55 protein-coding genes, 1 pseudogene and 1 riboswitch (1 of these 57 running past the window's edge) are annotated in these 55622 nt (G+C 71.8%); of the genes and pseudogenes, 31 read left to right on the top strand and 25 right to left on the bottom strand.

Annotation, left to right across the window (positions count from 1 at the left end):
• Positions 1-462, bottom strand: the 5' portion of a protein-coding gene (gene npdG, locus DQ384_RS23995) for an NADPH-dependent F420 reductase (RefSeq protein WP_114031291.1). It extends 210 nt beyond the left edge of the window; the window shows 462 of its 672 coding nt (coding positions 1-462); it begins with the start codon at positions 460-462; its stop codon lies beyond the left edge, outside the window.
• 99 nt (positions 463-561) lie between these two features.
• Between npdG and DQ384_RS23990 the strand changes: the two genes are divergently transcribed.
• Together DQ384_RS23990 and DQ384_RS23985 are read left to right on the top strand one after the other, a co-directional pair.
• The gene (locus tag DQ384_RS23990; RefSeq protein WP_181871374.1) at positions 562-1146 is read left to right on the top strand and encodes a hypothetical protein; all 585 of its coding nucleotides are present in this window, start codon (positions 562-564) and stop codon (positions 1144-1146) included.
• Positions 1147-1648: 502 nt separating this feature from the next.
• Positions 1649-1939: a CBU_0592 family membrane protein gene (locus DQ384_RS23985; RefSeq protein ID WP_245966728.1), complete on the top strand. Its 291-nt coding sequence runs from the start codon at positions 1649-1651 to the stop codon at positions 1937-1939.
• A 38-nt stretch (positions 1940-1977) separates the two neighbouring features.
• Here DQ384_RS23985 and DQ384_RS23980 read toward each other — a convergent pair whose 3' ends face one another.
• Positions 1978-2160 (bottom strand): hypothetical protein, encoded by a 183-nt coding sequence (locus DQ384_RS23980; RefSeq protein WP_114031118.1) that lies wholly within the window; start codon positions 2158-2160, stop codon positions 1978-1980.
• 101 nt (positions 2161-2261) lie between these two features.
• On the opposite strand from DQ384_RS23980, the gene map reads away from it, so the two are divergent.
• Positions 2262-3110: a type I methionyl aminopeptidase gene (gene map, locus DQ384_RS23975; protein ID WP_114031117.1), complete on the top strand. Its 849-nt coding sequence runs from the start codon at positions 2262-2264 to the stop codon at positions 3108-3110.
• A 39-nt stretch (positions 3111-3149) separates the two neighbouring features.
• On the opposite strand, the gene DQ384_RS23970 is transcribed toward map, so the two are convergent.
• The gene (locus tag DQ384_RS23970) at positions 3150-5027 is read right to left on the bottom strand and encodes an alpha/beta fold hydrolase (protein ID WP_147268880.1); all 1878 of its coding nucleotides are present in this window, start codon (positions 5025-5027) and stop codon (positions 3150-3152) included.
• Positions 5028-5296: 269 nt separating this feature from the next.
• Between DQ384_RS23970 and DQ384_RS23965 the strand changes: the two genes are divergently transcribed.
• Positions 5297-5935, top strand: coding sequence for a DedA family protein (locus DQ384_RS23965; protein WP_114031115.1), 639 nt, complete (start codon positions 5297-5299; stop codon positions 5933-5935).
• A gap of 196 nt (positions 5936-6131) precedes the next feature.
• On the opposite strand, the gene DQ384_RS23960 is transcribed toward DQ384_RS23965, so the two are convergent.
• Together DQ384_RS23960 and DQ384_RS42315 are read right to left on the bottom strand one after the other, a co-directional pair.
• The gene (locus DQ384_RS23960; protein ID WP_114031114.1) at positions 6132-6665 is read right to left on the bottom strand and encodes a hypothetical protein; all 534 of its coding nucleotides are present in this window, start codon (positions 6663-6665) and stop codon (positions 6132-6134) included.
• A gap of 279 nt (positions 6666-6944) precedes the next feature.
• Complete coding sequence (locus DQ384_RS42315) at positions 6945-7946, bottom strand: helix-turn-helix transcriptional regulator (protein ID WP_220183107.1); 1002 nt, start codon at positions 7944-7946, stop codon at positions 6945-6947.
• A gap of 471 nt (positions 7947-8417) precedes the next feature.
• Between DQ384_RS42315 and DQ384_RS23950 the strand changes: the two genes are divergently transcribed.
• Both DQ384_RS23950 and DQ384_RS23945 read left to right on the top strand, forming a co-directional pair.
• Positions 8418-8924 carry a GNAT family N-acetyltransferase gene (locus DQ384_RS23950; protein ID WP_114031113.1) on the top strand — a complete coding sequence of 169 codons (507 nt, stop codon included), beginning with the start codon at positions 8418-8420 and terminating at the stop codon, positions 8922-8924.
• A 291-nt stretch (positions 8925-9215) separates the two neighbouring features.
• Positions 9216-12065: a type 1 periplasmic-binding domain-containing protein gene (locus tag DQ384_RS23945; RefSeq protein ID WP_147268879.1), complete on the top strand. Its 2850-nt coding sequence runs from the start codon at positions 9216-9218 to the stop codon at positions 12063-12065.
• 48 nt (positions 12066-12113) lie between these two features.
• Here the strand turns inward: DQ384_RS23945 and DQ384_RS23940 are convergent, their stop codons facing one another.
• The 5 genes from DQ384_RS23940 to DQ384_RS43065 form a co-directional block, all read right to left on the bottom strand.
• On the bottom strand, positions 12114-12491 hold the full coding sequence (locus DQ384_RS23940; RefSeq protein ID WP_114031111.1) for a sensor histidine kinase: 378 nt from the start codon (positions 12489-12491) through the stop codon (positions 12114-12116).
• Between the two features lie 298 nt (positions 12492-12789).
• Positions 12790-14841: a bifunctional copper resistance protein CopD/cytochrome c oxidase assembly protein gene (locus DQ384_RS23935; RefSeq protein ID WP_245966727.1), complete on the bottom strand. Its 2052-nt coding sequence runs from the start codon at positions 14839-14841 to the stop codon at positions 12790-12792.
• Positions 14838-15428, bottom strand: a complete 591-nt coding sequence (locus DQ384_RS23930) for a copper resistance CopC family protein (protein WP_114031110.1) — start codon at positions 15426-15428, stop codon at positions 14838-14840. The genes DQ384_RS23935 and DQ384_RS23930 overlap by 4 nt, the downstream gene beginning before the upstream one ends.
• A 159-nt stretch (positions 15429-15587) precedes the next feature.
• Positions 15588-16943, bottom strand: coding sequence for a helix-turn-helix domain-containing protein (locus tag DQ384_RS23925; RefSeq protein ID WP_181871373.1), 1356 nt, complete (start codon positions 16941-16943; stop codon positions 15588-15590).
• A gap of 138 nt (positions 16944-17081) precedes the next feature.
• Positions 17082-18734 carry a PucR family transcriptional regulator gene (locus tag DQ384_RS43065; protein WP_245966726.1) on the bottom strand — a complete coding sequence of 551 codons (1653 nt, stop codon included), beginning with the start codon at positions 18732-18734 and terminating at the stop codon, positions 17082-17084.
• A gap of 116 nt (positions 18735-18850) precedes the next feature.
• Here DQ384_RS43065 and DQ384_RS23910 point away from each other — a divergent pair, with 116 nt between their 5' ends.
• Positions 18851-21091, top strand: a complete 2241-nt coding sequence (locus DQ384_RS23910; RefSeq protein ID WP_181871372.1) for a xanthine dehydrogenase family protein molybdopterin-binding subunit — start codon at positions 18851-18853, stop codon at positions 21089-21091.
• A 99-nt stretch (positions 21092-21190) separates the two neighbouring features.
• On the opposite strand, the gene DQ384_RS42310 is transcribed toward DQ384_RS23910, so the two are convergent.
• A complete protein-coding gene (locus DQ384_RS42310) occupies positions 21191-22585 on the bottom strand; it encodes an excalibur calcium-binding domain-containing protein (protein ID WP_220183106.1) in 1395 nt (464 codons plus the stop codon).
• 139 nt (positions 22586-22724) lie between these two features.
• Positions 22725-22925 (bottom strand): hypothetical protein, encoded by a 201-nt coding sequence (locus DQ384_RS40520; protein WP_147268878.1) that lies wholly within the window; start codon positions 22923-22925, stop codon positions 22725-22727.
• Positions 22926-22950: 25 nt separating this feature from the next.
• On the opposite strand from DQ384_RS40520, the gene ald reads away from it, so the two are divergent.
• Positions 22951-24066 (top strand): alanine dehydrogenase, encoded by a 1116-nt coding sequence (gene ald, locus DQ384_RS23895; protein WP_114031107.1) that lies wholly within the window; start codon positions 22951-22953, stop codon positions 24064-24066.
• A 79-nt stretch (positions 24067-24145) separates the two neighbouring features.
• Here ald and DQ384_RS23890 read toward each other — a convergent pair whose 3' ends face one another.
• Positions 24146-24850 carry a thioredoxin-like domain-containing protein gene (locus DQ384_RS23890; RefSeq protein ID WP_114031106.1) on the bottom strand — a complete coding sequence of 235 codons (705 nt, stop codon included), beginning with the start codon at positions 24848-24850 and terminating at the stop codon, positions 24146-24148.
• A 121-nt stretch (positions 24851-24971) separates the two neighbouring features.
• Between DQ384_RS23890 and DQ384_RS23885 the strand changes: the two genes are divergently transcribed.
• Positions 24972-25619, top strand: coding sequence for a DUF305 domain-containing protein (locus tag DQ384_RS23885; protein WP_114031105.1), 648 nt, complete (start codon positions 24972-24974; stop codon positions 25617-25619).
• Here the strand turns inward: DQ384_RS23885 and DQ384_RS23880 are convergent.
• The 3 genes from DQ384_RS23880 to DQ384_RS23870 are packed head-to-tail and all read right to left on the bottom strand — an operon-like array spanning position 25612 to position 29446.
• Entirely contained in the window at positions 25612-26688 is a 1077-nt protein-coding gene (locus DQ384_RS23880; protein ID WP_114031104.1) for a threonine aldolase family protein, read from the bottom strand. The genes DQ384_RS23885 and DQ384_RS23880 overlap by 8 nt on opposite strands.
• Entirely contained in the window at positions 26685-27377 is a 693-nt protein-coding gene (locus DQ384_RS23875) for an SDR family NAD(P)-dependent oxidoreductase (protein ID WP_114031103.1), read from the bottom strand. The genes DQ384_RS23880 and DQ384_RS23875 overlap by 4 nt, the downstream gene beginning before the upstream one ends.
• Complete coding sequence (locus tag DQ384_RS23870; protein ID WP_114031102.1) at positions 27374-29446, bottom strand: DUF6421 family protein; 2073 nt, start codon at positions 29444-29446, stop codon at positions 27374-27376. Before DQ384_RS23870 ends, DQ384_RS23875 begins: the two co-directional genes overlap by 4 nt.
• 488 nt (positions 29447-29934) lie before the next feature.
• Here DQ384_RS23870 and DQ384_RS23865 point away from each other — a divergent pair, with 488 nt between their 5' ends.
• Positions 29935-30645: a hypothetical protein gene (locus DQ384_RS23865; protein WP_114031101.1), complete on the top strand. Its 711-nt coding sequence runs from the start codon at positions 29935-29937 to the stop codon at positions 30643-30645.
• Here DQ384_RS23865 and DQ384_RS23860 read toward each other — a convergent pair.
• The gene (locus tag DQ384_RS23860) at positions 30585-31247 is read right to left on the bottom strand and encodes a response regulator (protein ID WP_114031100.1); all 663 of its coding nucleotides are present in this window, start codon (positions 31245-31247) and stop codon (positions 30585-30587) included. The two genes, DQ384_RS23865 and DQ384_RS23860, sit on opposite strands and share 61 nt — an antisense overlap.
• A gap of 270 nt (positions 31248-31517) precedes the next feature.
• Between DQ384_RS23860 and DQ384_RS23855 the strand changes: the two genes are divergently transcribed.
• On the top strand, positions 31518-33053 hold the full coding sequence (locus tag DQ384_RS23855; protein ID WP_114031099.1) for a zinc ribbon domain-containing protein: 1536 nt from the start codon (positions 31518-31520) through the stop codon (positions 33051-33053).
• A 25-nt stretch (positions 33054-33078) separates the two neighbouring features.
• Positions 33079-34935 (top strand): serine/threonine-protein kinase, encoded by a 1857-nt coding sequence (locus DQ384_RS42305; RefSeq protein ID WP_114031098.1) that lies wholly within the window; start codon positions 33079-33081, stop codon positions 34933-34935.
• On the opposite strand, the gene DQ384_RS23845 is transcribed toward DQ384_RS42305, so the two are convergent.
• The 4 genes from DQ384_RS23845 to DQ384_RS23830 form a co-directional block, all read right to left on the bottom strand.
• Positions 34925-35611, bottom strand: coding sequence for an adenosylcobinamide amidohydrolase (locus tag DQ384_RS23845; protein WP_114031097.1), 687 nt, complete (start codon positions 35609-35611; stop codon positions 34925-34927). The two genes, DQ384_RS42305 and DQ384_RS23845, sit on opposite strands and share 11 nt — an antisense overlap.
• A gap of 10 nt (positions 35612-35621) precedes the next feature.
• Positions 35622-36419 (bottom strand): ABC transporter ATP-binding protein, encoded by a 798-nt coding sequence (locus tag DQ384_RS23840; protein WP_220183105.1) that lies wholly within the window; start codon positions 36417-36419, stop codon positions 35622-35624.
• Positions 36416-37411, bottom strand: a complete 996-nt coding sequence (locus DQ384_RS23835) for a FecCD family ABC transporter permease (protein WP_245966725.1) — start codon at positions 37409-37411, stop codon at positions 36416-36418. Before DQ384_RS23835 ends, DQ384_RS23840 begins: the two co-directional genes overlap by 4 nt.
• Before the next feature lie 95 nt (positions 37412-37506).
• Positions 37507-38463 carry an ABC transporter substrate-binding protein gene (locus DQ384_RS23830; protein ID WP_114031096.1) on the bottom strand — a complete coding sequence of 319 codons (957 nt, stop codon included), beginning with the start codon at positions 38461-38463 and terminating at the stop codon, positions 37507-37509.
• Positions 38464-38561: 98 nt separating this feature from the next.
• Positions 38562-38618, bottom strand: a riboswitch (cobalamin riboswitch).
• A gap of 407 nt (positions 38619-39025) precedes the next feature.
• On the opposite strand from DQ384_RS23830, the gene DQ384_RS23825 reads away from it, so the two are divergent.
• The 3 genes from DQ384_RS23825 to DQ384_RS23815 are packed head-to-tail and all read left to right on the top strand — an operon-like array spanning position 39026 to position 40033.
• Complete coding sequence (locus tag DQ384_RS23825) at positions 39026-39352, top strand: PadR family transcriptional regulator (RefSeq protein ID WP_114031095.1); 327 nt, start codon at positions 39026-39028, stop codon at positions 39350-39352.
• The gene (locus tag DQ384_RS23820; RefSeq protein ID WP_114031094.1) at positions 39349-39705 is read left to right on the top strand and encodes a DUF1048 domain-containing protein; all 357 of its coding nucleotides are present in this window, start codon (positions 39349-39351) and stop codon (positions 39703-39705) included. The genes DQ384_RS23825 and DQ384_RS23820 overlap by 4 nt, the downstream gene beginning before the upstream one ends.
• A gap of 1 nt (position 39706) precedes the next feature.
• A complete protein-coding gene (locus tag DQ384_RS23815) occupies positions 39707-40033 on the top strand; it encodes a DUF1048 domain-containing protein (protein WP_114031093.1) in 327 nt (108 codons plus the stop codon).
• Between the two features lie 69 nt (positions 40034-40102).
• Here DQ384_RS23815 and DQ384_RS23810 read toward each other — a convergent pair whose 3' ends face one another.
• Positions 40103-40957: a Gfo/Idh/MocA family protein gene (locus tag DQ384_RS23810; RefSeq protein WP_114031284.1), complete on the bottom strand. Its 855-nt coding sequence runs from the start codon at positions 40955-40957 to the stop codon at positions 40103-40105.
• A 355-nt stretch (positions 40958-41312) separates the two neighbouring features.
• Between DQ384_RS23810 and DQ384_RS23805 the strand changes: the two genes are divergently transcribed.
• The 10 genes from DQ384_RS23805 to DQ384_RS41460 all read left to right on the top strand — a co-directional run bounded on the left by DQ384_RS23805 (position 41313) and on the right by DQ384_RS41460 (position 50510).
• Positions 41313-42647 (top strand): cytochrome P450, encoded by a 1335-nt coding sequence (locus DQ384_RS23805; protein ID WP_181871371.1) that lies wholly within the window; start codon positions 41313-41315, stop codon positions 42645-42647.
• Entirely contained in the window at positions 42644-43516 is an 873-nt protein-coding gene (locus DQ384_RS23800; protein ID WP_114031283.1) for a terpene synthase family protein, read from the top strand. The genes DQ384_RS23805 and DQ384_RS23800 overlap by 4 nt, the downstream gene beginning before the upstream one ends.
• Complete coding sequence (locus DQ384_RS23795) at positions 43513-45108, top strand: prenyltransferase/squalene oxidase repeat-containing protein (protein ID WP_114031091.1); 1596 nt, start codon at positions 43513-43515, stop codon at positions 45106-45108. Before DQ384_RS23800 ends, DQ384_RS23795 begins: the two co-directional genes overlap by 4 nt.
• Positions 45109-45351: 243 nt before the next feature.
• Positions 45352-47829: a nitrate- and nitrite sensing domain-containing protein gene (locus tag DQ384_RS23790; protein WP_114031090.1), complete on the top strand. Its 2478-nt coding sequence runs from the start codon at positions 45352-45354 to the stop codon at positions 47827-47829.
• Positions 47830-47929: 100 nt separating this feature from the next.
• Positions 47930-48358 carry a roadblock/LC7 domain-containing protein gene (locus tag DQ384_RS23785; protein WP_220183104.1) on the top strand — a complete coding sequence of 143 codons (429 nt, stop codon included), beginning with the start codon at positions 47930-47932 and terminating at the stop codon, positions 48356-48358.
• Positions 48355-48744 (top strand): DUF742 domain-containing protein, encoded by a 390-nt coding sequence (locus DQ384_RS23780; RefSeq protein WP_114031088.1) that lies wholly within the window; start codon positions 48355-48357, stop codon positions 48742-48744. The genes DQ384_RS23785 and DQ384_RS23780 overlap by 4 nt, the downstream gene beginning before the upstream one ends.
• The gene (locus DQ384_RS23775; protein ID WP_114031087.1) at positions 48725-49336 is read left to right on the top strand and encodes a GTP-binding protein; all 612 of its coding nucleotides are present in this window, start codon (positions 48725-48727) and stop codon (positions 49334-49336) included. Before DQ384_RS23780 ends, DQ384_RS23775 begins: the two co-directional genes overlap by 20 nt.
• A 69-nt stretch (positions 49337-49405) precedes the next feature.
• Positions 49406-49672 (top strand): hypothetical protein, encoded by a 267-nt coding sequence (locus DQ384_RS23770; RefSeq protein ID WP_114031086.1) that lies wholly within the window; start codon positions 49406-49408, stop codon positions 49670-49672.
• The gene (locus DQ384_RS23765) at positions 49660-50076 is read left to right on the top strand and encodes a type II toxin-antitoxin system VapC family toxin (RefSeq protein WP_114031085.1); all 417 of its coding nucleotides are present in this window, start codon (positions 49660-49662) and stop codon (positions 50074-50076) included. The genes DQ384_RS23770 and DQ384_RS23765 overlap by 13 nt, the downstream gene beginning before the upstream one ends.
• A 266-nt stretch (positions 50077-50342) precedes the next feature.
• Positions 50343-50510 (top strand): hypothetical protein, encoded by a 168-nt coding sequence (locus DQ384_RS41460; RefSeq protein WP_181871370.1) that lies wholly within the window; start codon positions 50343-50345, stop codon positions 50508-50510.
• 96 nt (positions 50511-50606) lie between these two features.
• On the opposite strand, the gene DQ384_RS23755 is transcribed toward DQ384_RS41460, so the two are convergent.
• A complete protein-coding gene (locus DQ384_RS23755; protein WP_114031084.1) occupies positions 50607-50744 on the bottom strand; it encodes a DUF397 domain-containing protein in 138 nt (45 codons plus the stop codon).
• Between the two features lie 160 nt (positions 50745-50904).
• Between DQ384_RS23755 and DQ384_RS23750 the strand changes: the two genes are divergently transcribed.
• The 6 genes from DQ384_RS23750 (at position 50905) to tmk (ending at position 55113) form a co-directional block, all read left to right on the top strand.
• Positions 50905-51174 (top strand): hypothetical protein, encoded by a 270-nt coding sequence (locus tag DQ384_RS23750; RefSeq protein WP_220183103.1) that lies wholly within the window; start codon positions 50905-50907, stop codon positions 51172-51174.
• On the top strand, positions 51171-51695 hold the full coding sequence (locus DQ384_RS23745; protein ID WP_181871369.1) for a DUF6879 family protein: 525 nt from the start codon (positions 51171-51173) through the stop codon (positions 51693-51695). Before DQ384_RS23750 ends, DQ384_RS23745 begins: the two co-directional genes overlap by 4 nt.
• A 23-nt stretch (positions 51696-51718) precedes the next feature.
• Positions 51719-52591: a helix-turn-helix domain-containing protein gene (locus DQ384_RS23740; protein ID WP_114031083.1), complete on the top strand. Its 873-nt coding sequence runs from the start codon at positions 51719-51721 to the stop codon at positions 52589-52591.
• Positions 52592-52716: 125 nt separating this feature from the next.
• Positions 52717-53877: a radical SAM family protein gene (locus DQ384_RS23735; protein WP_220183101.1), complete on the top strand. Its 1161-nt coding sequence runs from the start codon at positions 52717-52719 to the stop codon at positions 53875-53877.
• On the top strand, positions 53874-54470 hold the full coding sequence (locus tag DQ384_RS23730; protein WP_181871368.1) for a 3'-5' exonuclease: 597 nt from the start codon (positions 53874-53876) through the stop codon (positions 54468-54470). Before DQ384_RS23735 ends, DQ384_RS23730 begins: the two co-directional genes overlap by 4 nt.
• Positions 54445-55113, top strand: a complete 669-nt coding sequence (tmk, locus tag DQ384_RS23725; RefSeq protein ID WP_114031081.1) for a dTMP kinase — start codon at positions 54445-54447, stop codon at positions 55111-55113. The genes DQ384_RS23730 and tmk overlap by 26 nt, the downstream gene beginning before the upstream one ends.
• 24 nt (positions 55114-55137) lie before the next feature.
• Here tmk and DQ384_RS23720 read toward each other — a convergent pair whose 3' ends face one another.
• Complete coding sequence (locus DQ384_RS23720) at positions 55138-55362, bottom strand: DUF397 domain-containing protein (RefSeq protein ID WP_114031080.1); 225 nt, start codon at positions 55360-55362, stop codon at positions 55138-55140.
• A gap of 142 nt (positions 55363-55504) precedes the next feature.
• Positions 55505-55622, bottom strand: a pseudogene (locus DQ384_RS23715) (IS5/IS1182 family transposase); the annotation flags it as partial.

The following is a 55622-nucleotide window of genomic DNA, read 5'->3' as shown; positions in this document are numbered from 1 at the left end:
GACCTCGGGGTCGAGCAGCAGCACGGCGGAGACGTGGTGGAACGCCGCCACGACCCGGCTGTCGGGCAGGACGACCGCCGCCTGCTGGGCCGCGCTGCCCTCCTCGACGTCCAGCGCGAACGCGCCCTGCTTGTCGAAGCCCAGGGGGTTCACGCAGTCGACGACGATCTTGCCCGCCAGCTCCGAGCGCAGCGACTCCAGCAGGGCGCGGTGCCCGTCCCACGGCACCGCGACGATCACGACGTCGGCCTCGGCGGCCACCGCGGCGTTCTCGTCGCCGCGCACGGGCAGCCCCTCGCCGAGGCTCGCGGCCGCCTCCCGCGCCCGCGAGGCGCTGCGCGACCCGATCAGGACCTGGTGGCCCGCCACCGCGAACCGGTGCGCGAGGCCCTTGCCCTGGTCCCCCGTGCCGCCGAGGATGCCGATCGACAGCCCGCCGACGTCCCGAAGCTCATCGCTCATGATGCTGATCGTCCCCTCGATCGCGGTCGCAGTTCTCCCGATCATGTCAGGTGTTTCTTATCGGGACGGCGCCGGGGGCCGTGATGCACCATGGAGGCCATGGACGCTGCGTCGGTGACCTTCCTGCGCGAGGTGCTCGCCACGACCGGCTGGGTGGAGCGCACCTGCGAGTTCGCGCTCCCGCTACGCGCCACCCGCACGCCGGGCGGGCTGCTCGTCGTCGGCACCCCTGAGGACGAGCCGTGGCACCTGGCGGCGCACCTCGACGACGAGGCGCGGGTCAGCGGGCTCGCCCAGCTCGCCCCCACGCTCGTGCGCTGGTCGCCGCCCCCGGGGGCCCCTCCCCACCTCGCCGTGGGCATCGACCGCATCCAGGCGGCGCGGCGCGGCGAGACGCTGTTCGTGGTCGCCGAGCGCAAGGCGCCCGTTCCCCTGCTCGAACGCGTGGACGACGCCCGGCGCACGGGCGCGACGATCCTCGCCCTCGACGGCGGGGACCCCGATCTGGAAGGGCTGGCCCACGACGCGCTCGCCGTGCCGGAACGCGACGGGCTGTTCACGTTCGACGCGGCCCAGCACCTGGTCAGCATGGCGGCGGGCGAGGCGCCCCGGCAGCGCGGCCGCCTCCTGGACCGGCTGGCCCGCCTGGCCGAGCGCGTCACCGGTCCCCGCGTCCCCGACTGATCGGATCCGTCCCCCGGACCGGCCGACGGCGAGCGTCTCGAAGCGGCCTGACCGTCGGCGGACCCGGTCCCGTCCGAAATCAGAGGCAAATCCTTTCATCGGGTTGCCATGGCGTTCCGCTCGCGTCAGATACCTGACCGCCCGCGTCGCATCCCTGCCCCCGCGTCCCGGGGGCGCCGCGCCCGGCCGGGCGTAGCCTTGGGGAAACGAGCCGGTCACGGCGTCGCGGCACCACCGGTGAGGCCGCCGCCCGTGCCCGGACGGCCTTCCGTCCCGCCGACCCGCGAGGAAGCCCCGCGTCCCGCCTCCGCAGGCCACCGTACGTCCCGTCACCGCTCACGTCCCGCGCCGTCGCGACGGCCGCCCGTCCGATCGCTCCGCGCGGACACGCTTTCCGCATTGATTGGGGTGAGTTCGTTGTACTGCAGGGTCCCGAGCCACGGCCGTGGCGGCGCCCATCGCGCGCCGCGGGCGGCCGCCCGTCCCACCGGGGACTGAGACGGTGTCCTCCCTGGCCATCCTCATCGACGTCGCCGGCATCCTCGGCGCCGCGTCGCTCCTGTACGCCTACGCCATGCTGTCCATGTCGAAGATGTCCGGCGCCGGCCTGACCTACCAGGTCATCAACCTCTGGGGCGCCGCCGCCCTGATGGTCAACTCCGCCTACCACTTCGCCTGGCCGTCGGCCGTGCTGAACCTGATCTGGTGCGGGGTCGGCGTCCTGGCCCTCACCCGCATCATCGCGGCCAGGCCCTGGAAGCGGCGGCAGACGTCAGGCGGCCGTCCTGGCTGAGGTCACCGGGCGAGCGGAAATGCCGGAAAGGCGGCGTGTCAGTTGTCGTCCCAGTCCTTGTCGCCCTCGTGCCAGGCCCGGTTGCGGGCGGCGGCCGTCTCCAGCGCGCCGGCCGCCTCGTCGCGGGTGGCGTACGGCCCCAGCCGGTGCTTGTCCGGGCAGCCCTTGTCCGGCTCGACCTGCATGTGCCTGAGACAGAACCACCACTGCTCACCGCTCATGTGCCCTCCTCACCCGCGGGTTCGGGTCGGGTCCCGGACGCCCGCGGCGCTCGCCGTCCAGTCAGATCCTGCCCTATCGTCACCGAACTAGACTTGCCCCCATGACGACATTGCTCCGGCCCGGACGGCTCTCGCCCACCCTCAAGGTCCCCGCCCACATCGAGCGCCCGGAGTATGTCGGCCGTAAGGAGCCCCGCAGGGGCGAAACCGACGTCCAGACGCCCGAGACGATCGAGCGCATGCGCGTCGCCGGGCGCATCGCCGCCCAGGCCCTGGAGGAGGTCGGCCGGCACGTCGCCCCCGGCGTGACCACCGACGAGCTCGACCGCATCGGCCACGAGTTCCTCTGCGACCACGACGCCTACCCCTCCACGCTCGGCTACCGCGGCTATCCGAAGTCGCTGTGCACCTCGATCAACGAGGTCATCTGCCACGGCATCCCGGACGACACCGTGCTGCGTGACGGCGACATCGTCAACGTCGACATCACCGCCTACATCGGCGGCGTGCACGGCGACACCGACGCCACCTTCCTCGTCGGCGAGGTGGACGAGGAGTCGCGGCTGCTGGTCGAGCGCACCCGCGAGGCGATGATGCGCGCGATCAAGGCCGTGGCCCCCGGCCGCCAGCTCAACATCGTCGGCCGGGTCATCTCGGCCTACGCCAAGCGGTTCGGCTACGGCGTCGTGCGCGACTTCACCGGCCACGGCATCTCGACCTCGTTCCACTCCGGCCTGATCGTGCCCCACTACGACGACCCGTCCCTGTCGGTGACGCTGGTGCCGGGCATGACGTTCACGATCGAGCCCATGCTCACGCTCGGCACCATCGAGTACGACGTGTGGCCCGACGGCTGGACGGCCGTCACCAAGGACCGCAGGCGCACCGCCCAGTTCGAGCACACGATCGTCGTGACCGACTCCGGCAGCGAGATCCTCACCCTCCCCTGACCCGCGCGCGCCGCCCCGCAGGTCGCAGGGACACGCCGGTCAGAGGAACACGAACCACCAGACCACGAGCACGACCCCGACGAGGGCGGTCAGCGCGTCGCACCACCGGAACGGGCCGCGCACCACCACGGCCAGGGCGAGCACGGCGGAGACGGCGGCCAGCGTGCCGTACAGCAGGACCGAGGTCGGCACGCCCACCGCCAGCACCGTCTCGTCGTGGGCGGCCACGCCGTACACCCCGGTCGCCGCCATGATCGTGAACGCGACCCCCGCGAGACCGGCCACCGTCGTCAGGGCCAGCTGTGAGGAGATCCGCCTCCCCCGGCCGCGCCTCAGGCCCAGGAGCCCGGCCACGAGCTGCGCGGCCGAGGCCACGAAGAAGAGCACGAAAGGGATCAGCGGCAACCACGTGCCCGTGCTCAGGCGGTAGACGACCGGGGTGACGTAGAGCTCCCCCGGCCGCCACACCTTGTACTCCGCCTGGCGCGGGTCGCACGGCGCCTGGGCGGCGGGGTTCTCGACGAACGCCGAGATCGTCTGCCTGCCGCACCGGCTGGACAGGAAGACGGCGTGCCCGACCCCGGCGAACTCGGTGAACCGGGCGGCGGGCAGCGCCGCGGCGGCGGTCCTGGCGTCGGCGGGTGGCGTGGCCGGGTCGTACTCCCCGCCCACGACGAGCACGGGGGCGGTCATGCCGGAGACGGACGGCCTGGCCGGTGAGGCGGGCAGCCGCCAGGCGTCGCACACGGCCTGGTCCCCCGTCACCGTGAACAGGCGCGGGCCCTGGCCGGCGGCGAAGGTGTTGGCCGGCGCCTCGTCCTGGCACATCACCGCGTAGTAGAGCCCGAACTCGTGCGACAGCAGGGCCCCTCCCGCCTGGTCGGCGAGCGGCTGCAAGGGGCGGTGGTCGCCGCCCGCCACCGCGTCGACCAGCGCGGGCACGACGGGCAGGACGTCCACCTCGTGCATGGCCTCGGTGAGGACGGTCGCCACGTCGTCCCCGTTCAGCACGACCGTCAGCGGGCGGCCGGTGAGCGGATCGGAGGTCTCCAGCCGCGCCGGCGTCCGGTCCAGTGCGCGGACCATCTCCGCGAAGCGGCCGGGCAGCCCGGGCCAGGAGCGGCCGAGCCGCGCGAGCGTGCCCGCCAGCTTGGCCGTGGCGCGGTCGTACCAGTGCGTGCCCTCGGGCCAGAAGGAGTCCAGGACCACCGAGCGCGTGCCCTGCGGGTCCGCGGCCGCGGCCATCAGCATGGTCCTGGTCGAGTAGCTCACGCCGAACAGGTTCCAGCGGGCGTAGCCGAGAGCGCGGCGCAGGTCCACGACGTCGGCGGCGATCTCGGCGGAGACGTACCCCCGCAGGTCGACGCCCTGCCGCGTGAGCCGGTCCTTGCAGGCGGCGGCGCCCCCGGCCATCCCCGCGCGCTCGGCCGGGTCGCCGGTGCGGCCGGGCGTGGTGAGCGTGGTGAGAAGGGCGCGGGCGATCTCGGGGCAGTCCAGGCGTGGCAGCGACCACCGGCCGCCGCGCTGCTCGATCACGACGACGTCCCGGTCGGCGCCGAAGGACATCTGCGTGAGGTAGCCGGTGAGCTGGAGCGACGCCGAGCCGGGGCCGCCACTGCTGTAGACGACGGGGTCGGGCCGGCGTCCGGGGGAGGTCGAGCGGTGGACGGCGTAGCCGACGCGGATCTCCTGGCCGCCGGACACGTCCCTGCGCTCCGGCACCACCAGGTAGCCGCACCGGGTGCCGGCCGGCACCGCCACCGGGCACGGGTGCTCCTCCAGCCGTACCCCGGCCCGCGCCGAGGACGCCGCCGGCGACGGCACCCCCAGGAGCAGGGCGAGGAGGAAGACGAGCGCCGTCGCCGCTGTGACGCCGCGCCGCCGGACCGCCGGGCGGCCTCTCGGCGGTCCGGGCATCCGGGTCACCCGCCCACTCCGCAGGAATCCAGGGGAAAGGCCATGGTCAACTCCGTCGGGCAGGGGGTACGCGCGAGCCGATCAGGAGACTAGCCCGTCCGCCCGCGACGATGGCAGGCGCTCCCCTGCCCACCGCCGGACGCGCGTAACGACGCCGCACGGGCGACGGTGTGGGGTTTTCCGCAGGTGGGCTTCTGTGGTGCGCCCCCCGCGAAACGAACGGTCGCCCTCATCCCCGGATATGTCTCATCTTGAATAGCCTCACGGGCATGGATACGACGACCGTGGACGGGGTCGCCGGATGGGCGATCGGACTCATGGAACAGCTCGGCGCGCCCGGGGCGGGGCTCGCCATCGCGCTGGAGAACCTGTTCCCCCCGCTGCCGAGCGAGGTGATCCTCCCGCTGGCGGGGTTCACCGCCAGCCGGGGGGACATGAGCCTGCTGGACGCGCTGGTGTGGACCACGCTGGGCTCGGTGGTCGGGGCGCTCGCGCTGTACGCCGTCGGGGCCCTGCTGGGCCGCGACCGGGTGGTCGCCGTGGCATCGCGCCTGCCGCTGGTCAAGGTGTCGGACATCGAGAAGACCGAGGCGTGGTTCGGACGGCACGGGCGCAAGACGGTGTTCTTCGGGCGCATGGTCCCGCTCTTCCGCAGCCTCATCTCGATCCCCGCCGGGGTGGAGCGCATGCCACTCGTCCCCTTCACCCTGCTGACCACCTTGGGGAGCCTGATCTGGAACACCATCTTCATCATGGCCGGGCACCTGCTCGGCGATAACTGGTCGCTGGTGGAGACCTACGCCGGGATCCTCTCGAAGGCCGTCATCGGCCTGGTCGTCCTGGCCGTGGCGGTGTTCGTGGCCGTACGCGTCAGGGATCGGCGCAAAGGCGAACATGCGGTCCACTGACCCGGGCGGCACCCCCAGGGCGGCGGGTGGAGGACATCGCCCAGCAGTGTCCCGGGATCAGGAGCGGTCAGCCTGACGTTGGCGCGGGACACGAAGACCTCCGGTTCGGTGAAGGCGGCACCTTCACCACATCCGGAGGTCTTCTCACTGATCGAGCATCCGCTGCGGCGTGCATCGACCCGCCGGCCAAGGACGCCTAGGCACGCCCGGCCCGCAGGGCACGGGCGCGTCTCCCCACGCGCTCGCCGTCCACGGGCCGGTCCTGCCGCCGGGCCGCCAGGTCGAGCGCGCGGAAGACTCGCTCGCGCCGGCGGAGCAGCTTGGCCGGGTTCCTGGCCAGGGTCCCCCTCAGGTACAGCGCGCTCGTCGCGGGCGCGCCGAGAGTGCCGATCTCCGGCAGCCGGATCACCGCGACGCTCTCCGCGTAGGCGAGCACCTGGGCGCCCGCCGGCTCCCCCACCCGGCTGATCTCGAAGCTCATCACGCCCGCCCGGCAGGCGAACGCGAGTTTCATCCCCTTTCCTGTGCAGAGCACGGGCACGGCCACCCCCAGCAGCCGTTCCCGTGACGTGAGACCCGCCTCCATCGTGATCCGCATCGCTCGTTCGGGGGTCAGCGGGAAGACTCCGGCGACGCTCTCGCGCGCCGCGAGCCCCTGGCGGTTCAGCCGGGAGACGATGACTCCGAAGAAGAGCGTGATCAGGAGGATGGCGATGGTCAACCCCTCCATGCCGGCTCCTTGCCTGCGCCGGGCCGCCCGGTTCGCCGCACACCGCGTGACCGGGTGCGGAGAAAACCGTCAGGCTCGGACAAATCCTCCCTTTAGACATATGGACCATATCCCCACCGATCATCGTCGGCGTCCTCATCCGCGGCGTGTTTTCCCCGGGTCGCCCTTAGTACTTAGTACTGCCGATGCCCACGGCGTGAACGACCGTGAACGCCGAGTGACGGGAATCCCGCGCGCGGGACGCCTGTGGCGCGCCGGAGCGGGGGGCGTCCAGAACCCTTATCGGTGAAGCTCGTCGACGAAATGACCGAGCTTCGCCGCGATGCCCGACCGCTGTTCGACGCCGAGTTTCCGCAATATCCGCGAGACATGGCCTTTGATCGTCGATTCGGTGACGAAGACCCGGGCGGCGATCTCCTTGTTCGTCATGCCGCCCCTGGCGATCAGGAACGCGATCTCGCGCTCCTTGGAGGACAGCGAGTTGAGGAGGTTCTCCGCGTGCAGCGAGGGCCGGGCGATGATGTCCATCGTCTCGGTCTGCCCCTGCTCGCACTGCCGCCGGAGCCGCCTGACCTGGCCGAGCAGCGGGGAGCCGGACATCGACACGGCCTCCTCCAGCTCGCAGATGCCGGTGTGCAGGGCGGCGAGGATGGCGGAGACGTCCTGCACCACCTCCATGAGGGTCGGCGGATCGGTCTCCGAGCCGGACCCGGGGGCGGCGAGCTCCTCCCGGACGCGGGCGTCCTCGCGCTCCCGCGCCAGCACGGTCGCCACCGACCTCGCCGTCCACTCGAACGCGCGCACGTGCTCGGCGGTGTAGACCTCGGGCTTGTACGACTGCACCGAGGCGAGCCCGATGATCGTCTGCCCGGCGTCGCGCCGCTCGAAGATGGGAACGGTGATGGCGTCCTCCGACACCCGCCTCTCGTCGCCGAACGCGATGCCGTGGTGCAGCAGCCTGCCGTTGTCGCCGGCGAAGGTGTACGCGCGCCGGTGCCGCAGGATCCACGCGGCCTGCCCGTTCGGGCCGTAGCCGGAGACCTCCGGCGGGACGTACCGCTTGATCGGCAGGGAGTCGTCGAATGTGTACGGGTAGACGATCTTCCGGTCCTCGCGGTAGAAGCCGACGTAGAAGGCGTCCACGGCACAGATCGTGGTCATGGCGAAGCGCCAGTAGTCGAACAGGGCGTAGTGGTCGCCCATGCGCGCGCGGAGTCCGCGGTCCGCCTGGCTCAGGGCCGCGGCGACCTCCGGCGAGAACCCGGAACGCGAACGAGGCACGGACACTCGTCCTCCCATGACTGACCTCGGCGACGGCAAAGCCCCGGTACCCGGCGAAGATCCGGCGCCGGGAAGAGCCTTCCTGACTGGCACGCGCCATGTCACCATTTCGCTGAATTTGGTTGCCACAAGATATCTTTGATGTCCGGCACGGCCGCACGAGACGCACGCCTCCGCCCCACCGCGAAGCCACGACCTCGGCGTATGCGGTTCCGGCATCATTTAGAACGCGACACTTCGCTCCGGGCTCGAAACGCTACGCTCCGCATGCGCTGACTCGGAATTCATGGGGTCAGTCAAGGATGCCGGGTGTTTATGACTTCGGCATCCGAAGGACACCGCGCGCCGCCGCACGCGGGGGTGGCCGGGAGGTGAACGCCCCCGCACGGGCCGCGTCCCCGCCCCCGGGCGGACGGCGTGCCCGGGGGCGGGCGGCTGTTCAGGCGCCGCCGCGCCCGCCACAATGATCCGATGAGCATTCGCATGGCCGCCCTGGACGAGCTTCCCCTCCTGCAGGACATCGAACGCGCCGCCGGGCGGCTCTTCCGCGAGATCGGCATGCCGTCGGTGGCCGACGACGAGCCGCCGTCCCTGGACGTGCTCGCCGGATACCAGCGGGCCGGGCGGGCGTGGGTGACGGCCGACGACACCGGCCGTCCGGTGGCCTACCTCATCGCGGAGACGGTCGACGGCAACCTGCACCTGGAGCAGGTCTCGGTGCACCCGGCCGCGGCGCGCCACGGCCTCGGGCGGGCGCTCATCGACCACGCCGCCGCCCACGCCAAGGACGAGGGCCTGCCCGCGCTCACGCTGATCACCTTCGCCCGCGTCCCGTGGAACGCCCCCTACTACGAGCGCTGCGGTTTCTGGTCCCTGGACGACGCCGAGCTGACCCCGGGCCTGCGGGCGCTTCGCCGCCGTGAGGCCGCGCTGGGGCTCGACCGGTGGCCGCGGGTGTGCATGCGCCGGGACCTTTGAGTCGTCCGCCCTTTTCAGCCGACAATAACCCGGATTTTGGCGATTTCAGGATTTTCGCTGATTCAGCGCTCCTCCCCCGGCCGGATAAGCCACGCGCGTATCCGGCCGCGATCTTCTTCACACGAGGCCGTTTCTCCCGGTCGCTCCGGCGGCGAATGATCCGCTGATCGGCCCCGCGCGGGACGTGCGCCCGACTTATGCTGGAGAGGGCAAGAAGCCGTTCACGGCCCCTTTTCCATTCCCGACTTCCCGCCGATCCCAAGCCTTTTCAGGGGACCACCGAGGAGATCCGTGACCTCAGCCCCCCTTTCCGTCCCGGAAGGGCCGCGCTCCCCCGTGACCGCCGGCCCGGCGCAGGCGGATCCCGTTCACACGTCCCAGTCGCGGCGCGAGGGCCTGCAGGAACTCCTGCGCGTCTTCGACCGCGTCCGGGTGCGCCCGACCCGGCGCAGCGGCGACATCCCCCTGCCCGTTCTGTGGGTGACCGGGCCGTGGGAGGCGACGTCGGCGATGGCCGACGCCCTCGAAGAACGGTGCGCCGGCACGCCCTGTGCCGTCCTCACCCCGCCCCAGGAGGCCGAGGGCCCGGCCGAGCCTGCGCCCCCGTACGCGACGCGGGCGGCACGCCTGTCCGAGGCGGCGAAGAACCTGGCCGAGCACGCCTCACCCGGGGAGGCGCACCTGCGCTTCCCGCTGTTCGCGCAGGTGCAGTGGCTGCTCGGCCTGCACGTCACCGAGGAGGGCCACGAGCTGCGCGACGGCGTCAGGCGCGCGATGAACCAGCGGCGCCGGCAGATCGGCACGGGCACCGAGCAGGAGCGCAGGGGCTTCTGGAAGAACGTCCGCGCCTACGCCGAGGGCCCGCTGCCCGCGTGGGCCGCCGCCACGGCCATCCTCAGCGCCGGGTGGGCCGACCAGCTCACCACCCTGTTCGGGTTGTGCGCGATCCTCGCCGGCCCGGTCATCGGCTCCTTCCACGTGCTGCTGCTGTCGCGCAACTGGGCCGGTCGCCGCCGGTACATGTGGTTCCTGCGGCAGCCGTACCTGATGCCCGACAACCGGCGCAACCAGCCGCGCGACCTGACCGGCTTCGCCGTGCGCCTGCTGTCCGCCCGCGACGACGCCGCCTCGGCCGACCCGCGCCGGCAGAGGGAGGCCGCCCAGGCGAACGACGAGATCGAGCGCCTGCTGGTGAACGCGTTCCTGGAAGACCTGCGCCAGGGCTACGAGCGGCGGCTCTGGAAGGTCTGGCGGCGGGTCGCCTGGGCGCGCACGTCCTACCCGGTGTTGCTGGTGAACGGCGACGACGACCGCCTGGTGGCGCGCGTCGAGGAGGTGCGCGCGGCCACGCGCCTGGCCGACCCGCTGCTCGTCGTCGTCACCGGCCCCGGCGACGTGGCGGGGGCGCCGCGCGCGGTCCCCGCCCGTCGCGTGAGCGTCCTGGCCGGACGGCCCGACCGCGCCGAGGAGCTGTGGGCCCAGTGGGAGGCCGAGCTGGCCCGCGACCGCGCCCTCGGCTCGCACCGCGTCCTGCGCATCGAACTGGAGGCGGAGGACGAGCAGGCCATGGCCAAGGCCAACTCGGTTCCGCCGGAGGGACGGCCGAGGCCCCTGCTCGCGCATCCGGCGATCCCGTGGCTCGTGGTGGCGGCGCTGGTGGCGGTGTCGCTGGTGCGGGTGCTCGCGACCGCGACCGCCACCTGCGGCCCCGGCATCTGGCGCGTGCCCTCGGGCGAGTGCGTCGGGGTCAGCGAGGACGGGTTCGTCTTCGCCCCGCACCTCGCCCCCGTGCTCGGGCTCATCGACCGGCAGAACCGCGCCATCCTGGCCTCCGGCCACCCGTACGCCTCCGTGGTCTACTTCGGCAAGCTGACCACTTCGGGGCATTCGCAGGCCGGGGCCTACGACCCGCTGACCGACATCAACGGCGAGCTGGCCGGCATCGCGCTGGCGCAGGGGCGGCTGATCGAGAACAACGCCGACGGCAGCCTGCTCCAGATGCGGGTGCTGCCGGCGAACGGCGGCGCCGACTTCGTGTACGCCGAGGACGTCGCCCGGGAGATCCTGCGCCGGGTGCGCGACGACCCCACGATCATCGGCGTGATCGGGCTCGGCGAGAGCAGGAAGCAGGTGCGCGCGGCGATCCAGGAGCTGGGCAGGAAGGCGCTGCCCGTGATCAGCACCACGTCCACCTTCGACGACCTGGGCATGCGGGAGGCGGACGGCAGGCACATCCCGTCGTTCTTCCCGCTCGCCCCGCCCAACACCCGGCTCACCGCCGTGGCGGCCGGGTGGGCCCGCGCGGGGGTGCCGGAGCGGAAGGCGCCCCCGGCCAGGACGGCGAAGGTCTTCATCGACGCCACGCCCAGCGACCTGCTCGGCGAGGACCTCGGCGACAAGTTCATCGCCGCGTTCGGGAAGGGAGCAACGCCGATCCGGTACTCCAGGGCCGCCGACCTGGAGAAGGGGATCACCGAGGTGTGCCGGGGCAGGGACCAGCCGGATCTGGTGTACTACGCGGGCCGGACGGCGCAGTTCGGGGCCTTCGTCGACGCGCTCGCCAAATCGCAGTGCCACCAGCTCACGGTCATGGCCAACGACGACGTCACGCAGTACGTCAACGACCACGCCCCCGAGCTCGGCGGCAACGACCGCGTGCGGGTCATGTACGTCGCGCTGGCGCCGCCGAGCACCAAGAAGGACGAGCGGAACATCTTCCCCCCGAACTACGGGACGGACTTCTACAAGAGGCTCGACGGCCTGGTCCGCGAGCTCGGCATGGCGAAGCTGGAGCGGACGCGGCTTCCCTCGCCCGAGTACGCCGTGCAGGCGCAGGACGCGGCGGTGGCGCTGATGCGGGCCGCCCAGGAGGCGTTCTCCGGGCAGGGCGCCCCCGCCCCCGAGGACGGCGGGCCGGGGGTGGTCGACCGGGGCGGCGTGCTGCTCGCGCTGGAGAACCTCCAGGAGATCGACGGGGACAGCGGGCTGGTCAAGCTGCACGGCGCCGCGGACGGCCGGCACGCCAAGGACCGCCCGATCCTGCTGGTGGCCATCGACCCGGACGGCCGCCAGGTGGTGGTGCGCCAGTGCGGCAAGCTGTACGCCAAGCAGGCGCCGAACCCCGGCTGCCCGGAGCCGTGACGGTCTCCGCCGGGGCTTCACCTCGTGGGGCTCCGGCGGTGTCCGGGCTCAGATCTGGCCGCTGACGGTCGTGCCCTCGCCGACGACGCTGTTGATCGTCAGCACGCCCCCCACCTGACTGAAGCGCAGCTTCATCATGTCCATGCCGCGGCCGGTGCGCCCCGGGGGGAAGCCGATGCCGTTGTCGCTGACGGTGAGCCTGAGCCCGCCCCGGCCCACGGTGAGGGCGATGGAGACGGTGTGCGCGCCGCTGTGCCGCTCCACGTTGGTCAGCGCCTCGGTCACGACGGCGTAGACGGCGTCGGCGACGGGGCCGGTGACGCGGTCCTTGGGCATCGCCCACACCTCGACGGTGATGCCGGTGCGTTCTGACCATTCCGTCAGATAGTCCTCGATCGCCCGCGCCAGACTTCGCTTTCCGCGCATGCGCAACTCTTCGTACAAAATCCCACCCTCCTGGCGCACCGCTCCGGCGACGTGATCACGGTCCCCACCGCGCTGCCTTTACGGGCGACGCTACCGACGCGTACTTGGAGAGCGGTTGTACCTGAGTGAGATAGAGACAGGACGACCCCGGGCGAGGTGTCCGGCAAGCCCACTCACTGTCTCTATGCCCGATACCCTGGCTGCCACGCTACCCGCAGGTAGGGCATGACGCGCTTCGGTGATCGGAGGCTTGACCTCTTCTCTGCGAACCTGGCCCGGAACCTAATCCGGACAGGCGTTAATCCCGGCGGCTCTTGTCCATCTTGTCGGCCTTCCCGGCCCTCCCGGCCTTCTCCGGCCCGCCGGCGCCGTCCATCTTGCTGAGCCTGGCCAGGTAGTCGTTGTAGGCGTCGAGCTCGACGTCGCCGCTGCCGCCGACCTTCGCCGCGCGCGCGTCGGCGCGGCGGTCGGCGCGCCGGGCCGAGCGGTCGTCGGCGCGGTACCACTGGAAGGCGATCGCGATCAGGACGATCAGCGTGGGGATCTCGCCGAAGGCCCAGGCGATGCCGCCGCCGGTGCTCTGGTCGGACAGCCCGCTAGCGCCCCACGTGCGGCCGAGCTGGTCGTACCAGTCGGCGGCGATCACCGTGCCCATGTTCATGAGCGCGATGCCGAAGAACGCGTGGAACGGCATGGTGACGAACAGCAGCAGCAGCCGCGCGATGTGCGGCAGCCGGGTCGGCGCCGGGTCCACCCCGATGACCACCCAGAAGAACAGGCTTCCGCTGAGCAGGAAGTGCAGGGTCATCGCGATGTGGCCGAGGTGCTCCTCCATCGCCGAGGCGAACAGCGGCGTGAAGTACAGCGCGTAGGTGGACGTCACGAACAGGGCCGTCGCGACGGCGGGGTGCGTGACGACCTTGGTGACGCGGCTGTGCAGGATCACAGTGATCCACTCGCGCGGGCCGCGGTCGCCGCGCCGCGCGGCGGGCTTGAGCGCGCGCAGGGCCAGCGTCACCGGCGCGCCGAGCACCAGGAAGATCGGCACGAGCATCGAGAGGACCATGTGCTCGGCCATGTGCACGCTGAACAGCACCGGCGCGTAGCGGGCGACGCCGCTCTGCGTGGCGAGTACCAGCAGCAGCACGCCCACGCCCCAGCTGATCGTGCGTCCGATCGGCCAGCGGTCGCCGCGGCGGGCCAGCCGTACGACGCCCGCGCCGTACAGGCCGGCCAGCGCCGCGGCGACCACCGCGAAGAACAGGTCGAACCACCACAGGGTGGCCAGGTTGGCGAGCGAGACCGGCGGCGGGATCAGGTAGCCGAGCAGCTCGAAGGCGCGGTCGACGGGGAGGTCCAGCGGCGGCGGGGCGGTGCGCGAGAGGGCGACGGCGAGGCCGACCGCCACCAGCATGATCAGGCCCTCGACCCCGGCGAGCCGGGTGAACGCCCCGGGCCGGCCCGCGGTCAGCTCGGGCAGCGTGCGTCGGCGGTGCCACCAGCCGAGCGCCCCGAGACCGGCGAAGGCGGCCCCCTTGGCGACGATGATCAGGCCGTAGGAGGTGGTGAACAGCTCGCCGGCGGCGCTCAGGCGGGCCAGCGCGCTGAACACGCCCGACAGGCCGGTCCCGGCGAAGCACCACAGCGCCATGCGCGAGAAGCGCCGGGCGGCGAGGTCGAGGTGGGGCTGCCCGCGCACGGCGTGGGCGACCAGCAGCAGGAGCCCGCCCACCCACAGCGACAGCACCACCAGGTGCAGCGCGACGCCGGTCGTGGCCAGGCTGTGGTTGGGCGCGGAGGAGGAGTGGCCGGTCAGCGCGGGGGGCATCAGCGTGGCGAGCGCCAGGACCAGCAGACCTCCGGAGGCGCCCGCGGTGATCGCGCCGCGCGAGAACAGCGCGATGGCGGTGCCGAACAGCACCACCAGCGTGAGCGCGATGCCCTGCGGCACCTGGCTGGCGTAGCTGGTCAGCTCGTTGCCGCCGAGCACCTCGGTGACGGGTGTGCCGAGCGTCTCCGACAGGCTGAAGACCAGGGACGACGCGGCGGCCAGCGCCCAGACGAGCGCCGTCCACGCCGCGGCCCTGACGTAGCCCTGGGCGGGTTTGCCGAGCAGGCCCTTGTCGTTCGGCAGGAAGACGGTCGCCATGAGCAGCAGGCCGACGGTGAGCACGCCGGTGACGTCCATGGTCAGCTTGGACAGGGGCAGCGCCCAGCGGGTGAGCGTCCCCTCGTCGGGGAGGCCCGGGATGATCCGGGGGGTGGCCGCGCCGCCCGCGACCATGGCGACGACCAGGCCGGCCAGCGCGGCGCCCACGCCGGCCAGGGCGAGGCGGAGCCGTGCGCTCACGGCTTCTTCCGCAGGCTGATCATCGTGCCGATGCCGATGCCGGCGACGCCGAAGACGGCGATCCACACCCAGGCGGGGATGCCGCCCGAGCCCGCGTCCCCCTGCTCGGCCACCGGGGTCGGGGTGAACGGCGGCGGCGTGGGGGCGACGGCGATGGGGCTCTCGGTGGGGGACGGCGAGGCGGCCGGGGGCGTGGGGGTGGGCGAGGGCGTGCTCGCGGCGGGGGCCTTGACGGTGAACGGGATCTCGCCCTCGATGGGGTGACCGTCCTCGGAGACCACGCGCCAGGCGATGGTGTACTTGCCGGAGGGCAGAGTGCCGGCGACCTTCTGCGTGACCGTCGGCCCGTCGGTCTTGGGCTTGCCGTCCTTGTGGTCGCGGCCCTCCGCGTCGCGCACCAGCACGACGGGGAACTTCACGCTCTCGGTGAAGGTCAGCGTCACCTTGTCGAGGGTCTCGACGGTGGCGCCCTTCTTGGGGTCGCTGCTCTTGAGGGCCGTGTGGGCCAGCGCCGGGGACGCCACGGCGGTGCCCAGCACGACGGCGGCGACGAACGCGAGCAGGGCCGCGAGCGGAGAAGTCCTCATAGTGCCCTAAGGCTACTCAGGCGAGGGGGCGGTCCTACCACAGCCGTCCCCTTACCAACGGGCGTGGCGCGCGCCGTCCGCGAGCGCCAAGGCGTGGTCCTCGCGGGACCGTGCGGTCTCCTGGAGGACAGGCCGGCGTTCAGGACGGACGGCGGTGGCTCACAAGCCGACGCAGGCGAGGGCGCGCTGGTAGGCGGTCACACTGGCCTCGCCGTCGTCGAGGCGCTCCAGCGCCGTGGCGGCGGTCAGCCAGCCCTCGGCCACCTCGCCCGTGGCAGGCGCGGAGGCGAGGAGGTCTTCGGCCGCGGCCAGCTCGGCGGCGGCCTGCTCGACCTGCCCGAGCAGGAGCAGGGCGTTGCCGAGCAGCAGCTGGGCGTCGGCACGCAGCGCCCGGGGACGGTCCTGGACGAGGTCACCGGCCTTGCGGGCGTACACGAGGGCCTGGTCGGGGTTGCCGAGGACCATCTCGACCTTGGCCAGCTCGATCGCGCACCGCGCGCGGTCGACCGCGCTGCCGAAGGTCTCGGTCAGCTCCTGCTCGCTGCGCAGGAACAGCCCGCGGCACGTCTCGGCCTCGGCGGGGCGCACCCGGGACCGCAGGATGGCGAGGGCCAGCCGCAGACGGGCGAGATTGCGGGGCTCGCCGGTCTCGGACTGGATGGCCAGGGCGCGCTCGCCGAGAACGAGGGCCTCCTCGCCACGCCCGGTGCGCTCGGCGACCATGGCGGCGTTCCAGCAGGCGGCGACGGTGGCGCGGGGGGTGCCGAGCATCTCGGCGGCCGACAGCAGCTCTCCGGCGAACTGCCGGGCCCTGAGCATGTCGTGACGCACGGTGTAGGCGGCGAGCAGGGTGGCGCCGAGCTCGACGAGGTCGTCGTTCCAGGCGGGCCTGGCGGGCCTGGCGGGGCCCATGATCGCCTCTTCGCCGACGCGCACGGCGTCGGCGAGGTCGCCGCGGTCGCGGTAGCAGCGCGACAGCGCGATGGCCACGGCGATCGCACGCTCGGCGGGCAGCGGCTCGGTGGCGGACTCGCGCAGGCGGCACAGGACGGTGATCGCCTCGTCGAGGTCGCCGCACGCCTCGCTGGCGAGGGCATAGCCGTACTCGGCCTGCTGGCGCAGGCCGGTCAGGCCGGCGAGGCTGCCGTCCTCCAGAAGCTCGGCATACCGCCGCCGGGCCTCCGAGACCTCGCCGTTGTTGAGCGCCATGGTGGCGTACCCGAGGCCCAGTTCAAGGTCCTGCATCTGTTCGGCGGTGACACCGTTGATCAGATACGTTAGGGAGCAATCAAGCTTCGCCGCGAGCAGTTCCAGAACGGCGGCCGTCGGCGTACGCTTGCCACTCTCGATCAGGGATACATAGCTGTCCGAGAGTTCAGGGTGCGCCAGCTGCGCTTGAGAAAGACCACGCTGGCGGCGAATCGTCTTGATTCGCTGCCCTATGAGATCTTGACCGGTCACCGGCACTCCTTGAAGATGTAAACCCGACAACTGCCACGAACGGGAGTCCCCCATGCGCCGCCGCTTTGTACTGTCCGCCCTGAGCGTCTGCTTTATGACGCTCATCGGCGTTGGAGCCAATGCTACGACTACAGAAGCTTCTACGTCTTCCCTTGACCAGGCGCCGGCCGTCTGGTGCTGCTGATTTGTAACTCAGCAGGCACGTAACGCGAGGAAAAGGTCCACCCTGTCCGCCATTGAGGACAGGTTCCGTCCCGTAAGGTCCTCCACCCGGCGGATGCGGTATCGCACAGTGTTGACGTGCACGTGCATACGGGCGGCACAGCCGTTCCAAGATCCGGCACAGTCGAGGAACACCCCAAGGGTACGGACCAACTCCGATTGGTGACGCCGGTCGTACTCGAAGAGCGGTTCCAAGATCCGATCCGCGAACGATCGCCGCACATCGTCGGGAACGGTGGCCAGCAGGAGAGCGTGAGTATAGATCTCATCGCTGGTCACCACCCCTCCACCTCGCGCCTCAGCGAGACGTCTCGCGTGGCCCGCCTCTTCGGCGCCACCGCGGACGGCTCCGGGACCGTTCAGAACGGCACTCACGCCGACTGAGACCCGCATCCGCGGGACGGCCTGGAGCGCCGCCACCCCACTCCCCAGTAGGCCCAAAATCACGTGCACACTACGTTGCACATGCGATCGACCTTGCACCTGCACGGTACTACGCACTCGCGTTTCTGTCCCGGATCCGGGGCCGTCCACTTTCGATCTCTTCTCGGTCTCCTCCCCCTTCCCGTGCCGCCTCTCATCGTCCGGCGCCGCGAACACGCGCAGGGGGACGAGCGCGACCGCGCCGTCCGCGCCCACGGCCGCCACCACTCTGCGCTCCAGGAACTCCTCGATCACCTGCCCGCCCAGCGCGGACGGGTCCGGCCCGTCCGTGGCCCCGGGCCGCGCCACCGTCGCGGTGACCACGACATACGGCTCCTCCGCGCCGACGCCACAGGTGCGCAGGCGCGCGGCCAGCTCAGCGGGATCCGGGGCGGCCGACGAGGCGAGGCCGATGAGCTGCTCGGCGAGCCGCCGCTCCACCCGGCGCCCCTCCTCCGTGCGGCCGCGGGCGAGCGCGACGCACGCCGCCAGCTCGAACCCCATGTCCGCCTGGTCCGTCAGGTCGGACTCGAAGACCAGCGCCCAGCCGGCCGCCCGGTGCGCGCGGTCCACGGCGAACAGCGTGAACGTCCCCTCCGGCGTGCGCGCGACGTGCGGCAGCCGGGGCGCGGTGAGGTACTCGCGGGCGAGCCGGGCCGCGAGGTCGCCGTCGAGCCGGCCCGCGACGACCCCGCCCGCCGCCGAGACGACGGCGCCGCTGACGCCGAGCTCCTGCGCGGTCAGCGCGAACAGCTCGTCCAGGCCGGTGCCCTCGGCGACGGCGGCGACGATGCGCCGGTGCCGGCCGAGCGCGCCGCGCGGATCGGCGGCCACGCCGGCGTGGGCCTGCGCCCTCTCGGCCAGCGTGCGGAACGAGGTCTCCTCCGGCACGTCCAGCAGGGGGAGGTCGTGCTCGCGGCATGCCTCGACCAGATCCTCGGGCACCATGCCGAGCAGGGCCCGTCCGGCGCCGAGCGCGGCGACGCCCGCCGCGGCGAGGGCCTGGACGAAACGACGGGAGTCCGCCGGGTCGCGCCGCCACATGAGCCCGGTGAGCACCAGCTCCCCGCCGGACAGGTAGCGGCCGGGGTCGGGCAGGTCGGTGATGTGCACGCCGGCGAACCCCCGGTCGAGGTGCCCGGGGTCCGACAGCAGGGCCAGGCGGAGCTCGTCCATCGCCACCAGCTCACGTATCAGCACCGTCCCAGGCTAACCGGGCGGATTTGGACGAACCTACAAGCGGCCCCACCGGGCGGCCCGGGCGTTTCGCGCCGGTGTCCATTGGCCCACCAGAAGGCGGCTGATGTACTGCAGGTGTGACCCACACCGCGAGCAGCCGCAGCCAGGACCAGGGGGTGGGGGCGAGCGCGCCCCGGCCGGACGGCACGCTGAAGGTGACCGGCGAGTTCGCCTACTCCTCGGACCTGTACCTGGCGGACATGCTGTGGGGCGCCACGGTGCGCAGCCCGCATCCGTCCGCGTGGATCCGCGCGATCGACGTGAGCGCCGCGCTGGCGATGCCGGGCGTGCACGCCGTGCTCACCCACGAGGACGTGCCGGGCAGGAAGTTCTACGGCCTGGAGCACAAGGACCAGCCGGTGCTGGCCATCGACCAGGTCCGCTACCAGGGCGAGGCCGTGGCGATCGTCGCCGCCGGCCATCCGGAGACCGCCCGGCGCGCGGCGGCGGCCGTCCGGGTCGAGTACGAGATCCGCGAGGCGGTCACCGACGCGCGGCGCGCGCTGTTCGACCCCGAGTCGCCGCAGGTGGGGCCGGGCGGCAACGTCGTGCGCCACCAGCCCGTCCGCGTGGGCAGGATCGCCGAGGCGGGGACGCCCGGGGCCGCCGAGGTCGTGGTGACCGGCGAGTACGAGGTCGGGATGCAGGACCAGGCGTTCCTCGGCCCGGAGTCCGGCCTCGCCGTGCCCGCCGAGGACGGCGGCGTCGACCTGTACATAGCGACACAGTGGCTGCACGTGGACCAGGACCAGATCGCCCCCTGCCTGGACCTGCCCAAGGACAAGGTGCGCCTGGCCCTCGCCGGGGTCGGCGGCGCGTTCGGCGCCCGCGAGGACCTGTCGATGCAGATCCACGCCGCGCTGCTGGCCCTGCGCACGGGCCGCCCGGTGAAGATGGTGTACGGCCGCGAGGAGTCGTTCTTCGGCCACGTCCACCGGCATCCCGCGCGCATGCGCTACGAGCACGGCGCCACCCGCGACGGCAGGCTCGTCCACGTCAGGGCCGAGATCGTCCTGGACGGCGGGGCGTACTGCTCCTCCTCCCCCGCCGTCGTCGGCAACGCCGCCTCGCTCGGCGTCGGCCCGTACGAGGTGCCCAACATCGAGATCGACGCCTACGGCGCGTACACCAACAACCCGCCGTGCGGCGCGATGCGCGGCTTCGGCGCCGTGCAGGCCTGCTACGCGTACGAGTCGCAGATGGACCGGCTGGCCGAGGCGTGCGGGATCGACCCGGTGGAGATCCGCGTGCGCAACGCCGTCTCCCAGGGGTCGCGGCTGGCGACCGGCCAGGTCATCGACTCCCCCGCGCCGCTGGCCGGCATGCTGCGCGAGCTCGCCGCGATGCCGCTGCCCGCCGGCGAGCCCTCGTCCGACCTGCGGTCGCTGCCCGGGGGGGTCGCGCAGACGACGCACGGCGAGGGGGTGCGCCGGGGCGTCGGGTACGGGGTGGGCATCAAGAACATCTGCTTCTCCGAGGGCTTCGACGACTACTCGACGGCCCGCGTGAAGATCGAACTGCTCGGCGGCGCGCTGCACGTGCAGGTGCACACGGCGGCGGCCGAAGTCGGCCAGGGACTCGTCACGCTCCAGGCGCAGATCGCCCGCACCGAGCTCGGAGTCGAGCGGGTGACCGTCGCCCCGGCCGACACCTCCGTCGGCTCGGCGGGCTCCTCCTCGGCGTCCCGGCAGTCGTACGTGACCGGCGGCGCGGTCAAGACCGCGTGCGAGGCGGTGCGCGAACGCCTGGACAAGCTGCGCGCCGAGCACGCCGAGCTGACGCGCGAAGAGCTGGTGGAGCGGTTCGGGCCCATAGAGGAGACCCGCGAGTACCGCCACCGGCCGACCTACCCCATGGACCCGGTCACCGGCCAGGGCGACTCCCACACCCAGCTCGCGCTGTGCGTGCACCGGGCCGTGGTGGACGTCGACGTCGAGCTCGGGCTGGTCAAGGTGGTCGAGCTGGCCGCCGTCCAGGACGTCGGGAAGATCCTCAACCCGGTCGCGCTGGAGGGGCAGATCCACGGGGGCTCGGCCCAGGGGCTCGGGCTCGCGCTCATGGAGGAGATCCAGGTCCGGGACGGGCGGGTGCTCAACCCGTCATTCACCGACTATCTGATCCCGACGATCCTCGACATGCCGCCCATGAGGCTGTCGATCCTGGAGAACCCCGACCCCGCCGCGCCGTACGGGCTGCGCGGCGCGGGCGAGCCGCCCACGCTGTCCTCGACCCCCGCGATCGTCGCCGCCGTCCGCGCCGCCACCGGCCTGCCCCTGGCGAGGATCCCGCTGCGGCCGCAGGACATCGCGCTCGCCTGACGTCCCCAGGAGGGCGGCACGTCGCCGTCCCGAGGACCGGACGTCGTGCCCGCGTGGCATCCCCGCGAGCGAGGGAGGCCACGGGCGGCGACGCCGCGCTCAGGTGATGTCGCCCCGCTCGCAGGCGTAGCCGTCGTGGTCGCCGTCGACGTACCAGTCGTACTCGACGTGGACGCCCTTGGTGTACGGGCCGTACCCGGCGGCGTTGGCCTTTTTGCAGTCGGGGAAGCGCGGGTCGGGCGTGCGGTGGGCGGACACCCCGGTCTCGCGGGGAGCGGGGGTGCTGCCCGCCGATGAGGACGGCGTGCCCTGCGCGGAGGGGCCGCCCTGCGCTGCCGGGGGGACGAGCGGGCCGGGGCCGTTGTCCGAGACGGGCGGGGTGGCCGCCCCGGTGGAGGGGGCGGAGGGCCCGGTGGAGGGCCCGGTGGAGGTCCCCGTGGGGAGACCCGTGCCGGGAAGGCCGGTGTTGGGCGTGCCCGTGTCGGGGAGGCCGGTCGGCCGGCCGGCGGCCGGGTCGCAGGTCGCGGCGCCGCCGGGCGTGGCCGTGGAGCCGGACGGCGTGCCGGTGTCCCCCAGGAGCGGGGTGCCCTGCTGGCCCGTGCCCCCTGGAGGCGGCGTGCCCTGCTGGCCGGTGCCGCCCGGAGGCGGGGTTTGACCGGTGGTCCCGTTCGGGGTGAGGGTGCCCTGCTGGTCGGTGCCCGTGCCGCCGGGCGGGCACGTCGAGGGCGGCCCGGACGGAGTGGCCGGCGCGGGGGCGCCGAGCAGGCGCGTCACCATCGCGTCGGCGGCCTCCTTGGTGAGGCCGGAGATGCTGAAGCTGTCGGCGGTGAGCGCCTGGGCGACCCTCGGCGCCGTCACGACGCGGTCGCCCACCACGACGGCGAGCAACTGGTTGAGCGAGTCCTCGGTGAGGGAGGACAGCCGGCTGCGGCTCTCGGGCGCGGGGACGATGCGGACGGAGTAGCTGCCGTCCACGTCGGCGACGGCCTCGACCTTCACCACGGAGGTGACCGTGACCCCGGGGGCGACCTGGTAGCAGGTCGTGCCCGCGTCGTCGAGGACGGCCTCGGCTCCCGGGCACGGCGCGGGGCGGGTGCCGGTCACCGGCGCGAAGTGGATCGTGGTGGCCAGGCGGCGGGGCGGCGGGGCGCCCAGGGGACGGTCGGGCGTGCGGGTCATCAGCACGGCGATCGTGCCCACCACGCCGGTGACGACGATGACGACGACGAGCCCGGCCAGCAGGGCGATGGTGGTCGACCGCGAGGCGCGCGGCGGACCCGGCGGACCGGCCGGAGGACCGCCGGGGGGCGCGGGATCACCCGGCGCGGCGGGACCGCCCGGGCCCGAGGGCGGGACCTCCCCGCCCGGCGGCCGCTCGCCGGGACCACCCGGGACCTCGCCGGCGGCCGGCGGAGGTTCGCCGGACGGCATGCCGGGAACGCCCGGCGGCTCCTCCGGGCGACCAGCATGATCGTCCGCCGGATGGTTACGCATCCTCACCCCTGTGCCTTGCATCGCAGGGCCGAGCCTATCGAGGCTCATGAGATCCAGCTAACCGCCCACAGCCCTTTCACAGGCTCGTCCTAGGCTGGAGAGAGCCTGACAATTTGCCACGTACCTGGGCCGATTGGTTTCACCCTGCCCCATGGCCGGCGCCCGGCGGGGCACGCAAAGTAAGAGGGCCGGGCCCGGCAAGGGCCACGTCCCCGTCCGGACGGGTCACCACCGGCACCGGATCCGTCCCGCGGGCGCCCCGCCACGGCCCCCTGGCGAAGCGGGTGGCGAGCACGAGGAAGCACAGCGGCCACCAGGAGTTCACGAGGAAGTACGGCACCGGCGAGCAGGGTCAAGGAGGACTCATGAAAGTCGGCATTCCCCGAGAGGTCAAGGAGCAGGAGCACCGGGTGGCGATCACTCCCGCGGGGGTGAACGAGTTCGTCCGGCACGGTCACCAGGTGTTCGTCGAGCGCGGCGCGGGCGAGGGCTCGTCCATCCACGACGAGGACTACCGCGCCGCCGGCGCGACGATCCTGGACACCGCGGAGGACGTCTGGCGCGAGGGAGATCTCATCCTGAAGGTGAAGGAGCCCATCGCCTCGGAGTACGGCCTGATGCGCGAGGGGCAGGTGCTGTTCACCTACCTGCACCTCGCCGCGTCGCGGAAGCTGACCCTCGCCCTGATGGAGTCCGGGGTCACCGGCATCGCGTACGAGACCGTGCAACTGGGCAACGGCGCGCTGCCGCTGCTGGCCCCCATGTCCGAGGTCGCCGGACGCCTCGCCCCGCAGGTCGGGGCCTACCACCTGATGCGGCAGGGCGGCGGCCGGGGCGTGCTGATGGGCGGGGTGCCGGGCGTCTACCCGGCCAAGGTGGTCGTGCTCGGCGCGGGCGTGACCGGCATGAACGCCGCCACCATCGCGCTCGGCATGCAGGCCGAGGTGCTGCTGCTGGACAAGAACATCGAGCGGCTGCGCCAGGTGGACACGATCTACCGGGGGCAGATGCAGACCGTCGCGTCCAACGCCTACGAGATCGAGCGCGCCGTCCTGGACGCCGACCTCGTCATCGGGGCGGTGCTGGTGCCGGGCGCGCGGGCGCCGAAGCTCGTCAGCAACGAGCTGGTGTCGCGCATGAAGGAGGGCGCCGTGCTGGTGGACATCTCGATCGACCAGGGCGGCTGCTTCGAGGACTCCCGTCCCACCACCCACGCCCACCCGACGTACCGGGTGCACAACACGGTCTTCTACTGCGTGGCGAACATGCCGGGCGCGGTCCCGACGACCTCGACGTACGCGCTGACCAACGTCACCCTGCCCTACGCCCTGGCGATCGCCGACCGGGGCTGGCGGGAGGCCCTGCGCGGCGACACGGCGCTCGGGCTCGGGCTGAACACGCACGCGGGCGTGCTGACCAGCCTTCCCGTCGGCGAGGCCCACGGCCTTGAGGCCGTGGACCCCGGCGCGGTGCTGCGCTGACCTTCTCTGTGCCGATCGCGCTCACCCGTGCCCAGCGGGCCGGACCCGGCTGACGTGGCGGCCGGGCCCGGCCGGGGCCTCAGGAGCTCGGCGACGCGCTGGGCATCGTGGAGGCGCTGGGCGCGCCGCTCGGAGCCGGGCTCGGCGACGTGGCCGGGATCGGGCTCTGCGCGGCCGTCTGGTCGGTGCTGCCGCTGCCGCTGCAGGTCGCGCCGTACTCGGGCGTCTCGGTCGGGTTCTGCTTGTACTTGGTGATGTACCGGGCCAGGCGGGGGTCGTCGACGCCCTTGAGCTCGATCTGGTGGTTCCAGGAGCTGGCGACCACGGGCGCCTTCAGCCCCGGGTACGGGCTGAGCAGCAGGTAGTCACTGGTGACCAGCGCCTTGAGCTTGTCGACGTCGGCCTTCGGCAGGTCCGGCCGGTAGGTGATCCACACCGAGCCGTGCTCCATGGAGTGGACGCCGTTCTCGCTGTTGATCGGCTCGTCGTAGACGCCGCACTGCTGCCAGACGGGGTTGTGCTCGCCGCCGACCGGCGGGCTCTCCTTGTACGAGACCTTGATCAGCGTGTGCTGGGAGCCCTTGTAGGCGAACGACTTCACCCCGTCGAGGGAACTCGCGGCGCGGTCCTGGATCACGTAGAACCCGACTACGCCGACCAGCAGGATGATGACGAAGGCCCCCGCTCCCCACATGAGCATCGCCGTGCGCCGCTCCTTACGCTGCTGCGCGGCACGCAGCTTGGCGAGTTGCTCCCGCCGCGCCTGCGTCTTCTCCTTGGTCATCAGTCCTCCAACTGCTGGTCAAGACCCTGACTGCTCAAGCTCCCGATACTTATGTGGAGGATAGTGGGTAGGTAATAACGTTTGCGTCTAACGCCCGGGACATTCACTGATCTGGCTGGAAATGGCAACCACACGAACGCGCTCGGTCCTCGTCGCCCTGATCTCCTGCCTGGCCACGGCCGCGGTCATGCTGCTGGTCAACGGCAGGTCGGGGCCACCCGGGGACGCCTCCGCCGAGGCGGGCTTCTCCCGTGACATGGGCGTGCACCACGCGCAGGCGGCCGAGATGGGCTTCGCCGTCCGCGACGCGAGCACCGACCCCGCGATCCGGGGCCTCGCGTACGACATCATCACCACCCAGACGGCGCAGCGGGGCGTCTTCATGGGATGGCTCCAGCAGTGGGGCCTGAACCAGGCGGCCACCCGGCCGGCGATGGCGTGGATGGCCGGGCACGGGCACGGCGCCCCCGCGACGGCCACCGGACCCGCGACGGCTCCCGGCAAGATGCCCGGCATGGCGACCGATGCCGAGATGAAGCGCCTCCAGGCAGCCAAGGGCAAGGACGCCGAGATCCTCTTCCTCCAGCTCATGATCCGTCACCACGAGGGAGGCGTGCAGATGGCCCGGGCGGTCCTGAACCGGACGAACCGCCCCGAGGTGCGGACGATGGCCCAGCACATCGTGGACACCCAGGACAGCGAGATCGCCTACATGACCGACCTACTCCGGTCCCGCGGCGCCAAGCCCTACCCCTCGATCCTCAACTGACCCGCCCAGGGGGCGAGCTCATCTCCTCGGCGATGGCCGCGGCGAAGGCGTCGACGTCGCGCTCGGTGGTGTCGAAGGAGGTCATCCAGCGGACCTCGCCCGTGGCGGCGTCCCAGGTGTAGAAGCGGAACCGCTTGCGGACGCGGTCGGCCACGTCGGGCGGGATGACGGCGAAGACGGCGTTGGCCTGGACGGGCCGGGTGAGCGTGACGCCGGGGATCTCGCGCACGGCCGCCGCCAGGCGGGCCGCCATGGCGTTGGCGTTCCTGGCGTTGCGCAGCCACAGGTCGCCGGCCAGCAGCGCCTCGAACTGCACCGAGACGAAGCGCATCTTGGAGGCGAGCTGCATCGCGGTCTTGCGCAGGTAGACCATGCCCCGCACGGCGGAGGGGTTGAGCACGACGACCACCTCGCCGAACATCAGGCCGCTCTTGGTGCCGCCGAACGACAGCACGTCCACGCCCGCGTCGGTGGTGAGCGCGCGCAGCGGCACGTCCAGGGCGGCGGCGGCGTTGATCAGGCGGGACCCGTCGAGGTGCAGCAGCATGCCGAGCTCGCGGCAGTGCGCGGCGATCGCGGCGATCTCCTCCGGCGTGTAGAGGGTGCCGAGCTCGGTGCTCTGCGAGATCGACACCACCCGGGGCTGGGCGCGGTGCTCGTCGCCGAAGCCCCACGCCTGCCGGTCGATCAGCGCCGGCGTCAGCTTGCCGTCGGGGGTGGGGACGCTCATCAGCTTGAGCCCCGCGCTGCGCTCGGGCGCCCCGCCCTCGTCGGTGTTGATGTGCGCGGTCTCGGCGCAGACGACCGCCTCCCACAGGGCGGTCATCGCGCGCAGGCCGACCACGTTGGCGCCGGTGCCGTTGAACACCGGCCACGCCTCGGCGGCGGGCCCGAAGTGCCGCTTGAACACGTCCTGGAGGGCCCTGGTGTAGTCGTCCTCGCCGTAGGCGACCTGGTGGCCGCCGTTGGCCAGGGCCAGCGCCTCCAGGACCTCCGGGTGGACGCCGGCGTAGTTGTCGCTGGCGAACCCCTTCGCCTCGGGGTCGTGGTGGCGTCGTGCCTGGGTCACGTGGTGAGGTCCAATCGCGTGCCGTTGACGTCCTCGGCGGGCCGGTCCCACAGGCCGGCGACGGCCTCGGCGAGGTCCTTCACGTCGGTGAACCCGGGGAAGGCCCGCTCGGGCGCGGCGGCCCGCATCGCGTCGTTGACCAGGGCCTTGACGACCAGGATAACGGCGGCGGCCTGGGTGCCGCGCAGCGCGTCGGCGAGAGCCAGCGTCCAGGCCTCGGCCGCCGCCTTGGCCGCCGCGTACGCCGCGTTTCCCTGGGTGGGCCGCCGGGCCGCCGTGGCCGAGACGATTGCGAACCTGGCGTCGTGGCCGGCCCTCAGCAGCGGCTCGAAGGCGAGCGAGACGTTCTGCAGGGTGCGGATGAGCTGGAGGTGCAGGGCGTCCCAGTCGGCGAGGTCGGTCTCGGCGAAGGTCTTGGAGCCCCGCCAGCCGCCGACGAGGTGGACGACGCCGTCCACCCGCCCGTACTCGTCCTCGACGCGGCGCGCGAGCCCGCGCACGGCCTCGGCGTCGGTGAGGTCGACGGCGAGCACGCCCGGGCCCTCGTGCCGCGCGGCGCCGATCACCGTGTCGCCGCGGGCGGCCAGGCGTGCGGTGACGGCCTCGCCCGTGGGGCCGCTGGCGCCCGTGACGACGACTACCCTGCCGGCGGTGCCGGCCTCTCTGCCGGCGTGCTCGGTGGTGCTCACCCGCGGATTCCCTTCGTGGCCTCGATGACGCCCGAAAGCTTACGACGCAGCGCCTCGTAGAACATGCTCAGGGGGAACTCGTCGGGCAGGACCGCGTCGACCACGGCCTTCGGGAAGCCCTCGACGGGCAGCGCGTCCACGCCGCGGTTCCAGACCGAGGCCGGGTGCGGGGCGACGTAGGCGGCGACGAGCCGGTGGGCGGCGAGCCAGTGCGCCAGCTTGGGGCGGTCGATGCCGTCGCGGTAGAGCTTCTCGACCTCGCCGCGCAGGTCGGCGACGCCGTCCGCGACGCGCTCCCAGTCCACGCTGAGCCGGTTGTCGGTCCAGCGGACGATGTCGTTGCGGTGCAGGTAGGCGAACAGGAGCTGCCCGCCGAGGCCGTCGTAGTTGCGCACCCGCTCGCCGGTGATCGGGAAGCGGAAGAGCCGGTCGAACAGGATCGCGTACTGGACGTACCGGGCGTGCGGCACGCCCTCCTTCTCCAGTTCGACGGCCTCGCCGAAGGCGGTCAGGTCGCAGCGCAGCTCCTCCAGCGAGTACAGCCAGTACGGCATGCGCTGCTTGATCATGAATGGGTCGAACGGCAGGTCGCCATGGCTGTGGGTGCGGTCGTGCACGAGGTCCCACAGGACGAAGGTGTCCTGCGCGAGCTCCTGGCTCTCCAGCAGCCGGGCCGCGTCCGGCGGGAGGGCCAGCTTGAGGGTGTCGGCGGCGGCGCGGCCGACGCTGCGGAACCGCGCGGCCTCCCGGTCGCAGAAGATCGCGCCCCAGGTGAACCGCGGCGGGACCTCTCGGACGGCCACCGTCTCGGGGAACAGCACGGCGGAGTTGGTGTCGTACCCGGCGGTGAAGTCGACGAACTCGATCGGGACGAACATCGGGTTGTCGTACCGGTCGCGCTCCAGCGCGGCGAGCCACTCCGGCCACACCGTGCGGATCCAGACCGCCTCCAGGTTGCGGTTCGGGTTGCCGTTCTGGGTGTACATCGGGAAGACGACCAGGTGCTCCAGGCCGTCGACCCGCTGGGCGTCGGGGTGGAAGGCGTTGAGCGAGTCGAGGAAGTCCGGCACGCCGAAGCCGCCCGCCCGCCACTTGCGCAGGTCGGCGAGCACGGCGGTGAGGTAGGCCTCGTCGTGCGGGAACGCCGGCGCGAGCTTCTCGACGGCCTCGGCGACGCGGTCCACGATCGGGGAGGCGGCCGCGGCGTCCTCGACGGAGCCGTCCTTGGCGGTGAGGGGCCTCAACTCCTCGACGGCGTCCTTGAGGGCCTGCTTGAGCGCGGCGGTGCCGGCGTCGTCCCCGCCCCGCGCGCCGGTGGCGGCCGGGACGCGGGCGGCCCAGGTGACGACGTTGCCCCACAGGCGGGCGTGCCGCAGGTCGCCGATGGAGTCGTCGCCGAACAGGTCGGAGTCGGCGAACACGACCACCCGGCCCTCACCGTGGCGCAGGGCCACGGCCAGCGCCCGCCCGGCGGGGTCGGCGGCCGTGGAGGTCTCGAACAGGACGGTCGCCCCGGCGGGCGGGGTCAGCACGCCCGCGCGGTAGAAGCAGGCCTCGCGGGCCCCGGCCGTGAGGTCGTCGCCGGAGCCGGGAACCGGCACGCCGCGCACCCAGGTGGCGACGCCGTTGTAGGAGTTGCCCGGATCCTGGACCGTGGTGTGCTCGACGCCCACGCCGAACCGGGCGAGCAGGTCGGCGAGGTTGTTGCCGTACTTCTCCTGCTCGCACTCGGCGAGGACGATCAGGCCGCCGCCGCCCGCGACGTACCGCTCGATGGCGTCGATCTCCTCGGCGGGCAGCGCGGGGCTGCCCAGGCCGACGGTGCGCTCCCAGCGCTCGCCGGAGGGGTGGGCGATCACGAACACGTCGTGCGCGGCCAGCAGGGACGGGGTGACGGCGCCCTCGGTGTGCGCGGTGACGGTGTGGCCCAGGCGGCGCAGGACGTCGGCGGCGCGGGCGTAGCTGTTGTCGTCGGGGTGCGCCGGGTTGATCGCCTCGGCGACCTCGCGGCGGATCGTCCACGACTCGTTGTGCGCCTCGTCGAACAGCACCCGCGGGAAAGCCCTCATGCCGCTCCGTCCCTCCGTTAGCGAAATTTCTCCACCCACAGCCCGATATATGCGAAAAATATACACACTCAGCGCCGTCTCGCGGGAAACCCGGAACCCGGGGAGATCAACGAGAGGCGGGCCGCCACCCGGCGGCGACCGGAAACCCCTACGCCGCCGGGGTTCCCGTCCCCGGCGGCGGCCGGTTCGACCTGAGAGCGGTTGAGGCCTGAGGCCGGTCCAGGCGTCAGGCCGGTTCAGCCGTGAGAGGGATGGCGGGTCACCCGCCCGGCGGACGACCCGCGCGGCCCCCGGCACGTACCGTCCTGTCCGGCACGGTCAGACGCCGTGCCGGCCCCCTCTCGGGGACGGCGGGCCGGGCAGCCGGCTCACCGTCCCCACCGCCGCGGACCCGCCGCCGACCGACCGTGGAACAGGCATCGAACCGGCATGGACCGGCCCGGCCCCGACACCCTCGACATCATCAAGGAACCCGACATGGAACCGTCATGCTGAGACCGTCCCGCTCCATCGCCTTCCGCCGGTACGCCACCGGCGCGGGGCTGATCCTCTCCGGCGTCTTCCAGCTCACCGCCACCCTCGCCGACCCCGGTACCTGGGGCGACGAGCGCGAGGTCGTGAGCTTCGGCGACAACCCGGCGATGGCCCAGCTGCAGTCCGCCCTCTACCACTGGAGCTGGGTGCTGCTGCCGCTCGCCGCCATCGGCCTGCTGCACTTCCTGCGCACGCGCGCGGTCGTGCTCGGCCACATCGCGGGCACGATGACCGCCCTCGGGTTCGTCAGCCTGTCCGCCCTGCTCCTGGGCGACCCCGTTCAGTGGTACTTCGGGCAGCGCTACCCGCCCGACCAGGCCGAGAAGATGTTCGACGCGGTCTACGACCTGCCCGGCGTCGTCTTCTCCTTCCAGTTGCCGTGGGTGTTCCTCGGCCCGCTCGGGCTGGTACTCCTGCTGGTCGCGCTGTGGCGGGCCGGGTTCGCCCACTGGTGGGCCCCGGTCGCGGGCCTGATCACCTGGGGCTCGACCTACGTCACCGAGTACGGCCCGAGCAGCCTGGTGTGGAGCGGCGGCAACCTGCTCGTGCTCGGGTACCTCGGGGTGAAGGTGCTGAGGCTCGGCGACGAGGGGTGGGCCTCGTACTACCCCGCCGCGGCCCCCGGCCGCACCACGCCGGACTCGTACGCGAACACCACCGCCTGAGCCCGGTCGCGCAGGCCGAGCTTCATGAGCACCCGGGCGACGTGCGTCTTGACCGTGGCCTCCCCGACGAACAGCTCCCCCGGGATCTCAGCGTTGGTAAGGCCGCGGGCCAGGTGGCTGAGCACCTCCAGCTCGCGCGGGGTGAGCTCGTCCAGGCAGCGCGGCGTGACCGGCACGTGCCCGCCCGCGAAGGAGGCGATGACGCGGGTCGTCACGGCCGGGTCGAGCAGGGCGTCCCCGGCGGCGACCACCCGGATGGCCTCCACCAGTTGCTCGGGCGGCGACAGCTTGAGCAGGAACCCGCTCGCGCCCGCCCGCAGCGCGGCGTACAGGTTCTCGTCGGTGTCGAACGTCGTCAGCATGACGACCCGGGGCGGGTCCGGCTCGCCGAGGATGCGCCGGGCGGCGGCCAGGCCGTCCATGACCGGCATCGAGATGTCCATGAGGACGACGTCGGGACGCAGGCGGCGGGCCAGGGCGACGGCCTCGGCGCCGTCCGCGGCCTGGCCGACGACGTCCATGCCGGGCTCGGACTCCACGACCATGCGCAGGCCGGCGCGGACCATGGCCTGGTCGTCGGCCACGACGACGCGGACGGTCATGTGGCGCTCCTTCGGGTCGTCTCCGGGTCGTGACGGGCGTTCGTCACGGCCATGGCCTGGACACTAACGCCCGATCCTGGCCGCCACCATCGCCGTGGGGGCGTCCGCAAGCGACCTACAAGCGGGCTTCAAGCGACCCCTAGATCATTGGCGCAGTCGCAGATCGTTCAACACGCGATTGCAACTGCGTGACGGCGGCTGTATCGGCCTTGAACGCCGCACTCCGCGCTGCGACCCTGGAGTCACCTCGGTCCGGAACAGGAGGCGGAAATGCCCCGCCTGCACCACCTCGTCGCGGGGTTCGGCATCTTCGGATCGCTCGGCCTCACTGTGCTCACCGGCTTCACCGGGCTCGCCTCCGCCCACGCGGGGACGATGCACCCCCACCCCAGCGGCTCCACCGACCGCGTGACGCCTGGAACGGTCCGCGTCGAGGCGCGCGCCCACGTGTCGATCACGCTCTTCGACGACCGGAGCACCATCCGGCGCGTCGTGCGCGAGTACGAGACGCCGGTCGGCACCGGCAGCGGGTTCACCGTGGCCCCCGACGGGGTCGTGGTGACGGCGACCGGCGTCGTCCAGGCCGAGAAGGACCCGAGCGTCTACGCCGCCAACAAGATCTTCGCCGAGTACTTCAAGGTGAAGATCCCCGCGGACTTCGACGAGCACAAGCTGAAGGACCCCGACCTGAACGCCCGCCTGAGGGCGTGCTACCCGCCGCAGGGCCGCAACTCCACCTGCTCGGCGACCGTCACCACCGACGTCACCGTGTTCCCCTACGCCGACCCGCCCGCGCCGGAGGGGTACCCCGCCGAGCTGCTGCACACCGGCACCTCGCCCGGGGCGCCGGCCGTCCTCAAGCTCACCAAGGGCGGCGAGGACGCCACGCTGCCGACCGTCCCCCTCGGCACGACGCTGGGCAGCGGCATCGAGTCCGTCGACGTCGCGGGACTGCCCGCCCGTCCGAGCGCCAAGGCGCCCCCCAAGCTGCAGACCGCCCACCTCGACCCGCCGGGCGGGCGCACGTTCAAGGCGGCCGAGCGCGCGAAGCTCGACGCGTTCCTCTCCGACGACGGCGACGGCGCGGCGGTGATCGACGACGTCAAGAGCGAGGTCGTGGGCCTGGTCACCGGGGGCGGCGGAAGCCCGGAGACGCTGACGCCGGTGGACGACGTGCGGGCGGCGCTGGTCGCGGCGGGCGTGACGGCGCGCAGGGGGCCCGTCGACGTCGTGTACGAGACCGGGCTCGCGTCGTTCCACAACAAGTCCTACGCCAACGCGATCCCCGTCTTCGAGCAGGTGCTCAGGCTGCGGCCCGACCACGCCGTGGCCCAGGACCACCTGCGCGTCGCCCGCGCCGGCCGCACGGCTCCCTCCGGCGCGACGACGCCCGGGGCCGCGCCCGCCCGGAGCGTGACGGGCGTGTCCTCGATGCTGCCCGTCGCGATCGGCGTGGTGGTCGCCGGGGTCGCGGTGGCGATCGCCGTGCCGCTGACGCTGCGGCGCAGGCGGCGGGCGAACGCGGCCGGGGACGAGCCGCCGCCGGACGCGATGGCCGGCGTCTACGTGTGGCCGTCCCAGGGCACCCAGGCGATGCCCGCCGCCGGCGAGGGCCAGGGGACGGCGGGGCAGCCGCGAACGGGGGTTCCGCCCACCGGAGCGGAGCACACGGGGACCCCGCACGCCGGAGCCGGGCACGGGGCCGTCGCCGAGGGCGGGCAGGCGCGGTTCTGCACGCAGTGCGGCATGCGGCTCGGCCAGGCGCACCGATTCTGCGGTTTCTGCGGCCACCCGGTGGACCGATGAGCGAACGAGGAGCCCCGGGGGGGCCATGAGCGAGCAAGGATTCTCGATGCCGCCACTGATCGGCGCACAGGTGGCGGACTACCTCGTGGAGGCGGTGGTCGGCCGCGGGGGCATGGCGACGGTCTACCGCGCCCGCGACCAGCGGCTCGGCCGTACGGTCGCGTTGAAGGTGCTGGCGCCGCAGCTCTCGCAGGACCAGCGCTTCCGCGACCGGTTCGTGCGCGAGTCACGGCTGGTGGCGGGCATCGACCATCCCAACATCATCCCGATCTACGAGGCGGGCGACAGCGGCGAGCTGCTGTTCATCGCCATGCGGTTCGTCGAGGGGCCCGACCTTCGCCAGGTGATCCAGGCGAGCGGTCCGATGCCGGTGGCGCGCGCGTACGCGCTGTTCTCGCAGATCGCCTCGGCGCTCGACGCCGCCCACCAGCAGGGGCTCGTGCACCGGGACGTGAAGCCGGCGAACATCCTCGTCACCGAGGAGTCCGAGCGCGGCCCCGAGCACATCTACCTGACCGACTTCGGGCTGACCAAGAGCACCTACTCCGAGGCGGGCCTCACCAGCCAGGGCCACTTCATGGGCACGCCGCGCTACGTCGCCCCCGAGCAGATCCGGGGCCAGGTCGTGGACGGGCGCAGCGATCTGTACGCCTTCGCCTGCGTGGTGTACGAGGCGCTGAGCGGGCAGCCGCCGTTCCAGCGGGACACCGAGCTGGCGTTGCTGTACGCGCACGTCTCGCACGACCCGCCGCCGCTCACCCCGTACCGGCCCGACCTGCCGCACGCCGTCAACCACGTGATGGCACGGGCCCTCGCCAAGTCGCCCACGGACCGGTTCGACACCTGCCGGGGGTTCGTGGCGGCATTGCGCGACGCGATCAGCGGGGACGAGCAGCACCCCGGCCGGCCGGACGTCAGGTCCTCCTGGCCGCCGCGGCAGGAGCCCGGCCCGGACGGACGCCCGTCCTGGCCGCCGCGCCAGGCCGCCGGGGCGGAGGGACGGCCCTCGTCGTGGCCGCCCCAGCAGGCGGGACCGGTCCCCGCGCCGCAGGGCTTCCCCGGGGGCGCGCGGCCCGGCCCGCCGACGCCCGTCCAGCCTCAGGCGCAGTTCTCCCAGTCCACGCCGCCCTTCACCGCCCCCACCGCCGTGCACTCAGGCCACCCCGTCCACGGCGGCGGCACCGTCCCGCCCGGCTTGGAGCGGACGGCCGGGGGCGCGGCCACCCACCCGCCGGGAGCGCGGCCCGCCGCCAAGAGGCGCCGCCTGCCGGCCGGCATGCTGATCGGGGCGGGGGCGGTGCTGGTGTCGGTGGCGGTCGCCGCCACGCTGCTGCTCGGCCAGGGCGGCGCGGCGCCCGTGGGCTCCAAGCGGTACCCGGGCAGCACGGCCGCGCCGGTGGCGTTCGAGTACCCCGGCGGGTGGGAGGCGCGCACGCACAGCGACGAGTACCTGATCGTCTCCCCGGCCGCGGCCGAGTTCGACGCGCTGTTCTCCGTGCCGATCGCCTCGGACTGGACGGCGGTGAACGCGCTGCTCCGCACCCAGCCCGACCGCGCGACGGGCGTCTTCGCCAAGGTCAACGACACGATCAACACCTCCGACGCGCCCGAGACGCTCAAGCGCAGCCTGAGCTTCGTCCTGCCGGGCCCGGCCGACTTCGCCTCGGCGCCGACATCGGCCACGGTCGCGGGCAGCCCCGCGTTCCGGCTCACGGGCGGGGTGAACGACCCCGGCCAGCAGGGACGCCTGGACCTGGTCGTCTACATCGTGAACAGGGGCCAGGGCCGCCCGGTGACGCTGATCACCTTCTTCTGCCCGCCCGCCAAATGCGACCAGACCCAGATCGACCGCCTGCTGGGCACCGCCGCCTTCACCCCGTAGCCACGGGGGCGTCCCCGGGCTCCAGGTCGTTGGCGGCCGCCCAGGCGTGGGCGCCCTCCAGCACGGCGTGGTGGACGGCGCGCGCGACGCGGGCGCCCCAGGTCGAGCGGGGGCCGCCGAACGGCTCCTCCGGACCGGTGTCGGGCGCGGCCACGCAGACCGCGTCCGAGGCGGTGCCCGTGCAGGCGTACCCCGCCTCGATCAGGGCCTGGGTCTTCGCCTCGGTCACGGTCATCACGGTGTTGACCAGGGCGGCGTCGCTCATGGCCACGGGGACGGCCACGATGATGTTGATCGTGCCGGGGGCCGCGGGGTGGAGCCGCAGGGGCCGCAGCTCGGGGTCGGGCTCTCCCTCGGGCGACGCGGCCCAGGTGGGGACCCGCAGCCCGACGGTCGCGACGGCCTCCGCTCCCCCGTCCTGCCTGCGGTTGTAGTGGGCGACCGAGGCCGCGGTCAGCATGCCGACGCCGGGGCCCGGCGGGGCGAGCTCCCGCAGGTGCTCCACCGGGTCCATGCGCGCGTACGCGGCCACCACCTGCGCGTTCAGCACCCACTCGCGTGGGCCGATACCGCCGCCGAGGACGCCCGAGGAGATCATCCGCCAGCCGGGGCCGAACTCCCACAGAAGCGAGGCGAGGCGCGCGCCGTCCTCGTGCCGGTGACTCAGGGACAGCATGGGGCGCTCCTCACGGGCGGACCAGGTTGACCAGCGGGCGTCCGCCCGGCCCTGGGCGGACGTGGACGCGCGCACCGAAGTGGGCGGCGAGCAGGGGCTCGGTCAGCACGTCCCCGACCGGGCCGGAAGCGACGTGCCGACCCCCGGCGATGAGCAGCATCGCGTCGGCGTACTGCCCGGCGAGGCCGAGGTCGTGGATGGTGGTCACCACCGTGAGACCGTCGGCGAGGCGCAGCCCGTCCACCAGTTCCAGCACCTGCTGCTGGTGGCCGAGGTCGAGGGCGCTGGTGGGCTCGTCCAGCAGCAGGACGGGGGCCTGCTGGGCGAGCGCGCGGGCGAGGACCACCCGCTGGCGCTCACCGCCGGACAGGTGGCCGAGCGGGCGTCCGGCGAGCGGGGACAGCGCGAGGCGGTCGAGCACCGAGCCGGTGACCTCCCTGTCCCGGCGGGACTCGCGGCCGAAATAGGAGATGTACGGCGTGCGGCCCAGCATGGCGTACTCGAAGACGGTCAGCGCCGGCGGCAGCAGCGGGTCCTGCGGGGCGTACGCCATCAGCCGGGCGCGCTGCCGGGGCCTGAGGCCGCGCGCGGGCACGCCGTCCACGAGCACCTCGCCCCGGGATTCCACCATGCCCATCATGGCCCGCAACAGCGTGGACTTGCCCGCGCCGTTCGGGCCGATGACCGCGAGCCACTCGCCGCCGCGCACCGACAGCCCGACGCCGGACAGCACCGGCCGCCCGTCCAGCGAGACGTCGAGGTCCCTCACCACCACCGGCCGCGGGCCGGCCTCGCCTTCCCTGGTCACACGCTCACCGCCCTGGTGGCGCGCAGCACGCCGACGAAGAACGGCGCGCCGACGAAGGCCGTGACCACGCCGATGGGGAGCTCGGCCGGGGCGAGCATGGTGCGGGCGAGCAGGTCGGCGAGAACCATGAACGCGGCCCCGCCCACCAGGGACAACGGCAGGACGACCCGGTAGGAGCCGCCCGCCAGGCGGCGCACGACGTGCGGGACGACCACGCCGACGAACCCGATGAGCCCGCTGACCGCGACCGCCGACGCCGTGGCCAGGGAGGCGGCGCACAGGACGACGAGCCGGACCCGCCGGGCGTCGACGCCGAGGCCGACCGCCTCGTCGTCCCCCACCGACAGCACGTCCAGCAGCCGCCCGTGGGCCAGCAGGACCACCGACGACACCACGGCGTACGGTGCGACCAGCCACACCTGCGACCAGTCCCCGCCGATGCCGCCGAGGATCCACGAGTAGATCTTCTGCAACTGCTCGACGCGGATCTGCTGCACGAACGCCTGGAGCGCGGCGAGGAACGAGGACACCGCGACCCCGGCCAGCACCAGCGTGGCCGTGCCGCCGCCCCGCCCCGCCGTGCTGCCGAGCGCGTACGCCAGCAGCACCCCGCCGATCGCCCCGCCGAACGCCGCGAGCGGCACCAGCCCGTCCACCTGGATCACCACGATCATCAGGGTGGCGGTGAGGCCCGCGCCCGCGGCGGCGCCGAGCAGGTAGGGGTCGGCGAGCGGGTTGCGGAACACGCCCTGGTAGCCGGCGCCGGACATCGCCAGCAGGCCGCCGACGACGGCCGCCAGCACCACCCGGGGCAGGCGGAGCTGGACGAGCAGCCCCTTCTCGACCGGCGACAGCCCTGAGTCGGCCGAGACGAAGGGCAGCCGGTCGAGCAGTTCGAGCACCACGCCCTTCACCGGCATGCCGACCGCGCCGATCACCAGCCCGAGCAGCACGCAGACGGCCAGCACGGCGAGCGCGGCCGTGAGCGCCACCTTCCGCGACCGCGCCGAAGCCCCCGGGGCCGCCGAGGGCGCCGGGGACTCCGAGGGTGGCTCCGAGGGGGGCTCGGAGGAGACCGTCGCGGGTTTCAGCCGGAGGCCTTCCCGACGGCCTCGCCCACCACTTTGACGAGGTCGACGACGCGCGGCCCCCAGCGGGAGGCGATGTCGTCGTCCAGGGCGATCACCTGGTCGTTCTTGATCGCCGAGAGCCCGGCCCAGCCCGGCCGCTTGGCGAGCGTCTCCTTGGACTGGCCGCAGCACTTGGTGTCGGCGAGGAAGATCAGGTCGGGGTCGGCCTTGACCACGAACTCGCTGGACAGCTTGGGGTAGCCGCCGGCCGGGTCGGGCGCCTTGTCCGCGATGTTGGTCAGCCCGAACAGGGAGTAGATCTGGCCGAGGAACGTGCTGGACGTCACGGAGTACGGCGTGCTGTCCAGCTCGTGGAGGTAGGTCAGGTTCTTGCCCTTGGGCGCGGCGGCGGCGATCGCGTCGATCTGCCGCTTCATGTCCGCGGCGACCTGGCCGGCCTTCTCGGCGTTGCCGGTGGCGGCCCCGAGGTCGGCGACCTCGTCGTAGGCCTCGTCGAGCTTGGTGGCGGCGGGCTCCAGCAGCACCGGGACGCCGACCTTGGTGAGCGCGGCGACGATGCCGTCGATGTCGTTGGACACGACGACCAGGTCGGGCTGCTTGGCGATGATCGCCTCGGCGTTGGGCTTGTACCCGGACAGGTCGCTCTTGGGGACCTCCGGAGGGTAGTTCGACTGGTCGTCGACGGCGAGGACCTGCGGGCCCGCGCCGATGGCGAACAGCGTCTCCGTGTGGCTGGCCGACAGAGATATGATCTTCGTCGGCTTCTTGGCGATGGTCACCGCGCCGTTGCCGGCCTGGACGGTCACCGGGAAGCCCCCGGCCTGCGCGGAGGTCGCGGGGGCGGGGGTGGCGGGGGTGGCGGGGGTTTCTGCGGTGCCGGTCGACTGGCCGCATCCGGCCAGCGTCAGCGCACCCAGCAACGCGCCCGCCAAGGCCGTGCGTACGGGCCTCACGTGGGTTCCTCCTGTTGCCGGGAAACGAGGGACCCGTTGATGTGGGACGGATCACCCTTTTCCACGAGGGTTGAAGACGTCGGCGCGGCAGGAGGCGACCTGGCTCGATCCGGGGGGATCTCACAGTTGCGGGACAGCGCCGGACTTCCACCGGCTTCGCTCCCAGCCACGCGTCACTGGAACGGTATCAGTGCTTATTGCCGCGCCTCCGGCGCGGCGGTTCGGGGCGCCTTAGAGTCGGCGTTCTTCCGCGGTTTCGGGCAAGGGATCGTTCCTCACCCTTGCCCGAAACCGCTCCAGAACACCGCCGCGCCCCGAACAATGCTCATGGGCGCGCCTTCGGCACGGCGGTTCGGGACGCCTTTCAGGCCGTGTTTCCGTCGTGACGCGCAAGGGATCGCCCATCGCACTGCCCTTGACGGCTCCAGAACTTCTCTGCGCTGAGCAGGCTGACACGCCGCGACAGCCGTCGCTCGCCGCTTGCCGGACACTCCACTACCTTGTGGTACCGTATAGTGGTACTCGGTGCCACGGAGTACTAGTGCGAGTCAGGAGGACCGGGATGGACGACCTGACGGAGATGCTGAAGGGCACACTCGAGGGCTGTGTGCTTGAGATCATCGGCAGCGAGGAGACCTACGGGTACGCCATCACGCGTCGGCTGAACGAACTCGGCTTCGTCGACGTCGTCGAAGGAACGGTGTACACCATCCTGCTGCGACTGGAGAAGAACGGGCTCGTCCAGGTCACGAAACGACCGTCCGGGCTGGGCCCGCCACGCAAGTTCTATGCGCTCAATGACGCGGGGCGCGAACAACTCGCGACGTTCTGGGCGAAATGGGAGTACATCTCATCACGGATCGACAAGCTCAAGGTGGGCGGGGAATGAACTTCTGGGAGACCATCACAGGCAGCGATCTCACCAGGGAATGGAAGACGTTCGAAGCCCGGGCCGAGGCATTGCCGGCCGACTACCAGGCGGCGTGGCAGAAGATCAAGGTTCATCTTTTCCCCTACTCGGACTTCACCGGCCGCAACCTGATGCCGATTCTCGACGGTGCTCTGGGGCTGCTCGAAGAGACGGCGTCCGAGGGGCAGAGCATTCACGAGGTGCTGGGTGACGACATCGAGGGCTTCTGCGCGGCGCTGGCCGGCGGCGAAGGGGCCCGGAACTATCGCGACCGGTGGCGCGAGCAGTTGAACAGGAACGTCGCAAGGAAATTGGGCCGGCTAGGAGGTTGACGTGGGTATCCAGGACATCATCGAGGGCAAGAAGCAGTGGCGGGCGCACATGGCCCGGGTCAAGGCCCTCCCACGGGACTACGAGATCGTCTACAAGGAGATTCAGAGGTACTTCTTCAAGGTGGGGCCGGTCGGGCTGGCTGACGGGTCCCTGCTCTCGGGAATCCTCGATTTCTTCGAGGAGGGCGTGGCGGCCGGCAAGGGAGTCCTGGAGCTCATCGGCAACGACGTCGCGGCCTTCTGCGACGACCTGGTGAAAGACTCGCGCACCTACGCGGACATCTATCAGGAATCCATCAGCGGGGAACCCGGCACGGCCGAGAAGTAGCACCTGTCGCCATGCTCATAGCGTGAACCGCGTCGCGGCGCAGACTGGCGATGCCCGGCGGGTTGTGGGTCAGGTGAGCTGGGTTTCGGCGGCGGTGATGATCTGCTGGAGGCGCAGGCCGTGCCGGGCGTCCAGGGGGTGGCCGCCGCCGCGGCGCACGGTCTCGGCGAACTCGGCGACCATGGCCGGAAAGACGTCGGGGCCCAGGGAGTCCCCGCCGAGGGACGCGCGGCCCCGGCGTCCGAAGACCTCGACGTGGGAGACGCCTTCGTCCTCGGCGCGGGCGGCCATGGATAGCGACGCCTCGCTGACCGCGCCGGTCTCGTGCTCCAGCAGCAGCCCGGTCCAGCCGAGCGGGTCGCCGTGGGCGCGCACGCCGGTGACGCGGCCGAGCGCCGCGTCCAGCAGGTCGATCATGTGCGGGCCGACGTCGAGGATGGCGCCCCGCTCGCGGCGCCAGGGCGAGTCGATGGTGTGCAGGGCGCCGGACACGTTCACCGCGTACCCGCCGAAGGCCTCGATCTCGGACGCCCGCTCCAGGAACTCCCTGGTCGCGGGGGCGTAGCGGAAGGTCAGCACCATCTGGGACGCGACGGCGGCCTCGCCCACGGCGTCGGCGACCCGCCGGGCGGAGTCGAGGTCCGCGGCGAGGGGCTTCTCCAGCAGCAGCGCCTTGCCGGCCTTGGCGGCCTGGACGGCCAGCTCGGCCTGGACGCCCGGGGGGACGCAGAACGCGACGGCCTCGCAGACCTCGAAGAGCTCTTCGACCCGCTCGTACACCGGCGCCCCGAGCCGGGCCGCGGCCTCGGGCCTGCGCGCCCAGACGCCGGCGAGCCGGGTGTGCGGCCCCGAGGCGAGCATGGGGGCGTGGACGGCCTCCGCCCATGGACCGGCCCCGATCAGGCCCACCGACACTGGTTCCACGCTCAGCTCCCCGACGTGTGCCGACACTGGTGGCGAGACTAGCCCAGTCCGGATCTATCGGTCACGGGGCACCGGACCGGCGGATATCCGGACGACACAACCCGCCATAGCGGGCCAGACCGTTGACCGAAAATCTTGCTCCAAGTCAGATGACCGTGATATCAAGTCGATCATGTGTCACTTTGCCGTAAGCGTAGCCGCTTGGGAAATTTGCGGCTTGTGCGGCACCCGGTGTTCGACGTAGAGCCCCCGGCAGGCGAGGGAACCCCTCGTAACGGTGCGCTTCTGGGTCATTGAAAGGGTGGAGAACGTCGCGATGCCGGTCGAAATCAATGCTGCCCGAACCGGGAAACGCGTGCTGGCACGGGTGGCGCCGGCGATCGTGCGCGACCCCGTGAACGGCCTCGCCGATCTGGGCAGGAGGGCCGGCGGGCGGATCGTCCGGCTGAACCTCGGCGTCCTGCGGCCCTACCTGGTGACCCACCCCGACCACGTCCAGCACGTCATGCGCGACAACTGGACCAACTACAGCCGCCAGGGCATGTTCTGGCAGCCGCTGGGCCGCCTGCTCGGCGACAGCATCCTCGGCGACGGCCCCGGCTGGGAGGCCAGCAGGAGGATCCTCCAGCCGCTCTTCACGCCGAAGTACGTCGCCGCGCTCGCCGGGACGATCGCCGCCACCGTCGACGCGCGCATCGAGGAGCTGAACGCGCGCGCCCGCTCGGGCGACCCGATGGACGCCGGCCGCACGATGGGCGCCATCGTCAACCAGAGCGTCGTGCGCGTGCTGTTCGGCGACCGGATCTCCCTGCGGGACGGCGAGCGCCTCACCTCCGCCTACCACACGGCCGACGCGGCGGTCTTCTCCCGCCTCCTCCTGCCGTTCATGCCGTACCGGGTGCCGATGCCCGGCGACCGGGCCTTCAAGACCGCCGTCGCGACCATCGACGAGATCATCTTTCCCCTGATCCGCCAGGTCAGGCGGGAGCCGGACGACGGCTCCGACGTCGTCTCCGCGCTGTGCCGCTCCCGCGAGGCGGACGGCACCCCGCGCGAGGACCGGCGCGTCCGCGACGACCTCGTCAGCATCTACGCGGCGGCCTCGGTGACCACGGCGGCGACGCTCACCTGGACCTGGCCGCTGCTGGAGGCCCACCCCGAGGTGGCCGCGAAGGTGTACGCGGAGATCGACCAGGTGGTCGGCGACGGCCCCGCGCTGCCCGCGCACGTGCCCGAGCTGCGCTACACCAAGATGGTCCTGCAGGAGGTCATGCGCCTCTACCCGTCCGGCTGGCTGCTCCCCCGCACGGTGGTGGAGAGCGAGACCCTCGGCGGCACGCGCCTGAAGGCCGGTTCGATGGTGCTGATCAGCCCCTACGTCACGCACCGGCTCGAAGAGGTGTGGGACCGGCCCCTGGAGTTCGACCCCGAGCGGTTCTCGCCCGACCGCGGCGAGCGGCGGCACCGGTACGCCTACTTCCCCTTCGGCGGCGGGGCGCACCAGTGCGTCGGCAAGCACCTGTTCTACATGGACGCCCCGCTGATCATGGCCGCCATCCTGAGCCGGTTCCGCCCGGCGGCGCTCGGCGGCCGTACCCCCGCGCCGGCGGCGACGGCGTTGCTGCGCCCGCGCGGCAGGGTGGGGCTGCGGCTGCTCCCCGCGAAGTGCCCCGGGCCGGGCACGCGATGACGGCTCCCGCCCGCGACTGGCCGGACGCCACGGAGTCCGGGCTGATCTGCGCGGTCGCCGGGCGCTCCCAGCGGGAGATGCGGGAGTGGCTCGACGCCTACCCGGGCCTGTTCTCGGCCAAGCCGTTCGACGACGCGCTGACCAGCACGCTCTCGCTGGCCATGGCGTTCAGCGGCCCGTGGTTCACCGCCGGGCAGCTCTCGATGGCCAACAAGGCCACCCTGTGGGCGTTCGGGCTCGACTGGCAGGTGGACTACGTCGCGGCCTCGGCGCCGGAGGTGGACGACATCGCCCGGCGGTGCCTGGCCGCGGCCGACGGCGCGGACCCGGCCCCCGGCGACGACCTGGCCCGCTTCCTGGCCGACGTCCGGCGGGACCTGTCCGCCGCGCCCGCCTTCCCCGTGCTCGGGCCCGTCTGGCGCGAGGAGCTGCGGGCCCTGCTGGAGGCGATGCGCCGGGAGCGCGGGTGGCGCGACGCGGGCACCGTGCCCTCGCTGGAGGAGTACCTCGGCAACGCCGGCAACCTGGGCTTCACCTTCGTGTTCACCTCCCATCTGATCCACACCGGCGCGCCGTCCGGCGACCTCGCGTCCGTGCGGGAGGCGGCGGGGGCCGTCGAGCGGGTGATCCGCCTGCTGAACGACCTCGGGACCTACCGGCGGGACGTGGAGTGGGGCGACCTGAACGCCCTGTTGCTCGGCGCGCCCCGCGAGGAGGTGGACCGGCGCCTCGCCGAGCTGGCGGCCCGTGCCAGGGAGCTCATCCGGCCTCTGCGGGACGACGACCCTCTGATCGCCGGATACCTCGAACGCCAGATGGACTTCTGCGCGGGCTTCTACCGGCTCGCCGACTACTGGGGCGCCTTATGAGCATTCACGGTGACGCGCTGACCGATGTCGCCGCCGAGGCACGCGCCCTGGTGTCCGGGCTTCTCACGCGCCCGTGGGGCGACGCCTCGCCCTCGGTGTACGAGACCGGGCGCCTGGCGGCCCTGGCCCCGTGGCTGACCGGGCACGCCGAGCGGGTCGCGTTCCTCGTGGACGCCCAGCGCCCGGACGGCCTGTGGGGCCCGCACGAGCACTACACGCTCGTCCCCACGCTGAGCGCGGCGGACGCGCTGCTGACCGAGCTCGCCCGGACCTCCCGCGCCTTCTCGCCGGCCGTGGCGGAGGCCGCGGGACGCGCCCTGCGCGCGCTCGAACGGCTGGCGCGGCGCGGGTTCGTCGCGCCGCTGCCGGACATGCCCGCGATCGAGCTCGTCGTCCCCTCGCTGATCACCTCGATCAACCGGCTCATCCGCGCCCTCGCCGGCTCCCCGGTGCCGGGGTCGTGGGAGTCCTGCCCGCTCCTTCCCTTCCCCGAGGACATCGACGACGCCCGGGTACGGCTCGTCCGCGAGCACCTGCGGCAGGGGGCTCCCCTGCCGATGAAGCTGATGCACGCCCTGGAGGTCGCGGGCGAGGCCGCGCTGCGGGCCCCCGGCGTCGTGGTGACCCCCGAGGGGACGGTGGGCGCGTCCCCGGCGGCCACGGCGGCGTGGCTCGGCGATCCCGGCGGCCCGGGGCGGGCGGCGCCCGCGGCGCGCGAGCACCTGGAGGCCGTGGCGCGGTTGTCCGGCGGCCCGGTGCCGTGCGCGGTCCCGATCACGGTGTTCGAGCGCGGGTGGGTGCTGAGCTGGCTGCTGCGCGCCGGTGTCCCCGTGGACGTGCCCGGCGAGCTGGTGGCGAGCCTCGGCGACCGGATCGACCCCGACGGCGTCGCGGCCGGGCCGGGGCTGCCCGCCGACGCCGACACCACCTCGGTGGCGCTGTACACGCTGGCGCTGCTCGACGTCCCGCGCGAGCCCGGCAGCCTGTGGGCCTACCACACGGGCACGCACTTCGGCACGTGGCACGGCGAGGACGGCTACTCGACGACGGTGAACGCGCACGTGCTGGACGCGTTCGGCCAGTACATGGTGGCGCGCCCCGACGCGCGCCCGCGCTACGCGGAGGCCGTCCAGCGGCTGGCGGACTGGCTGCGCGGGCGGCAGCGGGCGGACGGGAGCTGGACGGACCGCTGGCACGTCTCGCCGTACTACGCGACGGCGAGCTGCGCGCTGGCGCTCGGCGAGTTCGGCGGCGCCGCGTCGCGCCGGTCGGTCCGGCTGGCGGCGGACTGGGTCCTGTCGTCCCAGCGCCCGGACGGTTCCTGGGGGCTCTGGGACGGCACGCCCGAGGAGACGGCGTACGCGTTGTACCAGCTCCTGCTGGCCGGGGGCGGCGCCGCGGGGAGCGCCAGGAGCCGGCGTCTGTCGGCCGCGGCAGAGCGGGGGCAGGAGTACCTCCTGCGCTCGGCCGGGCGCGTCGAGGACCCGCCGATGTGGGTCGACAAGGACCTGTACCTGCCGGTGGCGATCGTCCGGGCCGTGGTCGCCGGCGCCCTGCACCTGGCACGGAGCGTCACGCCGTCGGAGCACTAGAGCGCCCATCAGCCGCCAAACGTGATACTGCCTCACAAAGCATGACAAGCAACCCGACATGTTTACAAAACTGACACAGAACTGTCGGAGAACCATTTGGCATCGTGCTAGGGTTCCCAGTGCGATGCGGTGGAATACCTCATTGCCATGCGATGCGGCGTAATAGAGCACCATAGCGTGACCTGAGCCTTATGCGCCGTGAACCGTGATATGGGCTTCCTGACGCTCGCCAGGGATGGACTTATGCGCTTCCGTAATTCGCGTATTCGGACCAAGGTCACGGCGCTCCTGCTGTCGCTGGTCGCCCTGTGGGGGTTCGCCGCCTGGGTCACCCTGCGTGAGGGCTTCAACGTCCTGTGGGTCGCCACGCTGAACTCCGGCATCGCCGACCCCGGCGAGCGGCTGAGGATCGAACTGCAGCAGGAGCGCAGGCTCACGCTCGTCCTGCTCGGCGCCCCGGGCTCCAGCCAGCAGCGCATCGCCCTGAGCGCGCAGCGGACCAGGACCGACAACGCGAGCGCCGACTTCCGCAGGCAGGTCACCGGCGCGGCCGTCCAGGACGCGGCCGACGAGAGCCTCAGGCGGCGCATCGAGGAGGCGACCCACGAGCTGGGGATCATCCGCCCGATGCGCGAGCAGGTGGACGAGGGCCTGATGGACCGCGCGCGCGCCTCGGTCACGATCACCCGGGTCATCGACGCGCTGTACCGCGTCTACGACTCGATGGCGACGCTGGACGACGCCGACTTCGCCAAGGACACGCGCACCATGATCGAGCTGAGCCGCGCCAACGAGCTCCTCGCGCAGGAGGACGCCCTGGTCGCGGGAGCCCTGGCCGCCGGCGGCCCCGGAGAGAGTGAACGGGCCCAGTTCGCCCAGCTCGTGGGCACCCAGCGGTTCCTGTTCTCCAAGGTGGCCGCCGAGCTGCCCGCTCCCGTCCGCCCGGCATTCGACCAGATGGCCAAGAGCGAGCCGTACGACCGCCTGCGCCGCCTGGAGAACCAGCTGATGGTCACGCCCCGGCCCCAGCTCGCCCCCGTGGACGGCGAGCGCTGGAAGACCGCCTCCAGCGCGGTCATCTCGCAGGTCGAGAAGCTGATCGTCACCGGAGGCGCGACGCTGGTCGAGCGCGCCCGGCCGATCGCCATCGGCGTCGTCGTCCGGCTGGCGCTGGCCGGCGGGCTCGGGCTCATCGCGGTCATCGCCTCGATCGTCCTGTCCATCACCACGGCCCGCGCCCTCGTGCGGCGCCTGGAGGAGCTGCGCACCGCCGCCCTGGAGCTGGCGGGCCGCAAGCTGCCGAACGTGGTGGAACGGCTCGGACACGGAGAGGACGTCGACGTCGCCGCGGAGGCGCCGCCGCTCGCCACCGGCAACGACGCGATCGGCCAGGTGGGCCAGGCGTTCAACACCGTGCAGCAGACGGCGATCCGCGTCGCGGTCGAGCAGGCCGAGCTGCGGCGCAGCTACCGCGGCATCCTGCTCAGCCTGGCCCGGCGCACGCAGTCGCTGGTCCACCGGCAGCTCACCATCCTGGACTCCATGGAGCGGCGCGAGACCGAGCCGGCCGAGCTGGCCGACCTGTTCCGCGTCGACCACCTGGCCACCCGCATGCGGCGCAACGCCGAGAACCTCATCGTCCTGTCCGGCGCCTCCCCCGGCCGCGCCTGGCGCCGATCGGTCCCGATGGTCGACGTCGTGCGCGGCGCGCTGGCCGAGGTCGAGGACTACACCCAGGTCACGCTGATGCCCATGGGCGAGGCCGAGCTGGCCGGCCGCGCGATCGGCGACGTCATCCACCTGCTGGCCGAGCTGATCGAGAACGCGGTCTCCTTCTCGCCGCCGTACGCGTCGGTGCAGGTCACCGGCCAGGGGGTCGCCAAGGGGTACGTCGTCGAGATCGAGGACCGCGGCCTCGGCATGACCCCGGAGGACCTCGCCGACGCCAACGAGCGCATCGCCGACCCGCCGGAGTTCAAGCTCTCCGGCACCCCGCGCCTCGGGCTGTACGTGGTCAGCCGCCTGGCGTCCCGTCACAACATCAAGGTCACGCTGAAGGCCTCGCCGTACGGCGGCACGACGGTGGTGGTCCTGATCCCCCGCGAGCTGATCGACGGCGACGCCGACCTCGAATCCGGCACGGAGCCCATGACCGAACACGACGCGCCGGCCCCCGGTGCCGCCGTCCCGGCCCAGGGACGGCACCGCACCGGCGAGTTCCCGGCGATCACCCGTGATCCCCGCCCGGCCGTACTCCCGGCCCCGCCCGCGGGCGAGATGCCCGGGACGGACGGCACGTCCCGCGGGCGCCGGGAGAACGCCCGCGAGGGCCGCCCCGCCGGCATGGAGGCCGCGTCCCAGGACCTTCACCCCCTGAACGGCCGCCCGGGGAACGGGACCCGCGACGCCCGCCCGGCACAGGGGCCGACCCGAGAAGCCGTACCCGGAGGGGGTGAGGACGGGCCCGCCTTCACCCCCTCCGGCCTGCCCCGCCGCGTCGCCCAGGCGCACCTCGCGCCCGAGCTGCGCCACGAGCCGGCCGCCCCCGCCCCCGAGCCCCAGGTGGACGAGGAGGACCACTTCTCCCCCGAGGAGCTGCGGCGGCTGATGGGCTCCTTCCAGAGCGGCACCGAACGCGGGCGATCGGAGGCCGCCGGGCTGCCGCGCCGCCGGGCCGCGAGCCCGGCCGAGGACGACGAGCCCCCGGTCCGGCCCCGCTGATGGCCTGGACGCCTTACGACCACCGGACGGCCATGGCCGTCCCGGAACAGCGCACAGGACGCCGCGAACCGCGTGAGCAGGCAGAAGAGGACAGCGAGTGATGCAGAGGACCAGTTCCCCCGCCGATCTGACCTGGTTGCTGGACGACCTGGTCCAGCGGGTGAGGGAGGCCGAGCACGGGATCGTCCTGTCCACCGACGGGCTGCTCCTCGCCTCGTCGCGGGGACTCGGCCAGGCGGACGCCGAGCACCTGTCCGCCGTGGCGGCGGGGATCCAGAGCCTCGCCCAGGGGGCCAGCGAGCGTTTCGAGGGCGGAGCCGTCCGCCAGACCATCATCGCCATGAAGTCGGCCTATCTGGTGGTCACCGTGGCGGGGCAGGGCGCCTGCCTCGCCGTCCTGTGCGCGCAGGACGCCGACGTCGGCCTCGTCGCCTACGAGATGGCGATGCTCGTGGCCCGCGTCGGGCAGTACCTCACCTCCCCCGCACGATCGGAGAACCCTTCCCCAAGGAATGAGGGCGCCACATGACGAGCCTCTCCGACGGCAGCGCGGACGAGCAGTGGCTCGATGACGAGGCCGGACGCATCGTCCGCCCGTACGTCATGACGCGCGGCCGCACCCAGCCCAGCCGGGGCAAGATCGACCTGATCACCCTCGTCGTGACCATCAACCCGGTGATCACGGCGGAACCCGGTCTCGGACCCGAGCATCACACGATCGTCAAACTCTGCGACCGGCCGTTGTCCGTCGCCGAGATCGCCGCTCACCTCGATCTCCCGGCCGGGACCGTGCGCGTCCTCCTCGGCGACCTCGTCGACAGAGGATTCGTGGCCATCCAGGAACCCGCGCGTGAGACCGACGTTCTCGACCTGGAAACCTACAAGGCGGTGCTCAATGGACTACGGACGCTCTAGCCGCGACGTCGGCCGGGCGAAACTGCCCACCGCGATCAAGATCCTGATCGCGGGCGGGTTCGGGGTCGGGAAGACCACGATGGTGGGGTCGGTGTCGGAGACCCGGCCCCTGCGCACCGAGGAGACGCTCACCGACCGGGGCGTCGGGGTCGACGACCTGTCGGGCATCGAGGCCAAGAAGACCACGACGGTCGCCATGGACTTCGGCCGCATCTCGATCGGCGAGGACCACGTCCTGTACCTGTTCGGCACGCCCGGCCAGGAGCGGTTCTGGTTCGTGTGGGACGAGCTGGCCCTCGGCGCGATGGGCGCGGTCGTGATCGCCGACACCCGCCGCCTGGCCGACTGCTTCCCGTCCGTCGACTACTTCGAGCGGCGCGGCACGCCGTTCATCGTCGCCGTCAACTGCTTCGAGGGGGCCCGGCAGTACGACATCGAGGAGATCCGCATGGCGGTGGACCTCGGGCCGAGCACCCCCGTCGTCCTCTGCGACGCCCGCCGCCGCGAGTCCAGCAAGAACGTCCTGGTCACCCTCGTCGAGCACGCGATGCAAACCCGCACGTCCAGCTCCCAGGAGCCGGCCACACGTTGAATCGCCGCACCGGAACGTATATTTGCGATAACGCAGTGTGCCCACGGAGGGCCGGGGTACGATCTACTCGTGTCCACCCACGCGCACGAATTGCCTCTGGCCGAGGTGCCTGAGCATCTGGACGATCTAGCCGCCGCGATTGCTGAGGGTGAGGTCGTCTACCTCACGAGAAACGGCCGCCGACTTGCCGCGGTCGTGGCACCGGAGGTCGTGGAGGCGGTGGAGGCGCACGTCGTCCCTGGAGATCTTTCGGCCCTCGACGACCTCATCGGCTCCGCTCCGGGGCTGGCCGAGGCAACCGACCTGCAGAGCCTTCGCGACGAATGGGAAAGGTAGTCATCGACAGCAGCGTCCTGCTCGGGTTGTTCGACCCAAAGGATGCGCTGCACGAAGTCTCGGCGGATGCCGTCCGACATCGACGCCGACGGAACGACCACGTCCTCGTGCCCATCAGCGTCGTATCAGAGATCCTGGTGGGGGCCGCCCGGCAAGGTCGGCAGAGCATGGTAGAGCGGCTAGGCCAGATCCGTGCCGCCTTCGGGACACCGGTGCCGCTGGTCCAGTACATCGCCTTGGATGCCGCGCGACTCCGAGCCGAACATCGCTTCCTTCGGCTCCCCGACGCGTTCGTGCTGGCAACAGGCATTTTCCTTGATGCGGAGATCTTGTCGGCGGACAAGAAATGGGCGAACGTCGACCCACGGGTCCACCTCGTCCAGCCACGCCGGCCCGCGCCATAGGGACTGTTTCCGGAAAGCTTCGGCTCGTCCGCGTTGTCGTGCCACCCTGTGTCGATGACCCGTGGCCTGGCACCCCCGGGTTTCATCGACCGGCCAGTGCTGTGCGGATGCGCGCGGCGAGCGAGGCCGCCTGCTCCGGCTCCCAGGGCCCGCATCAGCCGCCCGAACGCGCCCTCGTCGAGATCCCGCACCACGTGCTCGATATGCGCCTTCGGAGCGACCAGCACATACCCGACTAATGTCGCGTACCTCGCGAGAAACGCGATGTGGTCGTCGTCCTCGAAGACGACCTGGTGATCGGCGTGATCGGGATCGCCGGCCACGATCGCACAGACGAAGCAGGGCCCGGTCCTGGACCGAAGCTTGTAAGCCTCAAGATCGAAGGGCACACGCCTGTCACGAAGCGGGTCTTCCGACTCTTCAGCCACCTGTGAATGGTATTCGTCCGCGCCCCCGGCGAACCAGCGTGTCTCGCGACCCTTCGTACCACCAACCGGATCATCACGGGTGCACGCGACCGGCAGTTCCTGTCAGGCGGTGAGGTCGCCGCTGCTCAGGCCGTGGAGGAACGCACCCCACTCACCCGGCACGAACAGCAGCACAGGCCCATCGGGGTTCTTACCGTCCCGGACGGCGGTCACTCCCGGCAGGTTCCTCGCGACCTCCATCCTCAGTGAACGATTGTCGTTGCCAGTCTGGACGGCCGTTGAAGTGCCTCAGTTGGATGGCCGTGGTCGGCCATGATTACGACAACCCCTTGACGTAGGGTGATCGCGCATGGTCTCTGGCTGGAGAAAGGTTCGCGAAAGTTCGAGTACGGAGCGGCTGATGCGGGTCAGGTACTTGGGTTCAGGATCGGGCGAGGGCGGGTCTCCCACGGTCTTCGCGACCGATCGCGGAACCTTGATCATCCAGGGGTACAAGGTCACGGATCGGCAGGCGCTCGCGGATATCGGTGAGGTTCCGGGCCACGAGGACTTCGTCGAAATCCCGATCGAGCTACTGGAGTTCGTGAACAACCCGCTGGGCGTCGACCCCCGGAGGAACCGGCAGCGGAAGACGTCGACCGAGGGGCGGCCGCCGCTGGAGGAGAGTTGAGTCTCGTCAGCGGGCCGGCGTTCGTCGATCTCTTTCGTACCTTCGCGCATACCGCGCGCCGTCTGGAGGTGCGGGATTGGTACGACTCTCCGAGCGAGTACGAGCCGATGCGGCGATTCCTGGCAGGTGAGTCTGAGGACATGACGTGGTTCCAGAACTGGACCGGGATCGTCAAGCAGGCCGTGACGGACGGGAGGACGATGCGGCGGGTCCGGGTCGTGTCGGTGCCGTTGAGCGACTACGCCCGATACGGGCTCGACCTGGCCCGGCACAACAACGCGGCGGGTGAGGACATCCGTTATCTCGACCGGCGGGACGCGGCCGGGCTGCCCGAGTTCGACTTCTGGGTGTTCGACTCCAACCGGGTCGCGAAGCTGCATTTCACCGATGACCACAAGCTTCTGGGCGCGGAGATCATCACCGATCCCTCGGTGGTCGTGGAGTGCTCGACCGCCCTGGACGACGCCTTCCACCGGTCGGTGTCGCGGGACGAGTTCGCCGCCCGGATTCAAAGCCCGTGAACGTTGTGCGGTAGAGGTAGCGAGTGACCAACGTTCATCACGAGCGGGAGGCCCTCGGCGGGCGGCTTCGTGAACTGCGCCGGGCGGCAGGCCTCACCGGTCGTGAGCTAGCGGAGTCGCTCGGCTGGCCGCCGTCGAAGGTCTCCAAGTTGGAGACCGGCAAGCAGACGCCCGCCGAGCAGGACGTCATGGGCTGGGTCGAGGCGACCGGGGCCAGCGGTGAGGATCGCGATTCGCTGCTGGCCGCACTGCGCACCCTGGAGTCACGTCATGCCGAATGGCAGCGGGTTCTCCGTGACGGTATGCGCCACCATCAGAACGAGTGGGGCGAACACGAACAACGTGCGAGCTTTCTTCGCGTCTTCGAACCCTGTTACATCCCCGGCCTCGTACAGACTCCGGGTTATGCCCGAGCGCGCATAGCGGAGGCCATCGCCATGCACGGCCTGGCTAACGACATCGACGAGGCGATACGCGCCCGGATGCTCCGCCAGGAGGTGCTCTACGACAGCCGTAAGCGGTTCCACCTCGTGGTCAGCGAGGCCGCACTGCGGTACCGAATGTGTTCGCCGGAGGTCATGCTCGGGCAGCTCGATCGGCTGGTCACCGCCTCGACGCTGCCGAACGTCCGGCTTGGCGTCATCGGCTTCAGCACCGTGTATGTGACGGCACCGAAGCACGGCTTCTGGCTGTTCGACTCCGAGCGGGTCCTGGTGGAGACGTTCACCGCGGAACTCAACCTCGCGCAGCAGCACGAGACCGAGGCCTATTCGCGGATCTTCCGATCGCTGGCCGGAATGGCCTCCTACGGTTCGGACATGCGGGCGATCGTCACCCGCGTGATGGAGGACCTGCGGGCCGTGTTGCCCGACGGCGAAACCTCCGACGAGGAGTAGCAGCCGATTTCTCGGCCGAACGGGTCTAGAGGATGTTTCGGAAATCCCGAGAACATTGCTGGATGCGGCTATGCCGCACATGTCACCCTCACGGCGTCATCCCCGTAATACTTCGGAGGCGCTCCGTGAGCAAGGTCATCGTTCCGCTCCTTGAACCCGCTGCCGTGGCCGCGTTGCCGCCGCGTGCGCAGGAAGTCGTGGAGTACCGCAAGTCCGGGCTATCCCTCAACCACGTCCAGGGCTGCCCGCTGGACTGCGCCTACTGCATCCGCCACACCTACGGCCTATGGGACTCCCGCAAGCCGACCGCGCTCATGTCGGACGCTGAGGCCGTCGAGCTGCTGGTGGGGCACCGTTACTTCCGGCCGCACACGACGCCGTTGCAGATCTTCAACCGGGCGACCGATCCGCTGCTGCCCGGGGTGAAGGACCACTTGTTCGCCTGCCTTGAGGACCTCGACGGCCGGGGCCTGACCAACCACATCCTGGTAATCACCCGGTTCGTTCTTAAGCCGGAGGACAGCGAACGGCTGAACGCGCTGGCGAACCTGAAGGTCACGCTGCTGTTCACCTACTCCGGCATCACCGACAAGCGCATTGAGCCGTTCGCCTCCGGCATCGCTGCCGCCTCAATGAAGCTCGCCAACGAGCTACGGCTGCGCCGCTATCGGACGGTCTTCTACTGGCGCCCCCTCGTCCCCGGCCTCAACGACAGCCCGGAGCACCTCGCCACGGCCGCCGAACTGTCCAAGCACGCGGACGCCGCCGTCTTCACGGGGCTGTTCTATCGGGGCGAAATCGCCGATTACTACAAGGCCAACGGCCTGCCCGAGCCCTACGAGGGCACCGCACGCCGCAAGATCGTGCCCGAGACGCTGGAACAGCGGGTTCTCGAAGCGTTCGCAGATGCGGAGGGCTCGGCCGTGCTGTTCCGCAAGACCTCCTGCGCCGTGGCCTTCGTCCACGGGCTTCCGGACTACAACGGGCACTACGGCATCCGCGAACTCTGCGACATCTGCCCGGTCCGACAGCTCCAGCTTTGCGCGGGAGCGCACGAGGTTCCCACGGCACGGCAGCTTCAAGAGGCCGTTGTGGACCTGCCCGAGGCGGCAGGGTTGAGGGTGCTCGACGTCACCGAGCGGGCGGCGCAGGTCGAAGGAGTCCGGGACGAGCAACCGCGGTACTTCCTCCAGCACCAGTTCGCCTTTCAGATCCACGACGCCGAGCACCCGCACCTGCTCAACCGCCACGGACGCGCCGAGATCGGATGGGAACAGCCCGCATGAACACCGTCAAGCCGTGGAACAGTCACCGCTACACCGTCGTGGACGTCGAAGGCAACGGCCAGCGTCCGCCGGACCTCGTTGAGATCGCCATCGTCCCGATCGAGAACGGAACGGTCGGAGAGCCCCGGTCGTGGCTGGTGAACCCGCCGAGGCCGATCACCTTGATGGCCCGGCGCTTCCACCGGATCGGAGACGAGGAGGTGGCGGCTGCGTCGACGGTGGCCGAGGTCGCCGATGAGATCCGAAAGGATCTCGACGACGCGGTCTTCGTCGCCCACAACGCGCACGTCGATCTCGACGTGGTCACCCGCTCGCTCCCAGGCTTCAGCCCGATCGAGGTCGTCGACACCTTGAAGGCCGCCCGCCGTCTTGCACCTGGCCAGGTCTCCTACAAGCTCGGGAACCTCGTCGATGCCTTCGGCCTGGCCGAAGGCATCGCTCCCGACCTGCGCCCGCACCGAGCCGCCTACGACGCGATCGTCTGCGCACGGCTCCTCGTCCATCTGGCGACCTCCCACTCTGACCCTGGGCTGACGCTTCTCGGCCTGCTGGGAAAGGAAGAACCCGATGACCCGGCTCCGGCCCTCTTCTGACCATCAACGAGGCCTGTTCATCTCGATCGACGGGCCGTCCAGCGCGGGCAAGTCAACGATCCTCGCGCACCTGTCCCAGCTCCTCATCGCTGACGGGGAGCAGGTCCACACGACCGCCGAGCCGTCCACCGGGCCCATCGGGACCCTCGCCCGCAACCTCACCGAGACCGTCAGCGGACCGGCCCTCGCCTGCCTGTACAGCGCAGACCGCTACCACCACCTCGAAAGCGAGATCCGGCCTCGGCTGGAGGCCGGCGAGACCGTCCTCTGCGACCGTTACGTGCCGTCCGGCCTGGTCATGCAGCGGTTCGACGGAGTCGACCCCGCCTTCCTGTGGAGCCTGAACGCCCACGCCGACCGCCCCGATCTGGCCGTCGTCCTCGAAGCCGACCCGCAGACGATCGCCGCTCGTCTGGAGTCCCGCGGAGCCCACAACCGCTTCCAGCTCGCCCCCGGCTCCTCCCACGCCGAATCCCGCTTCTACCGGCAGGCATGTGCCCGCCTCGTCCAGGCCGGATACGACGTCCTGCGCATTGACTGCACGACTATGGCCCCCGACCAGCTCGCCCAGATCATCCGAGACCGGCTCCAAGCCTTCTTCGCCGTCCCCGAGCTGGAAACCACCGATGCCCGCACCTGGTGACACGCTCCTCATCGGTAGCTCCCGTTAGGCGGTGAGGTCATCACGCCTGACGCCATTGAGGAACGCGCCCCACTCGCCCGGCACGAACAGCAGCACAGGCCCATCGGGGTTCTTGCTGTCCCGGACGGCGGTCACTCCCGGCAGGTTCCTCGCGACCTCCACGCACCCACCTCCCGTGCCACCGCTGCGGGCACTCTTCTGCCAGGCAGCCTTCGACAGATCTACGCTGCTCAGAGTTCTGCGGTCCATTGATCAATCCCATCGTGGATCATCTTCAGCGATACATGCTGGGGATAGGCGTCCCCTCTAATGGTGTCATATCGGCTCCAAATAGCCGCAACAACATCATGGTCAGTCGTTACGTCTCCGGTCACGGATGACTGAGCCTATTTCAGCGGGCTTCCCGGAGTTGTAGGACGAGGATTGCTTTGACGATCTGACCTGCGCGAAGTGGGCAGCAGCGGAGCTTTCGCAGGATGCGCCAGGCCTTCAACTGGGCGTTCGCGCGT

Source organism: Sphaerisporangium album (genome assembly GCF_003323745.1).
Lineage (GTDB): Bacteria > Actinomycetota > Actinomycetes > Streptosporangiales > Streptosporangiaceae > Sphaerisporangium > Sphaerisporangium album.
The sequence above is the reverse complement of the archived record's forward strand: the minus strand, read 5'-3'. Positions and strand labels throughout refer to the sequence as shown.

Bases quoted from the DNA above. Each gene is read 5' to 3' on its own strand.
- DQ384_RS23860 (WP_114031100.1), bottom strand. From the start codon at position 31,247: ATGACCGTCCGCGTCGTCGTGGCCGACGACCAGGCCATGGTCCGCGCC.
- DQ384_RS23790 (WP_114031090.1), top strand. From the start codon at position 45,352: ATGCGCTTCCGTAATTCGCGTATTCGGACCAAGGTCACGGCGCTCCTG.
- ald (WP_114031107.1), top strand. From the start codon at position 22,951: ATGAAAGTCGGCATTCCCCGAGAGGTCAAGGAGCAGGAGCACCGGGTG.
- DQ384_RS23780 (WP_114031088.1), top strand. From the start codon at position 48,355: ATGACGAGCCTCTCCGACGGCAGCGCGGACGAGCAGTGGCTCGATGAC.
- map (WP_114031117.1), top strand. From the start codon at position 2,262: ATGACGACATTGCTCCGGCCCGGACGGCTCTCGCCCACCCTCAAGGTC.
- DQ384_RS23795 (WP_114031091.1), top strand. From the start codon at position 43,513: ATGAGCATTCACGGTGACGCGCTGACCGATGTCGCCGCCGAGGCACGC.
- DQ384_RS42310 (WP_220183106.1), bottom strand. From the start codon at position 22,585: ATGCGTAACCATCCGGCGGACGATCATGCTGGTCGCCCGGAGGAGCCG.
- DQ384_RS23855 (WP_114031099.1), top strand. From the start codon at position 31,518: ATGCCCCGCCTGCACCACCTCGTCGCGGGGTTCGGCATCTTCGGATCG.
- DQ384_RS23930 (WP_114031110.1), bottom strand. From the start codon at position 15,428: ATGAGGACTTCTCCGCTCGCGGCCCTGCTCGCGTTCGTCGCCGCCGTC.
- tmk (WP_114031081.1), top strand. From the start codon at position 54,445: ATGACCCGGCTCCGGCCCTCTTCTGACCATCAACGAGGCCTGTTCATC.
- DQ384_RS23960 (WP_114031114.1), bottom strand. From the start codon at position 6,665: ATGGAGGGGTTGACCATCGCCATCCTCCTGATCACGCTCTTCTTCGGA.
- DQ384_RS23730 (WP_181871368.1), top strand. From the start codon at position 53,874: ATGAACACCGTCAAGCCGTGGAACAGTCACCGCTACACCGTCGTGGAC.
- DQ384_RS23890 (WP_114031106.1), bottom strand. From the start codon at position 24,850: ATGACCAAGGAGAAGACGCAGGCGCGGCGGGAGCAACTCGCCAAGCTG.
- DQ384_RS23885 (WP_114031105.1), top strand. From the start codon at position 24,972: ATGGCAACCACACGAACGCGCTCGGTCCTCGTCGCCCTGATCTCCTGC.
- DQ384_RS23820 (WP_114031094.1), top strand. From the start codon at position 39,349: ATGAACTTCTGGGAGACCATCACAGGCAGCGATCTCACCAGGGAATGG.
- DQ384_RS23965 (WP_114031115.1), top strand. From the start codon at position 5,297: ATGGATACGACGACCGTGGACGGGGTCGCCGGATGGGCGATCGGACTC.
- DQ384_RS23750 (WP_220183103.1), top strand. From the start codon at position 50,905: ATGCGGGTCAGGTACTTGGGTTCAGGATCGGGCGAGGGCGGGTCTCCC.
- DQ384_RS23925 (WP_181871373.1), bottom strand. From the start codon at position 16,943: ATGGGGGACTCCCGTTCGTGGCAGTTGTCGGGTTTACATCTTCAAGGA.
- DQ384_RS23980 (WP_114031118.1), bottom strand. From the start codon at position 2,160: ATGAGCGGTGAGCAGTGGTGGTTCTGTCTCAGGCACATGCAGGTCGAG.
- DQ384_RS23720 (WP_114031080.1), bottom strand. From the start codon at position 55,362: ATGGACCGCAGAACTCTGAGCAGCGTAGATCTGTCGAAGGCTGCCTGG.
- DQ384_RS42305 (WP_114031098.1), top strand. From the start codon at position 33,079: ATGAGCGAGCAAGGATTCTCGATGCCGCCACTGATCGGCGCACAGGTG.
- DQ384_RS23940 (WP_114031111.1), bottom strand. From the start codon at position 12,491: ATGCGCGGAAAGCGAAGTCTGGCGCGGGCGATCGAGGACTATCTGACG.
- DQ384_RS23800 (WP_114031283.1), top strand. From the start codon at position 42,644: ATGACGGCTCCCGCCCGCGACTGGCCGGACGCCACGGAGTCCGGGCTG.
- DQ384_RS23845 (WP_114031097.1), bottom strand. From the start codon at position 35,611: ATGCTGTCCCTGAGTCACCGGCACGAGGACGGCGCGCGCCTCGCCTCG.
- DQ384_RS23950 (WP_114031113.1), top strand. From the start codon at position 8,418: ATGAGCATTCGCATGGCCGCCCTGGACGAGCTTCCCCTCCTGCAGGAC.
- DQ384_RS23755 (WP_114031084.1), bottom strand. From the start codon at position 50,744: ATGGAGGTCGCGAGGAACCTGCCGGGAGTGACCGCCGTCCGGGACGGT.
- DQ384_RS23775 (WP_114031087.1), top strand. From the start codon at position 48,725: ATGGACTACGGACGCTCTAGCCGCGACGTCGGCCGGGCGAAACTGCCC.
- DQ384_RS23990 (WP_181871374.1), top strand. From the start codon at position 562: ATGGACGCTGCGTCGGTGACCTTCCTGCGCGAGGTGCTCGCCACGACC.
- DQ384_RS23825 (WP_114031095.1), top strand. From the start codon at position 39,026: ATGGACGACCTGACGGAGATGCTGAAGGGCACACTCGAGGGCTGTGTG.
- DQ384_RS23765 (WP_114031085.1), top strand. From the start codon at position 49,660: ATGGGAAAGGTAGTCATCGACAGCAGCGTCCTGCTCGGGTTGTTCGAC.
- DQ384_RS23865 (WP_114031101.1), top strand. From the start codon at position 29,935: ATGCTGAGACCGTCCCGCTCCATCGCCTTCCGCCGGTACGCCACCGGC.
- DQ384_RS23970 (WP_147268880.1), bottom strand. From the start codon at position 5,027: ATGCCCGGACCGCCGAGAGGCCGCCCGGCGGTCCGGCGGCGCGGCGTC.
- DQ384_RS23785 (WP_220183104.1), top strand. From the start codon at position 47,930: ATGCAGAGGACCAGTTCCCCCGCCGATCTGACCTGGTTGCTGGACGAC.
- DQ384_RS23870 (WP_114031102.1), bottom strand. From the start codon at position 29,446: ATGAGGGCTTTCCCGCGGGTGCTGTTCGACGAGGCGCACAACGAGTCG.